The sequence below is a fragment of the Pseudomonas sp. R9.37 genome (genome assembly GCF_963878885.1).
Taxonomy (GTDB): Bacteria; Pseudomonadota; Gammaproteobacteria; order Pseudomonadales; family Pseudomonadaceae; genus Aquipseudomonas.
Genome location: NZ_CAWNZA010000012.1, coordinates 1 through 55,733, shown reverse-complemented (window position 1 = coordinate 55,733; position 55,733 = coordinate 1). Strand labels below are relative to the sequence as shown.

General features: G+C 53.1%; 64 protein-coding genes (1 of these 64 running past the window's edge). 52 read left to right on the top strand and 12 right to left on the bottom strand.

What is annotated here, in order from left to right; all coding sequences use genetic code 11:
* The 23 genes from trfA to AACU78_RS10440 form a co-directional block, all read left to right on the top strand.
* Positions 1-582 carry the 3' portion of a plasmid replication initiator TrfA gene (gene trfA / locus AACU78_RS10550; protein WP_106580445.1) on the top strand. The gene continues 579 nt to the left of window position 1, outside the view, so the window shows 582 of its 1,161 coding nt (coding positions 580-1,161); the start codon falls outside the window, past its left edge; the stop codon is at positions 580-582.
* A gap of 1,697 nt (positions 583-2,279) precedes the next feature.
* On the top strand, positions 2,280-2,540 hold the full coding sequence (locus tag AACU78_RS10545) for a hypothetical protein (protein ID WP_106580444.1): 261 nt from the start codon (positions 2,280-2,282) through the stop codon (positions 2,538-2,540).
* An 86-nt stretch (positions 2,541-2,626) separates the two neighbouring features.
* Positions 2,627-3,403, top strand: coding sequence for a DUF4942 domain-containing protein (locus AACU78_RS10540; RefSeq protein ID WP_106580443.1), 777 nt, complete (start codon positions 2,627-2,629; stop codon positions 3,401-3,403).
* Between the two features lie 1,083 nt (positions 3,404-4,486).
* Positions 4,487-4,888 carry a hypothetical protein gene (locus tag AACU78_RS10535; RefSeq protein ID WP_106580442.1) on the top strand — a complete coding sequence of 134 codons (402 nt, stop codon included), beginning with the start codon at positions 4,487-4,489 and terminating at the stop codon, positions 4,886-4,888.
* A 415-nt stretch (positions 4,889-5,303) separates the two neighbouring features.
* The gene (locus AACU78_RS10530) at positions 5,304-5,738 is read left to right on the top strand and encodes an antirestriction protein (RefSeq protein ID WP_158266169.1); all 435 of its coding nucleotides are present in this window, start codon (positions 5,304-5,306) and stop codon (positions 5,736-5,738) included.
* A gap of 46 nt (positions 5,739-5,784) precedes the next feature.
* The gene (locus AACU78_RS10525) at positions 5,785-6,339 is read left to right on the top strand and encodes a hypothetical protein (protein WP_146151483.1); all 555 of its coding nucleotides are present in this window, start codon (positions 5,785-5,787) and stop codon (positions 6,337-6,339) included.
* Positions 6,340-6,741: 402 nt separating this feature from the next.
* Complete coding sequence (gene kleA / locus AACU78_RS10520; RefSeq protein WP_256587069.1) at positions 6,742-7,014, top strand: stable inheritance protein KleA; 273 nt, start codon at positions 6,742-6,744, stop codon at positions 7,012-7,014.
* Positions 7,015-7,124: 110 nt separating this feature from the next.
* A complete protein-coding gene (kleE, locus tag AACU78_RS10515) occupies positions 7,125-7,460 on the top strand; it encodes a KleE stable inheritance protein (protein ID WP_146151482.1) in 336 nt (111 codons plus the stop codon).
* Between the two features lie 186 nt (positions 7,461-7,646).
* Positions 7,647-7,949, top strand: a complete 303-nt coding sequence (locus AACU78_RS10510; protein WP_177410142.1) for a TrfB-related DNA-binding protein — start codon at positions 7,647-7,649, stop codon at positions 7,947-7,949.
* Between the two features lie 2 nt (positions 7,950-7,951).
* Entirely contained in the window at positions 7,952-8,773 is an 822-nt protein-coding gene (locus AACU78_RS10505) for a ParA family protein (protein WP_256587068.1), read from the top strand.
* On the top strand, positions 8,770-9,810 hold the full coding sequence (locus AACU78_RS10500; protein ID WP_106580435.1) for a ParB/RepB/Spo0J family partition protein: 1,041 nt from the start codon (positions 8,770-8,772) through the stop codon (positions 9,808-9,810). The genes AACU78_RS10505 and AACU78_RS10500 overlap by 4 nt, the downstream gene beginning before the upstream one ends.
* 53 nt (positions 9,811-9,863) lie before the next feature.
* The gene (locus tag AACU78_RS10495; protein WP_106580434.1) at positions 9,864-10,355 is read left to right on the top strand and encodes a hypothetical protein; all 492 of its coding nucleotides are present in this window, start codon (positions 9,864-9,866) and stop codon (positions 10,353-10,355) included.
* 17 nt (positions 10,356-10,372) lie between these two features.
* On the top strand, positions 10,373-10,543 hold the full coding sequence (locus tag AACU78_RS10490) for a hypothetical protein (protein WP_158266168.1): 171 nt from the start codon (positions 10,373-10,375) through the stop codon (positions 10,541-10,543).
* A gap of 179 nt (positions 10,544-10,722) precedes the next feature.
* Positions 10,723-11,124 (top strand): hypothetical protein, encoded by a 402-nt coding sequence (locus tag AACU78_RS10485; protein WP_106580433.1) that lies wholly within the window; start codon positions 10,723-10,725, stop codon positions 11,122-11,124.
* Positions 11,125-11,138: 14 nt separating this feature from the next.
* Positions 11,139-11,429, top strand: a complete 291-nt coding sequence (locus tag AACU78_RS10480) for a hypothetical protein (RefSeq protein ID WP_146151481.1) — start codon at positions 11,139-11,141, stop codon at positions 11,427-11,429.
* Positions 11,430-11,544: 115 nt separating this feature from the next.
* Positions 11,545-12,018, top strand: coding sequence for a hypothetical protein (locus AACU78_RS10475; protein ID WP_106580431.1), 474 nt, complete (start codon positions 11,545-11,547; stop codon positions 12,016-12,018).
* An 894-nt stretch (positions 12,019-12,912) separates the two neighbouring features.
* Positions 12,913-13,353 carry a hypothetical protein gene (locus AACU78_RS10470; RefSeq protein WP_106580428.1) on the top strand — a complete coding sequence of 147 codons (441 nt, stop codon included), beginning with the start codon at positions 12,913-12,915 and terminating at the stop codon, positions 13,351-13,353.
* An 11-nt stretch (positions 13,354-13,364) separates the two neighbouring features.
* A complete protein-coding gene (locus tag AACU78_RS10465) occupies positions 13,365-13,619 on the top strand; it encodes a hypothetical protein (RefSeq protein ID WP_106580427.1) in 255 nt (84 codons plus the stop codon).
* Positions 13,620-13,629: 10 nt separating this feature from the next.
* A complete protein-coding gene (locus AACU78_RS10460) occupies positions 13,630-13,956 on the top strand; it encodes a hypothetical protein (RefSeq protein WP_106580426.1) in 327 nt (108 codons plus the stop codon).
* Positions 13,957-13,966: 10 nt separating this feature from the next.
* Complete coding sequence (locus tag AACU78_RS10455) at positions 13,967-14,200, top strand: hypothetical protein (RefSeq protein WP_106580425.1); 234 nt, start codon at positions 13,967-13,969, stop codon at positions 14,198-14,200.
* 227 nt (positions 14,201-14,427) lie between these two features.
* The gene (locus AACU78_RS10450; protein WP_106580424.1) at positions 14,428-15,423 is read left to right on the top strand and encodes a DNA-binding protein; all 996 of its coding nucleotides are present in this window, start codon (positions 14,428-14,430) and stop codon (positions 15,421-15,423) included.
* 169 nt (positions 15,424-15,592) lie between these two features.
* Positions 15,593-15,946, top strand: a complete 354-nt coding sequence (locus AACU78_RS10445; RefSeq protein WP_106580423.1) for a KfrB domain-containing protein — start codon at positions 15,593-15,595, stop codon at positions 15,944-15,946.
* Positions 15,947-15,974: 28 nt separating this feature from the next.
* Positions 15,975-16,613, top strand: a complete 639-nt coding sequence (locus tag AACU78_RS10440; RefSeq protein WP_106580422.1) for an IncP plasmid survival protein KfrC family protein — start codon at positions 15,975-15,977, stop codon at positions 16,611-16,613.
* Between the two features lie 65 nt (positions 16,614-16,678).
* Here the strand turns inward: AACU78_RS10440 and AACU78_RS10435 are convergent, their stop codons facing one another.
* From AACU78_RS10435 to AACU78_RS10425, 3 genes are read right to left on the bottom strand one after another with little or no spacing between them, the layout of a single operon-like run.
* On the bottom strand, positions 16,679-17,113 hold the full coding sequence (locus AACU78_RS10435; protein ID WP_106580421.1) for a conjugal transfer protein TraM: 435 nt from the start codon (positions 17,111-17,113) through the stop codon (positions 16,679-16,681).
* Positions 17,113-17,841 (bottom strand): nucleotide-binding protein, encoded by a 729-nt coding sequence (locus tag AACU78_RS10430; protein ID WP_106580420.1) that lies wholly within the window; start codon positions 17,839-17,841, stop codon positions 17,113-17,115. Before AACU78_RS10430 ends, AACU78_RS10435 begins: the two co-directional genes overlap by 1 nt.
* Positions 17,841-18,245, bottom strand: a complete 405-nt coding sequence (locus tag AACU78_RS10425) for a TraK family protein (RefSeq protein ID WP_106580419.1) — start codon at positions 18,243-18,245, stop codon at positions 17,841-17,843. The genes AACU78_RS10430 and AACU78_RS10425 overlap by 1 nt, the downstream gene beginning before the upstream one ends.
* 325 nt (positions 18,246-18,570) lie before the next feature.
* Between AACU78_RS10425 and traJ the strand changes: the two genes are divergently transcribed.
* The 22 genes from traJ (at position 18,571) to AACU78_RS10320 (ending at position 41,032) form a co-directional block, all read left to right on the top strand.
* Positions 18,571-18,948, top strand: a complete 378-nt coding sequence (gene traJ / locus AACU78_RS10420; RefSeq protein WP_106580418.1) for a conjugal transfer transcriptional regulator TraJ — start codon at positions 18,571-18,573, stop codon at positions 18,946-18,948.
* 34 nt (positions 18,949-18,982) lie between these two features.
* On the top strand, positions 18,983-21,511 hold the full coding sequence (gene traI / locus AACU78_RS10415) for a TraI/MobA(P) family conjugative relaxase (RefSeq protein WP_106580459.1): 2,529 nt from the start codon (positions 18,983-18,985) through the stop codon (positions 21,509-21,511).
* Positions 21,508-23,451 (top strand): type IV secretory system conjugative DNA transfer family protein, encoded by a 1,944-nt coding sequence (locus tag AACU78_RS10410; protein ID WP_106580417.1) that lies wholly within the window; start codon positions 21,508-21,510, stop codon positions 23,449-23,451. The genes traI and AACU78_RS10410 overlap by 4 nt, the downstream gene beginning before the upstream one ends.
* Positions 23,448-23,999: a conjugative transfer signal peptidase TraF gene (traF, locus tag AACU78_RS10405; RefSeq protein WP_256587067.1), complete on the top strand. Its 552-nt coding sequence runs from the start codon at positions 23,448-23,450 to the stop codon at positions 23,997-23,999. The genes AACU78_RS10410 and traF overlap by 4 nt, the downstream gene beginning before the upstream one ends.
* 4 nt (positions 24,000-24,003) lie before the next feature.
* Entirely contained in the window at positions 24,004-26,091 is a 2,088-nt protein-coding gene (locus AACU78_RS10400) for a DNA topoisomerase 3 (protein WP_106580416.1), read from the top strand.
* 2 nt (positions 26,092-26,093) lie between these two features.
* Positions 26,094-26,570 (top strand): hypothetical protein, encoded by a 477-nt coding sequence (locus tag AACU78_RS10395; RefSeq protein ID WP_106580415.1) that lies wholly within the window; start codon positions 26,094-26,096, stop codon positions 26,568-26,570.
* On the top strand, positions 26,567-26,725 hold the full coding sequence (locus tag AACU78_RS10390; RefSeq protein WP_158266167.1) for a hypothetical protein: 159 nt from the start codon (positions 26,567-26,569) through the stop codon (positions 26,723-26,725). The genes AACU78_RS10395 and AACU78_RS10390 overlap by 4 nt, the downstream gene beginning before the upstream one ends.
* A 15-nt stretch (positions 26,726-26,740) precedes the next feature.
* The gene (locus AACU78_RS10385) at positions 26,741-31,219 is read left to right on the top strand and encodes a zincin-like metallopeptidase domain-containing protein (protein WP_256587066.1); all 4,479 of its coding nucleotides are present in this window, start codon (positions 26,741-26,743) and stop codon (positions 31,217-31,219) included.
* A 79-nt stretch (positions 31,220-31,298) separates the two neighbouring features.
* Entirely contained in the window at positions 31,299-31,796 is a 498-nt protein-coding gene (locus AACU78_RS10380) for a KfrB domain-containing protein (RefSeq protein WP_106580414.1), read from the top strand.
* Positions 31,797-31,895: 99 nt separating this feature from the next.
* Entirely contained in the window at positions 31,896-32,216 is a 321-nt protein-coding gene (locus tag AACU78_RS10375) for a hypothetical protein (protein ID WP_106580413.1), read from the top strand.
* A 383-nt stretch (positions 32,217-32,599) separates the two neighbouring features.
* Positions 32,600-32,974 (top strand): hypothetical protein, encoded by a 375-nt coding sequence (locus AACU78_RS10370; RefSeq protein ID WP_146151480.1) that lies wholly within the window; start codon positions 32,600-32,602, stop codon positions 32,972-32,974.
* Positions 32,975-33,078: 104 nt separating this feature from the next.
* Entirely contained in the window at positions 33,079-33,306 is a 228-nt protein-coding gene (locus tag AACU78_RS10365; RefSeq protein ID WP_106580411.1) for a hypothetical protein, read from the top strand.
* A gap of 349 nt (positions 33,307-33,655) precedes the next feature.
* The gene (locus AACU78_RS30055) at positions 33,656-33,907 is read left to right on the top strand and encodes a PapB/FocB family fimbrial expression transcriptional regulator (protein WP_106580410.1); all 252 of its coding nucleotides are present in this window, start codon (positions 33,656-33,658) and stop codon (positions 33,905-33,907) included.
* Between the two features lie 69 nt (positions 33,908-33,976).
* Entirely contained in the window at positions 33,977-34,183 is a 207-nt protein-coding gene (locus tag AACU78_RS10360) for a hypothetical protein (protein ID WP_106580457.1), read from the top strand.
* A 173-nt stretch (positions 34,184-34,356) separates the two neighbouring features.
* A complete protein-coding gene (locus AACU78_RS10355; RefSeq protein ID WP_106580409.1) occupies positions 34,357-34,548 on the top strand; it encodes a hypothetical protein in 192 nt (63 codons plus the stop codon).
* A gap of 49 nt (positions 34,549-34,597) precedes the next feature.
* Positions 34,598-35,245 carry an OmpA family protein gene (locus AACU78_RS10350; RefSeq protein WP_106580408.1) on the top strand — a complete coding sequence of 216 codons (648 nt, stop codon included), beginning with the start codon at positions 34,598-34,600 and terminating at the stop codon, positions 35,243-35,245.
* Positions 35,246-35,290: 45 nt separating this feature from the next.
* On the top strand, positions 35,291-35,800 hold the full coding sequence (locus AACU78_RS10345) for a hypothetical protein (RefSeq protein ID WP_106580407.1): 510 nt from the start codon (positions 35,291-35,293) through the stop codon (positions 35,798-35,800).
* A 30-nt stretch (positions 35,801-35,830) separates the two neighbouring features.
* Positions 35,831-36,463, top strand: a complete 633-nt coding sequence (locus AACU78_RS10340; RefSeq protein ID WP_106580406.1) for a hypothetical protein — start codon at positions 35,831-35,833, stop codon at positions 36,461-36,463.
* A gap of 311 nt (positions 36,464-36,774) precedes the next feature.
* Positions 36,775-37,761, top strand: coding sequence for a hypothetical protein (locus AACU78_RS10335; RefSeq protein ID WP_106580405.1), 987 nt, complete (start codon positions 36,775-36,777; stop codon positions 37,759-37,761).
* Positions 37,762-37,885: 124 nt separating this feature from the next.
* Entirely contained in the window at positions 37,886-39,994 is a 2,109-nt protein-coding gene (locus AACU78_RS10330) for a hypothetical protein (RefSeq protein ID WP_256587065.1), read from the top strand.
* Positions 39,995-40,305: 311 nt separating this feature from the next.
* Positions 40,306-40,725: a hypothetical protein gene (locus AACU78_RS10325; RefSeq protein WP_106580403.1), complete on the top strand. Its 420-nt coding sequence runs from the start codon at positions 40,306-40,308 to the stop codon at positions 40,723-40,725.
* Between the two features lie 31 nt (positions 40,726-40,756).
* On the top strand, positions 40,757-41,032 hold the full coding sequence (locus AACU78_RS10320) for a hypothetical protein (protein WP_146151479.1): 276 nt from the start codon (positions 40,757-40,759) through the stop codon (positions 41,030-41,032).
* A 288-nt stretch (positions 41,033-41,320) separates the two neighbouring features.
* Here AACU78_RS10320 and AACU78_RS10315 read toward each other — a convergent pair whose 3' ends face one another.
* Both AACU78_RS10315 and AACU78_RS10310 read right to left on the bottom strand, forming a co-directional pair.
* Positions 41,321-41,989, bottom strand: coding sequence for a hypothetical protein (locus tag AACU78_RS10315; protein WP_106580402.1), 669 nt, complete (start codon positions 41,987-41,989; stop codon positions 41,321-41,323).
* Complete coding sequence (locus tag AACU78_RS10310; RefSeq protein ID WP_106580401.1) at positions 41,986-42,414, bottom strand: hypothetical protein; 429 nt, start codon at positions 42,412-42,414, stop codon at positions 41,986-41,988. Before AACU78_RS10310 ends, AACU78_RS10315 begins: the two co-directional genes overlap by 4 nt.
* Before the next feature lie 243 nt (positions 42,415-42,657).
* Between AACU78_RS10310 and AACU78_RS10305 the strand changes: the two genes are divergently transcribed.
* From AACU78_RS10305 to AACU78_RS10275, 7 genes are all read left to right on the top strand, one after another.
* Complete coding sequence (locus AACU78_RS10305) at positions 42,658-42,954, top strand: hypothetical protein (RefSeq protein WP_106580400.1); 297 nt, start codon at positions 42,658-42,660, stop codon at positions 42,952-42,954.
* A gap of 63 nt (positions 42,955-43,017) precedes the next feature.
* Positions 43,018-43,374 carry a hypothetical protein gene (locus tag AACU78_RS10300; RefSeq protein WP_106580399.1) on the top strand — a complete coding sequence of 119 codons (357 nt, stop codon included), beginning with the start codon at positions 43,018-43,020 and terminating at the stop codon, positions 43,372-43,374.
* Entirely contained in the window at positions 43,374-43,997 is a 624-nt protein-coding gene (locus AACU78_RS10295; RefSeq protein ID WP_106580398.1) for a recombinase family protein, read from the top strand. Before AACU78_RS10300 ends, AACU78_RS10295 begins: the two co-directional genes overlap by 1 nt.
* 349 nt (positions 43,998-44,346) lie before the next feature.
* Entirely contained in the window at positions 44,347-44,724 is a 378-nt protein-coding gene (locus AACU78_RS10290) for a hypothetical protein (protein WP_146151478.1), read from the top strand.
* A gap of 23 nt (positions 44,725-44,747) precedes the next feature.
* Positions 44,748-45,053, top strand: a complete 306-nt coding sequence (locus tag AACU78_RS10285; RefSeq protein ID WP_106580397.1) for a hypothetical protein — start codon at positions 44,748-44,750, stop codon at positions 45,051-45,053.
* Between the two features lie 201 nt (positions 45,054-45,254).
* Positions 45,255-45,740 carry a hypothetical protein gene (locus AACU78_RS10280; protein WP_106580396.1) on the top strand — a complete coding sequence of 162 codons (486 nt, stop codon included), beginning with the start codon at positions 45,255-45,257 and terminating at the stop codon, positions 45,738-45,740.
* An 11-nt stretch (positions 45,741-45,751) separates the two neighbouring features.
* Positions 45,752-46,045 (top strand): hypothetical protein, encoded by a 294-nt coding sequence (locus AACU78_RS10275; RefSeq protein WP_106580395.1) that lies wholly within the window; start codon positions 45,752-45,754, stop codon positions 46,043-46,045.
* 62 nt (positions 46,046-46,107) lie between these two features.
* On the opposite strand, the gene AACU78_RS10270 is transcribed toward AACU78_RS10275, so the two are convergent.
* From AACU78_RS10270 to AACU78_RS10240, 7 genes are all read right to left on the bottom strand, one after another.
* Positions 46,108-52,482: an Ig-like domain-containing protein gene (locus AACU78_RS10270; RefSeq protein ID WP_339382647.1), complete on the bottom strand. Its 6,375-nt coding sequence runs from the start codon at positions 52,480-52,482 to the stop codon at positions 46,108-46,110.
* Between the two features lie 61 nt (positions 52,483-52,543).
* Complete coding sequence (locus AACU78_RS10265; protein WP_146151477.1) at positions 52,544-52,855, bottom strand: hypothetical protein; 312 nt, start codon at positions 52,853-52,855, stop codon at positions 52,544-52,546.
* 267 nt (positions 52,856-53,122) lie between these two features.
* Positions 53,123-53,326, bottom strand: coding sequence for a helix-turn-helix domain-containing protein (locus AACU78_RS10260; RefSeq protein ID WP_256587070.1), 204 nt, complete (start codon positions 53,324-53,326; stop codon positions 53,123-53,125).
* Between the two features lie 230 nt (positions 53,327-53,556).
* Complete coding sequence (locus tag AACU78_RS10255) at positions 53,557-54,288, bottom strand: TraX family protein (protein WP_106580392.1); 732 nt, start codon at positions 54,286-54,288, stop codon at positions 53,557-53,559.
* A gap of 10 nt (positions 54,289-54,298) precedes the next feature.
* Positions 54,299-54,952 (bottom strand): transglycosylase SLT domain-containing protein, encoded by a 654-nt coding sequence (locus AACU78_RS10250; RefSeq protein WP_106580391.1) that lies wholly within the window; start codon positions 54,950-54,952, stop codon positions 54,299-54,301.
* Positions 54,953-54,962: 10 nt separating this feature from the next.
* Positions 54,963-55,262, bottom strand: a complete 300-nt coding sequence (locus AACU78_RS10245; protein WP_106580390.1) for a TrbM/KikA/MpfK family conjugal transfer protein — start codon at positions 55,260-55,262, stop codon at positions 54,963-54,965.
* A gap of 10 nt (positions 55,263-55,272) precedes the next feature.
* On the bottom strand, positions 55,273-55,733 hold a 461-nt coding region (locus tag AACU78_RS10240; protein ID WP_371924205.1), incomplete at its 5' end, for a hypothetical protein.

The following is a 55,733-nucleotide window of genomic DNA, read 5'->3' as shown; positions in this document are numbered from 1 at the left end:
GGCATTGAGTTGCGTGCTGATGACGATGAGCTTGTATGGCAACAAATTTTGGAATATGCAAAGCGTTCAGCCATAGGGGTTCATGTCTACTTCACGTTGCGTCAACTGCTAATTGACGTTGGCTGGCACATAAACCCGTTCTATTACAGACGGGCGATAAGCTGCCTCAATAGGCTGAAAGCCACATCCTTTCAAATCAGTTCCCCGAGACACAGCCGGATCAAGGGCCTTTCGCTGGTAAAAGAATTTGAAATAGTCACTGATGAAAACAAGCGTTCAATTTGCCAAGTTGAACTGTCTGCTCACCTGGTCGTGTTATTTGCGAATGACCACTATTCAAAAGTTATTTGGGTGAAGTACAGAGAGCTTTCCCCTACCGCGAGACGCTTGTTTGATTGGTGCGTGACGCACAAGAGTCCCTACCCGTTGAAGCTGGAGACATTCCGGCTTATATGCGGCTCTGAGTCCACAAGGCCCAAGAAATGGTCAGAGCAGACCCGGGCGGCTTGCAAGGAGCTGGAGGAAGCGGGACTTGTGAAAAAAACTTGGGTAGAAAAGGGGTTCATTCACTGCACCAGGTAACACTTGAGGGGCTGAATAAGCTCGGCAGTTAACACATGGGGGGCTTAGCCCTCCTTTTTTTGCCTAAAAAACGACTATCCCATGCAAATCCGGCAAGTTCTGAGCTGAATCAGCCAGAATCACAAGCTGCTACCCGCCGATCCTGCGGAAAAATACGCTAGTGAGCAAAATATCTATAACACTTGAGGGGCTTTTACTAACACTTGAGGGGCAGACGCCTAACACTTCGAGGGCGAACATGCCAATAGATGGGGGGCAAACCAGCCAACACATGGGGGGCTGCTTATTTGGCGTAAAAGCCTTTAAAATCAATGGCATAAACCACCTTTCCTGGCCCATATAACCCTTTTTTTGAACCCTTCTTTAAACCCGCGCGAAAATCCGCGCAATTTAAACCCGCCGAAGGGGGGGAAACCCCCCCTTCTCGATCCCTCCCGAGCCGCAAGCGGCTCTCCCATCCCCCCAGGGGCGATGCCCCTCGGTCGCAAGCTCCCTCACCCCGAAGGCAGTCAACGCCGCTACGCGTCGCCTTAACCGCTTCGCTACGCAAAGGGAAAAAACCCCCTTTGCCGCGTGACCTTTGCAATAGCGCCCGGCTAGATAAATTGTATAAACCTTAAACTTTCTGGTTTTTACGCCATAAGGGAGTTGGTCCCTGAATCTGATCACTAACCAATCCTTTGTTGCGCCTGGTAGTAGGCTCGTAATCCTTACGATGTGGTTACAGAGTCTTACGTGCTGGGCAGCTCGGCCAGTGCCGCTAATTCAAGCTGGTGTCGGTGAATCCTGGTACTTGGCCCCTCAAGTGTTAGCCCGGTTTCAGCCTGGCCACCACGGACTGGCCCCTCAAGTGTTAATCCGCTAGCTCGTTGGCCACCCCGGCCGGCGCCACTGAATTCACCTGGTGTTGGTGAATCCTGGTGCGTGGCCCCTCAAGTGTTAGCCCGGTAGACCGCTGGCCATCTCGGACGTGCTGCTCACCTGGTGTTGTTGAATCCTGGTATTTGGCCCCTCAAATGTTAATCCGGTAGCTCGTTGGCTACCCCTGCCAGCGCCGCTGAATTCACCTGGTGTTGGTGAATCCTGCTATTTGGCCCCTCAAGTGTTAGCCCGGTAGAAGCCTGGCGACCACGGCCGGCGCCGCTGAATTCAACCTGGTGCCGGTCTATCCTGTTACTTGGCCCCTCAAGTGTTAGCCCGGTAGCAGCCTGGCGACTACGGCCGGCGCCGCTGAATTCAACCTGGTGCCGGTCTATCCTGTACTTGGCCCCTCAAGTGTTAACCCGGTAGCAGCCTGGCGACCACGGCCGGCGCCGCTGAATTCAACCTGGTGCCGGTCTATCCTGTTACTTGGCCCCTCAAGTGTTAGCCCGATAGCACGCTGGCCGCCCCGCCCGTGCTGTCGGTTTCTGAAATAGATGCGCCTCCAGAATGGCCGCATGTCCCATGAGGTAGCCAACGAGGTGCTGGAGAAGGCGGAAGACACTTTGCTGGACTTCCTGTGCGTCACAGGCTGAATCTCTCGCCCTGGCGTTGCCGGGGCCTTCCGGTCAGGCGATCGTCAGTGAATAATGTCGCCCAGGGACACCGCAAGTGACCACAGCAATGGTCCGCTTTATCGCGATCTGCCTCCACCTGATGCACTGCATTCGCATGCGCGAAACTGACCACGGAAATACACCAAAAGGAATGCATTTATGAGCAACGAAAAAGCCCACCTGCTGAAAGTAAAGGCACAATTACGCAAAGCGTATAGGTCTGCATTCTTTTGTGGCGTTCTAGTAGTTGTCGCGATGATGGCCATCGTCATGTTGGCTATTGCTGCGAAACAACCGGTAGACCAAAAAGCTATTGTCGAAGGCTGGGCACCGCTCATCATGCTTATGGCAGCAATCTCGGGGGTGTGTCACTTTTTCCACGGAGTGGTTCTAAACAAAATCAAGAGACTTGACCAATAAACACTTATTGCAGCTTAGGTCTTTAAGACCTATAATGCACATCGAGGCCAGGCGTTTCGTCAAGGTCATTACCGGACACCTATCCGATGAGCATTTTTACCAATCTCGCAGTACCCACCACACTTAACGATCTGCTACAGGCTCGCGATGACGCGCTACGGCTGCTTGGCGATGCTCGCCGCACTGCTGACATGGCAGCAAAATTGCTCGCCCAGCATGGCCCTTATCTGATGCCACATGGTGCTAAATTTCCAGAGGATGAGAAACGTGTCCGTTCCGAACTGGACAGCAGCATGTGGCGCCGAGCATTCGACATGACGGGTTTCAAGCAGCTGATGGATGCCCAAGCAGTTGCCGAGTTTGAAAAAAGTCTGTTACCGCTGGCACCTGAGTTTACTGAGGCAAACATCCGCGCAACCTTTATTGACCTTCGCTTGAAGGCGGAAATGATGTTTCGTCGTGGGTTATTTGATGTGTTCCGCTATTTGTCAGATGACTATCGTACCAACGCCAAAGAGCCCTTTCGTATTGGCAGTAAAGTGGTAATGTCGGGCATGGTTTGCCGGTCATACCGGCGCGGCTTGCAGATTAACTACGGCTGGGCGTCGGACAAGCTTAACGATTTGGATCGGGTTGTAAAAACCGTTGATGGCAAGCCCTTCTTACCTCGCACACTAGAAACGGCTATGACCGTCGCTTTCGAGGATGGCCAAGTGTTTCAGGATACCTACTACCGGGCAAAAGCATTCAAAAATGGCAATCTCCATCTTGAGTTCCTACGACTCGATCTACTCGAAAAGGTGAATGAGCAGATCGCAGAATGCTACGCCGATGGCGCCCTGCCTGACGCGCGTGCCGCTTAGGAATTTTCGCTCAGCTGCATCCAAGCCCCGCCGTCAAAACGTGGGGCCAGGTGCGTAGACGGACGCCCGTTTTTGCGTCCTTTGAAAATCCGCTATCCGGTCGAACCGCTTCTAAGGTAGTTAGAGCGAAACTCCGCTACCCGTGTCGAAGAAACTCCCGCCAATTTTGCGAGCAGCGCGTTGGGAATTACCCCAACCAGGTGCTGGTATCGAGATACCTTTGAAACGCGCCGAAACGGCGCAACACCCAAGAACCTTTGTCGTTGTTCGACTATTTGCAATGGAACGCCAACAGCCCTGCTGATTTTCGCAGAGGACATTGTGCCGAACAGCGATTCGTAGCCCAGCCACGGGCCAACGTAGTTTTCAAGACGAGCTTGTGCCGGTGCTTTAGGTAATGGTTTAGCAGGTTGCAGCCCGAAGTCCTCACGCCAGTTCCTAACGGTTGTGCGGGAAACTCCTGCGAGTTTGGCTACGTCTCGATCATGCACAAGCCCCAAAAGCTCCTTGTAGGGCCGCAAAGGGTGGTTGGCTGGGAACTTCTTTACCTTCGGTCGTGGAGCTGGTCCCGGCTTGGCCTTTAAGCCAAGAGACCTCCTGTACGTCGCTACACAATGTGGCGAGACTCCACATAACCGTGCTACGCGCCTATCAGACTCTATTGCGAGTAAGTGTCGGTATGGCTCTATGGCTTGTTTGGCGGTCCAGACAGTAATGCCGAACAATTGGCGTCGGTAACGGATCACTGGTTTCGAGGTTCCTACCAGGTCAGCCAATCTCTGGTCATTCATTTTGCCCAATTTACAGTCATACCACCTAGGCAGACCTATGTTCTTCCAATCAGCGGTCATGTATTCCTTACTTGCTTCGATAACAGTTGTTTTTTGGAGTTTAAAAAGGTTTTACACCAAAGGAGAAGTGTTGGACTCAGTATAAATGTGCGCGGTCAGCGGAGTAACTCATTGACTAGCCCGGTTCGCCGGGCTAACGAGTTCGAATTATTGTTGCTAAATAGGTCATAAAGACCTATAATCCTTCGCAGAGACCAGGCATTTAGCCCAGGTAATTACCGGAGTTCTTCCGATGAATAACGTCAAAGTTGTTGTCCTGCGCAGCGAAACTGATCGCCTTTTTCGTCTAGCGAACACCCATTACCATGCTTGCGTTGGGGTCAGTGAAGTTAAGAGCTGGCAAGAGCTTGCTAAGCGGGTGTTGGATGAGTCCGCACAGGTGTCATGCAAGCGCGCTGGTGAATACGACTTGAATCAATGGGCTAAGGCAGTTCAAGCCCTTGCTGATGCGACCGTGGCCTCGGTAGAGCGTCTGCATAAGCTCAGCATCGAGCAAGCGCGCCCTGCCGAGCGTCCGGCTCTACATATCGTCAATTCATCCGAAAATGTCTCGGTCCATTTCGTCCCTGAGTCGGATAAGCGCATCAGCCCGCTTCCAATTTTCGTGACTCGCAAACAGCAAGTCGCTGTTTAACACCCCCCCCTAGCCAACTACATTTAGAAAGGACTAACTATATGAGCATCAAAAGAAGTTCAAAAGAATTAGCAATAATTCGGGGGGGGGTGTGTGCGCTGGTTTTTTTTGTTGGTTTGGCACTCATGTTTCTTAACCATACCTTGTACGGCGACGGGGACGACGCGGCTGGTAAGCTATGGCTTTGCAGCGCACTACTTACAATGTGCGGTGGTGTTGGTGGGGTTTTATTTGCGGCCGAGGTGGGCGGATAGTTGATGCATTCCCGCCTTCCTACAACAGCCCGCTATGCGGGCTGTTTTGTCTTGGCCGTGTAGCAGTCGCGTGCTTAAAGTTGGTTGATTTGATAGGTCTAAAAGACCTATAATGTTTTCAAAGGCCGGGCATGCAGCTCAGGTCAGTACCGGGAAAACCGATGAAATCTCAAGATCAAGCAGCGCCGATCATTACTGCAACCATCGTTGCAGAGGATAACCGCCTCGACTTCTACCCTTCCTATTTTGGTAAATATTACCTGGCCGGTGAAAATTTAATTTATGTCATGGCGCGCCGCTTTTTGAAGGATTACCAGGGCGGTTACTGGAATTTCTATACCCTCAGCAACGGTGGTGTTTTCGCGGCGCTAAATACCGATACACCTCAGCATTTCATTGTTGCAGACAACTATTTTTCCGAGCATATGAGTGCCGAGGCTGCTGGTATTACCTTGACGCTTTTCGTTTTAGGTCGGTTGTTGGCTGCGCGTATCCCGGAAATTGAAGCTCAACGCTTCCAGGTTCTTTATTACAAGCTACGAGATTTCGCGATAGAACATGCGGAATCCCAGGCCATCCTGACTGCCATTGACTGATAAAAAGGCCCGGATCACTACCGGGCTTTTCTACTGGGACATATCTATGACATTCGATGAACAGGCCCACAAGATACGCAGTGAAGCCGACAGGAAGGCCATAGCCCAACTACTCGCACAGTATCCGTGGGGTAAAGACGTACCCGCACGACCAGCCGGGGCTGTGCCCGATTCAAGCGCTGACTTGGAGCGGTTGCCAAACGACCTAGTTAAGCGCAAGGCTAAACTTGAGTTGCGAGTGCAAGCTTATCGCTCAAGCCTTGCTCGATCTATTAAGAAGCATGACGACCTCAAACGATTGGGCTTGGATGAGGTAGGAAACTCTGACCTGATGATTTGCTATTCAGGCGATCCTCTTGCTGCCTGTAGGCATACTATGGCACTGCATGAGGCTCATATTTCCTATGACCTAAGCGTTCTTGAGATACTGGACAGAGAATTATCTAAACTAGATGCAAGCGTTCCCACCGGCTTTCTTCTGGTCGATGCTGTGTTGACACCCCGGCAGGCGTTCCAAGTACGGCAGTGGGCTGCATCTGCAAAACCAAGACTTGAACAAGCTAGGGCAAAAGCTCGTTTGAACACCAGAATAGAACAGTGAGATTTGAAATGACTAATGTGGTCAGATTTGACATTCGGTCGGAGTGTTTTCGGCCTGCTTCAACATGGGAACAGCCCACACCGGAAGAAGTCCGAGAAATCTTGCTGCGCATTGCACCTCCACGGGGAATGAAGGGATCAGATGCGGCGAATCTGCTGGGTGTCCAAGGACGCCAGATCAGGCGATGGACTGGTGGTGATGCGCTTATCCCCTACGCGGCTTGGGCAATTTTGGCCGACATGGCGGGTACTCCCCGCATTTGGAACCAAGGAAAACAGTAGGAAATTTTAGCGGCTAAAATTGGAATTTAGCTAAATGTCTCTGGCGTTATAGGTCTTTAAGTCCTATAATGTATTTGAAGGCCGGGCAGCTCGCCCAGGTCAATACCGGAGATACATTCCGATGAGCATGCAGCAACGAACCACGCGGATCATGGCTTGGATTGATTTACTGCCAGAAGTGGATCGCACCGATTTGCAGGAGCGGCGGGACACGATTCAAGAACTTACTCGCCAAGCAGCAGAGGCAACACAAAAAGCTCAGTTGTTGACGCGGCAAGCGCAAGAGCTTCGCGTGCGGGCAAACCTGGCGGCTAGCGCGCTTGAGGGCGAAGCCAAGGGTAAGTTTTCGGCGGAAGGTGTAGAGAAGGCTAAGAGGCTGGCTTACGGGCAGTAGTTGAAGCGCCCCGGATTGCTCCGGGGCACTTGACCCGATGCGGACACATCAAGCCCAAGCCAGGTGCTTGCAGACGGCATGTTCATGCAAACGTATGAGAGGGTCAAGTTATGGCTAATAACATTTTGAAGTTTCCTGGAAGTGATGGAGTACCAGTAGCTCGCAGTGCTGTGAACGAACCGGCACCTGCCAAGGCACCTCGCAGCCCTGCGACGGGCAAGAAGTTTTTCTCTGGCGTCGTGACAGCCTTGTGGTTTGTGCTCGCCCTAGTGTGGCCTGTACTGCGCTGGATTATGGCGTTGGATGTGGTTTTTCGTGGAGTGGCGATGGCTTGGCACTGGGATACGCCTGGTACTTACGCTGGCTGGACGTTTGTTATCCACTTCGCCGCATTTGTCGCTCTTACCTTTTTTGTTTCGGTATTCAAGCCTAAAGGTGTTAAGTAGCCGTTCTACCGAATTAATCAAATTAAAAGAGGCCCGCAAGGGCTTTTTTTTATTTAGCTAAAAATGAGATTTTAGCCGCTAAAATCCTTGACCACATATTTTACTTTAGCTAAACTTGTTGGCATGCGGCGGCGGACACCGCTTTGTTCAAATTGCCAGGTGCGGAGCTATTTATGGGTACGATCCATGACCAAAAAAACCATGACCGAGGCACAGTTTTCGGAAGTGACCAAGGGGCTGAGTGTATCGCCTCAGACGCTGGAGATAGCGTACGGGGTTTTGGTGTTGGGCAAGCCCCAAGCGCATTACGTGCAGGAGCTGCACTTGACGGCGGGAGCAATCTCGCAGGCAGTGCGCCGCGTGTGGGCAGCGTTCCAGGAGCAGAGTGCAGTCCCGAGTGGGTACGAGCGGGTAACGGCAATCTTGCCGGCGCACCAGGCGTTTATCGTGAAAAAGTGGCAGCAGGCACACAAAAAAACGGAATCCTGAATATGAACACCAAGTTGAAACCTTTGGTAAATGCGCTACTGCAAGCCGGCTTCAAAATGAAGACATTGGCGAACGCAATTCAGAAAGGCGGGCAAGGTAAGACCTTTGCGACTTGTCATCTGGCGTTCGACGGCGCAGCGCGCGGCCTTCGCGTAGTTGTGATCGACCTCGACCCTCAAGGCAATGCGAGCCATACCCTTGCACATTATGCGTCCGGGCTTAGTTCAAGCCAGTTGTATTCGGGCGACGAGGATCTGATTTCTTCTGTGTTCGGCGGCCGTGACAACGCTGGTATTTCACTTATTGGTAAAGATGCCGGTCTGGCTAACATTGAGCAAATGGAAACGGAAGACGCAGCCTCAGAACTGCGCATGCAAATTGAAAAACTCAGTGAGTATTTTGACCTTTGCTTGATCGACACCCCTCCTTTCATCAGTAAATTGATGGCATCGGCGCTGTACAGCAGTGATTACGTTATGTCGCCAGTTGAGCCTGAGACGTACAGCATCCAAGGTGTTCAGGCGATGGTTTCTGTGATTCAAAACATTCGCGTTCGTGGCAACCCAGGGCTCAAATTCATCGGCATGTTCCCCAACCGTGTCAATTACCGTGATCAGCGACAGCTCGATAACCTGGCCAGCATGCGCACGGCTTTTAAAGACTTGGTTATGCCGTTTGATTGCCGGCAGCGCGGTAGTTTTGCCGAAGCTCAAGGGGATCAAATCCCTGTATGGCAAATCAAGAAAACGTCGGCGCGTGTTGCAGCGAAAGAAGTTCGGGTTATGACCCAATTCGTTTTTGAGAAAATGGAGATCGTGCAATGAGCGCGAAAACAGGTAAAGCAGCCCAGGCAGCAGCAGAAGCTCCGAAAAAAGCCGGGGGCATGAATCTTGGGGGTATGGACCTTTCGGGCCTCCTAAGCCCTCCTGAGCTGCCACAGGCGGCTACCGGTCAGCTTCGTGTGCCTTTGGATGTTGTTCATGAAGATGATGGGCAGCCGCGTGGACCAGACAATCCTGGATTTACCCCTGAAAGCATCGCAGAAATCGGACAGACGATTCTTGCGCGCGGTGTTAAGAGTGCCATTTCTGTTCGCGAACATCCGTTACGGCCAGGTCACTACATCATCAATGACGGCGCTCGCCGTTACCGTGGTTCGAAGTGGGCTGATGCACCAGACATTCCGATCTTTATCGACAACGACTACACGCCTGATGACCAGGTAGTTGCCAACATCCAACGAGAAGGGCATACCGCATTCGAAATCGCAGAGCTGATCGGCAAGCGCTTGGCTGTAGGCATGAAAAAAGGTGAAATCGCTAAGGCATGGGGTAAGTCGAACGCTTTCATTACCCAGCATGCCGCGTTGCTGGATCTACCTGGTCCGATTGCCGAAGCGTTCAATAGCGGTCGAATCAAGGACGTTACCGTCATCAACGAGTTGCTGTCCGCACACAAGAAGCAACCACAGGAAGTAGCCGACTGGCTGGCTGATGAGAACCAAGAAGTTACGCGCGGCTCGGTAAAGCTATTGCGTGAGTTTCTGGCAGACGGAAAGGGCCGCGATCCTCACACCGTTGATGCTCTCACCGGTAAGACCGACGCTGAGGGTGGTGGTAACGACGAGGACGGAAACGGGGCCGGGCCAGAGAATAAGGAGAAGAAGCCTCCAAAAGAGGATGACCCTACCAAGATCAAGAAGGCAATCGTCCAGGTCGAAATTAACGGCGACCTCTGCCGTCTGATTATGACCAAACGCCCAAGTGAGGGTGGGCTGGCCTGGTTCAAAAACGAGATTAGCGGCGAGGAATTCGAGGCGAATCTTACTACTGCAAAAATGGTTGCTCTGGTCGAAGGTTGACCATAAAGGCCCGCGCCTGGCTCCAGGCGCCGCGCCATGGTTAGGAGAATCGTATGATCATGAACAAAAACGGTCCAGCTTTGAAATCAAATTGGAGTGGAACTTTGAAATCAAAATGGAATGCGTTGAATGAAATCGAAAATACGCTGCACATGACCCAAAAATCCAACCTTGGTCCACGTGCAACCTTTTCATTGCTTATTGGCACGGCGGTTGGGATCGTGGCCGTTGCCGGAGCATTTGCCATGAAGGCAACAGGTTTCGTGCCATTCGTCATTGGACTCTTAACCGGCGGCGCGGCATTAATTTTGACATACAAGAAAATCAAGTTACCTAACACGTACGGTGATCGCTTGGATGGCCAGCTGGCACAGTACGACCCAGTTCATCAAGAGGCTTTTATAACGCTTCAAAAAGAGGTCCGCGCTTCTGGTATGTATAAAGTCGAAGTAGTCATGGCTTGGATCGACACGGAGCGCCGCGCTATCAACTACGTCATGTCCCCGCTGAAAGATGAGAGTCAATTTCTCAAGCGTGAGCTGTAGCAAATCCTGGACCTATCATGAAAGCTTGCATCACCCTGGCCACCCAAAGAGAAATCACAATGCCCAACGAAAAATTGATCTTCACTACCAATGACGGTTTCACTGGCGAGCAACGCGTCCAGTACCAGGCACTGTTCGCTCTTAAGCGTTTTGAGTTAGCCGAATTAAAAGCGCTCGCGTCCAAGTAAGCAGTTATCCCGAGCAATTCTAAAACCCGCTAAGGCGGGTTTTTTTCCGCTGCTATTTGGGCGAGCATCGCTTTGTCGGTATCCGGCCGCACATTTGATTTATGGTATTGCGTAAAATTTCTAGTTATTTTATATGCTATACCGTATAATTCCCTCATCGAAATCAGGTACAGGGCTGTATGATGACAACCAGCCGGCGATTCTGGACGACCGTAGAGTTAGAGAAGCTAAAAGCGCTGTATCCAAACACACCCATTAATGACTTGGTGCGGTTGTTCGATCGTTCAGCCCGATCTATTTACGCCAAGGCTAAAGAGTTGCGGGTGAAACGCAGCGCCGATTATTCAGCTAGCGAACACAGCGGACGGTTTTGTAAGTGCCAGGGTTGTATAGAATCAATGGCAAAGACGCTGACTACCGAGCAGATGGAAGCCCGCTACGAAGCGCTCAGAGAGGCGTCTCAGCACTTGCAAATGGATTGGACAAATAGTGCTATTGAACGCTCGGAAGGGCTTCTGATGGCTGATTGGCTCAGTGAACAAGCTTTGAAATGGCTCTCTAAAGCGCACCCCCAACACTAAGAGCAAGAATGATTATGAATCGACTAAATAGTGCTGACTTCCCGGTTTTTCGACTACTGATTGCGGCTTTCATTGTGCTGGGTATAGTGATCCTCGCCGTTCTCGCGGGAACGTCACTTTCCGATTCCTACAAAGCAGCGACCATTGCAGAAATTCAAACGGTTACTGCGCAATCGAATTGCGCGAAGAAGATGCTTTCTGATGCAAACCGGAACGCAATAGAAATACTGCGTCGAGATTTGAAGTCGGTGCAAGCGATCTGCGTCTCGATTGACGAGCAGGCAAAGGCGTTTAACGAGAATTGATTTCGGCTGACCGCCGATTCCCACGGATATTGCGACAGCTGTAGTCGGCGGGGTAATTATCTCGACTGTATTTTCGGTTGTTTATTCAGCCATCGCAGCTAAGTAGGAAAAATTTATGTCATCCATGCGCTTTTTTCTCCGTACTGACAATCCCGCTCCGTTGAAGGCCTTTATCGATGAATCACTAGATTTCAACATCGATTTGGTGCGGATTGATCCACCTTCGGCACTGGAGCTATCAGGCTCAGGATCGGAGGGGGCCGGTGAATGGTACGAATGGTATACGTATGCCAATTGGGCCAGCTTCGAACACTGTCTTTACATTTCGGTGATCGAACATGGCGCGAGCCTTCATACAGGATTCCTTGAGCTGCATAGCGTGTGCCTAGACCTTGAGTTAGCTGGAAACCCCGGTCGAGGCCTTCGCTTCAACCGGGCGGCGTTTTTGGAGCATCTTGAACGGTACAGAACGGCGCCTGGCTGGTTCGATGACGAAGGGAACCGCCGATTTCCTTTTCCGGAAGAGGTTGTGGCCAACAACAGGGAACGGCCGGATTACCTGGCTCGCTTCAATATCGAAAAATTCTAGGAAACCCCCATGCGGTATCTCATTTTTTTAATTGTTTATATGTTGGTAATGCTGGGCATAAACATTTGTGCGCATTACTGGGGTAATTGGCTTTTCACGCTGTGGGAGTGGGCGGCGATCTGCGGCTTTGTAGCCGTCGTGATGTCGTATTTCTTTCTTTGGGACCGTAGTTAGGAAAAGTCGCTCAGTTGCGCCCTAAGCCCCGCCATTGCGGGGCTGTGTCAGTAGAGGCACGCTGGATCGGCCAGAGTGCATAGGGAGTAAATCAAGTATGGGAAGTAATGAAAACTTGGAATCCCGCGACAGCCGTATTGAGAAGCTTGAAAGTATGCACCGAATTTCGCTACTCGGAATTGTGGTTTTCGTGGCTCTTACTGTGGTCGGCATTGCGTTTGCCGGTGATCTTTCAGTCAGTCGAATAGCCGTTGGAATCATCGGGGTCACGTTCGTAATGGCATTCGCAGTACAACTGCAGAGAGTTGGATCGCTATTAAAGGCGGTACACCATGAGCCATCTGAGCGCAGATAGTGAACAGATTCCGCAACAAGTCGCTTCGCGATCAGTACGCAGCAATGGTTGATGCGTACCGCAGCCGACATAACGGTTTGTTCACCGAAGCTGGCCAGCCCCACCGTGGAAGTGGCCTTGCACTGGCGTTCTGGAACGGCTTCGACAGCGTTTCGATGGGAACGGGGTTCGGTACCAAGGCCGAGCGCAGTTCGCCTGCCTACGCTTGCTGGAGAGCTGGCCAAGACTGCAAAAAATTGATCGTCGTGGCCCAGGCCGGGAGTTAGAGGAATTCGCACCAGGTGTTCCAAAGCCCCGCCGTAAAACGTGGGGCAAGGTGCGTATAAGGACGGTCATTTTCGCGTCCGCGAACTCAGGGAGTAGGAATGATGCAATTAAAAGCCGACATTACCGCTTTGCGCGTTGACTTCGATGTTGACGTTTTCAGGGCGGATAAGGGTGTGTACGTGTTGGCACGAGAGCGGCCGCACCAGGGCCACTTTCTCAACTTCGTCAGTCCGGCACACACCACCAAGGGTGCGTTGCTGGATTACTGCAAAACCAATTTCGATGATGTTTTGCACTACCTCTATCCAGATTATCAGGCCGAGTGGAGCGAGCATTTAGAGCGATTGGCAAGGCTGGAAATTGGTAAGTGTCCGCTTCACGGCGAAGCGATGCACCATGTCGGTTACGTCGATTCCGAGAAAACCATCTATCTAGCAGAGTGCGATAACCCTGATTGCAATGTGCAGGCCAGCACGATCTGCGCCGCAGGCACGGGCATGACGCTCACCGCGCCCTTTCAACACCTTCTCGAAATGTAGGAAAGCGACCAATGAGCGTCACGGCTGAAATAGAAGCAATCATGGCATCACCGGACACCAGCGATTGGCTGAAAAATGCACTCACGTCAGCATTAAAGCGCGACTGCAACAACGCAGTGGGGGATGCCGAATTCTTGTTTCACGTCCTTGAGCGGCATACCATCGAGATACTGGAAGCCGCTCGCACAACGTTGAACCTGCGCCCTGATCTTGACCAATACAGTAGTGCTGACTTGGGCCTATCCGCCCAGGGCATCAGTCGATAGGAAAATGACTATGGAGCACGCAAAATTGAAAGTTTTGGATATGGAGCAGCTCCTGCAAAAGAGGATTGAGCTTTACAGCGATTGCTCTCCTGAGCAGCGGGCGGTGATTGATCTGCATTTTCGTAAAAAGCGGATGGAACGCGCAAAAACTGAAGCCCTAGTTTGGTCGATTTGGCTTGCATGTGCCGTGTTGGTCGCAACCATCGTTTGGGCATCATATGTTCGGTTTTGTCCGCGCGGTGCAGAGGAACAATTCTATTCGGCCGCATGCAAGCTTTCAGACGCCGATATGCCCCGGACAGTGCTTGCCGAGTGTGCGGCGCGGAATATCAATTAGGAACCCAATTATGCTGACTGAAAAAACGCAGGAGCCAACCCCGGCGCTGACCATTAGCGTGCCGGGTCACGTCATCGCCTTGGTGCAGAAGTCCCACGAACTTAACCGACTGTGGCAAGCCGCCTCGGACGGCTCGCCCGAATCGCTGGGCTTGCGTAGGCAACTGGAAAGGACGCAGGAAACGATGGCGGTATGGTTGGAACATGCGGTGGAGCGGCAAAAGAAGGCCGCAGCGAGCGAGTGAGCCCGCGTTACCCACAAAGAACTGACCAGAAACGCGTAGCAGCTGAGCTAGATAGTCCAGTGGGCTGCGCCGAGTAGAAGGGTAAGCGTACCAGGTACACCCAGGAAAAAATTGCTGCACACCCAGGCCCGCTCATGCGGGCTTTTTTGTTGCCCCAAACAAATTCAGTATTAATAATTTAATAATATGGTTATTATTCTTACTATTATTATTAAAGGAGGTTCGATATGGATAGCAGTGTTAGCAAGGAAATTCGTGATCGCATCTGGATGGCTGCTGACTTTCTCTACGACCAAGCCGGCCGAGGTGAAGCAAGGCCCACGGTTGACGCTGTGCGGCGTCAGGCTAAGGCCAACATGAATGACGTATCTCTGGTGATGAAGGACTGGCGTGAAGCCCAAAAGGCTACCGTCAAGTCGGTAGCTATTGAGGTGCCCGAGCCTCTAGCTGTTATGAGTGTTCAAGCGCTGGGAGCGCTTTGGCAGACGGCTCAGGACCATGCCAATGAGTCGCTGCGTGCGGCGCAGGCAGGTTGGGACATGGAGCGCTTGGAGGCCGCAGCGCTCACACAGCAGATCAGTCAAGCGTTTGATGAGCAGGCGGTTACTCTGGAAACGGTCGAAAGCAATAACGACCGCTTGGCAGAAGCGAATCGCGACCAGGTGCAGCAGATCGAGAGCCTACAAGCTAAAGTGCGAGAGCTTACAAATCAGCTTTCCGCAGCAGTTCACGACGCAAGCCAGGCGAATGTGCGTGCAAGTGAAATCGAAAGTAGAGCCAATGAATTGCGCAAGGAGCTGGACCACGCCCATGCCCTGGCCGAGCGCGTCCAGGTACAGGCCGAGCGCGACCGCGCCGAGCAACAGGGGCGGTTTGAGGGTCTCAAGATTGAGCTTGATGACGCGCGGCAAGCTCATGCAATGGAGCTTGGAAAGTTGCAGGAGCGGCTTGATGGGTTGGCAAGGGATCGGGATGACGCGCGCGAAGAGCGCGACGTGGTGCGCCGCGAAGGACAGGCAGAGCGTCAGGCTCGCACCGCCGAAATCAGCAAGTTACAGGAGCGAATCGACAAGATTACCCAAGATCGCGACGACGCCCGGGCTGATTGCGTTGCAGCTAGAGCGGAATCAAGAGAGGCGAGGGAGGGTGCTGCGAATCTTGCAGGGCAGCTTGAGGCATTGAAAGCCAGCGCATCTACTGCCGGAAAACCACCTATGCAATAAGTGTATTGAGCGGTTTTAGTAATAAGGGCTGTCAAATAAACCTTATTTTGCGCATAAAGAGTGGCTAGAATGAAACCAACGATGATTTGAAGGTCGGAGGACGTAGCCCTATTTTGGTGCTACGCGCTTTTTACAGTTATCGCAATAATAGCGATTAACGGAGTGATGAATGAAGCAGCGCCTACTTGTGATGAACGGACAAAAGCTCGTTCAGGATGAGAAAGCGCCTGGTAAATGGGAAACCGTAAATGTGGATAAAGCCGGAGCGTTGAAGCCGGCCATTTACAATATTTACCTGTCCCAGCAGGCCGACAAAACGGCGACACATAGTGGTGTGATTTTGCACGCAGACAGGGAGAGTGTTTACCAGCAGAGTGGACGCGATTTTGTACAGCATAAACGTGCGGATTTCGATAAAGTACCTGAAATTGGTAGCGCAAAAACCATCACCTACAGTTCCGAATCAGGTCGTGCAAAGGTGGATACCCCAACACAAGCGCAGAGTCGGGGGGTCAAGCGCTAATTTTAGCCGCTAAAATTGGAGTGTCCCTATGAGTGCCGATAACGATAAAAAGCTCAAGCCTATAAAGGTTCAGCCTGATGTTTCAGCTAAGTCCGTTGCAACGGTAATTTCAGAAGGTGACACCCTGCACGCGGCCGCTGAGGACGCCCATAGCGAGCAACAAGCGTTGTTGGAAGCATCCCCTCTGGCGTCCCAATACGCCGCCGCCTTGGCGGCACATGTCGAAGCCAAGCATGACCAGGTAGAGCGCATTGAGGATCGCTTGGAAGGTGTCATTGAGCAGCAGGAGGCGAAGCTTCATCAGATTGAAGCGAAGCAGCCAGGGATTTTATCAATGCCAAGCACTAGGGCAAATTGGCAAAGTCAGGTGCAGCAGCAACAGGCGCTTTTACAGCGTCTTCATGGGCGCCTAGAAGGTGTTCGCGAAATCAAAGAAGGTATGGGGCTGCACGGTCCTCGCGTCGAAGAATTGGCAGCCCGAAAGCTGCGTCATGATGAGCCAGAACTGGCGGAGGGTTGGGACGACATGCGCGCGGCTCAGCGTGCCCATGAAGCGCTGATGCGTAAGCAGGATCAGGAAAAGCGGATTAAGCTTGAGCGTGAGCAATCTGCGGGGCAGGGGCGGGGGCAAGCGCAGTCACTCAACCTAAGTCGTTCGGTCGTGTGATGCTGCGGGGCAAAACCAGCCATAAAAAAACCGGCTCCGCCGGTTTTTTTATGCGTGGCGGCCTATTATATCGCTGACCACGCTACCAAGAGGGCTGCGGTTAGTGTCATAACGGTTGCAGCGATATTAAGGCTGATCCATTTTCGCGCAGACTGTGCGGGGGCTTCTGTTTTGCGCAGGGCGTTTTCAAACTCTGCGCGCATGGACTTCGCAACGTCATCCAAGCTTTCTTTCATCAGGCTTGCCATTGCCTCCTTGCTGGCCGCTAGTGACGCGTTCAGTATGCGTTCCGCCTTTTCTTTCGCGTCATTCCCCCATTGGTAGGCGATCCCTTCCAGCTCGCTTTTGAACTGTTCAAGCAGTTCCTCTTGCCCCTTGGTCATCTGTGCCAGCAGGTGCTTATTCATAGTGTGCTGGCACATCATCGGATCGTTTAGGTCGACAGAAATGCCGTGGACGCGATGTATTTCTTGCCGAAGGCTTTCCAGGTCGTCGCTCATTACAGAATCCCCGCAGTCTCCAGCTGGTCAAACAATTGGGTCCGAATCAGTTTTAAGCGCTGACGGTTCATGACCGTCAGGCTAGCGTCTGCAAGTGCTTCCTCAAAGGTTTGGCGGTCTTGGAGCATCTTGCTCAGATCCTGGCCAAACGTATCGGGGTCTAGGTTCGGAATATTGATGATGGCGTTGATTCGTGCCTTGTTCTCTATGTACGCCTTCATTTTTTCGAACGGCTTACCTTCGTACTCGATAGGTCCCCAAAACGGGTTGAGCCAGACAAAAAAATCAGCTTCTTGCGGGAACTGGCTCACCAGTTGGCCTAGGCCCGAGAGTGTATCAATCAAGGATTGCCCACCAGTCACCACCGTGTGAATGATGAGTTCGTGCCCCATTTCTTTAATCAGTGCCGGCACCTGGTTACTGATCAAATAATGCGACAGAGGCACAAAAGATGAAGCGCCGTTATCAATGATAATGTCGCACTGAGTGGTTGAGATGGTCTGAATCAAGTCGTCAAAGTTGCGAGGGTTGATTTGTTTCTGGGCGTTCATGAGTTCCAGGCGCTCTACGTTCAGCGCCTTGTAGCCCGCAAATGTCGCGTTCACCGGGTCGGTGTCAATGCACCGTACCTCTCGGTTCTTGAAAGCGTAAAACTGCGCCATATCGGCGCAGCCTTTGGATTTACCTACGCCGCCTTTGCCTTGGAGCATCACATGGATTTTTGCCATTAAATAAGAGCCTTTTTGTCAGGATTTGCATTGAAGATGAATCCGGCCGGAGCCTGCGGGGCGGCAGGGGGTGGTGCCGGAGCGCGTGGCGTTGCCGGCGCTATCTGTTTGATTTTATTTGGCTGACTCATGGGGTGATCAGCCACAGCCGAAATCTTCTGATTCGCACCTTGTTTGGGTGCCAGAATTAGGCTGTTTACGTAGTTGCGAAAAGCCTGGTAGCTGAATTTCACCTTCCCTTCATCGTGAAGCGTTTCCCATATCGTTTTGACCGGCCATCGGTCATCAAGGGCTTGAATTATCTCGCCCTTCAAAGCGAGAAAAGCCCCGCGATTCTGTGCCCCTACGGTGGCTTTCTTATCGCGCATCCGGTCAGCGATTCGCTCTGACAGATTCTTAGCCATGATCTTTGCGCGTTCCTCTGGCAGTCATACGCCGTTGTTTTACCGTCATTCTGCCGTTGCTATCGGGCGTACACCCTTGTTTTACCGTGCTTCGCGCTCGATTGCGAGCGAAAAACGCCGCTTATATCGAAAACAATGGTACAGGAACGGCCTAGTGCATGGTATTGTTTTGGAGTATCAACGGCGATAAGCCGGGCAAGATAGGTGAAGTAGGCCCACCCGTTCCGGGCGGCTCCTACTTCACTACCCCTTATTCGCACTTCGTGCTCAACGGGGCATCTTGCTCTGCGAGGCGCCGGCTACCGCCGACAGAAGCGAGAGGCAAATGCCAGATCAAGAGCCGACAAATCAAAAGCCCGTTACGCGGAAAGACAGCCCACCCTTGAAGGTGTACTGCCTCCCAAGCGAGCGCGAAAAAATCAAAGCCAACGCGAGTGCGGTCGGCCTGCCCATGTCCAGCTACTTGCTGAACGTCGGGATCGGGTACGAGATAAAAAGCACCTTGGATAGCAAACTGGTAGGTGACCTGGTGAAAGTGAATGCCGACCTCGGCCGCTTGGGCGGACTGCTCAAGCTGTGGCTTACGGACGACAAGAAGCTGGCCATTGGAGGTAGAAACCTCACCGAAGGCGCTGTGCGCGCACTGCTAAAGCGCATTGAAGATACGCAAGCCGAGATGTTTGAAGCGGTCAAAAAATTATGATTTTTTTAGCCGCTAAAATTTGGCTGGGCTTTTCGTGATAGCCCGTCATGTGCCAATGAAGGAGGCGAAGCTAAGCAGCTTTGCTGGCTTGGCTAAATACATCACCAGCTCGCAAGAAAAGCAGGAGCGTGTGGGGGAAGTCCGGTTAACGAACTTCCAAAGCGAATCGCTAGATTGGGCCGTCACAGAGGCGCTGCATGTGCAGCAAAGAAATCAGCGTGCCGAAGGTGACAAGACGTACCACTTGCTTATCTCGTTTGCACCTGGCGAGCAGCCTTCGGCAGAAGTTCTGCGCGACGTAGAAAATCGTATTTGCGCAGCTATCGGTTTTGGCGAGCATCAGCGCATAAGCGCTGTTCATCACGACACCGACAACCTGCACATCCATATCGCGATTAACAAGATTCACCCGGAGCATCACACGATCCATGAGCCTTATCGTGCTTATAAAACGATGGGCGATATGGCTTCAGTTCTAGAGCGCGAACACGGGTTGCAGATCACAAATCACACCAGCAAAAAGCGCGGCAGTGAGAATCGTGCTGACGATATGGAGCAGCACGCAGGAATCGAAAGCATGCTTGGCTGGATCAAGCGCGAATGCGTTGACCAGCTAACAAAGGCGCAGTCTTGGGGTGACTTGCATGAGGTGCTGCGCAAAAACGGGCTTGAACTGAAAGAGCGCGGCAACGGCTTAGTTATTACGGATGGCCGGGGGGTTGGGGTAAAAGCCAGCTCAGTATCCAGAAACCTTTCAAAACCCAGTCTCGAAAAGCGACTCGGCGCTTTTGAAGGTGACGCCAAAAGGAAGGTTTCTGCAAAGCGTTGTGCTACCCGTGGTCCAGGTTCTAGCAATCAAAAGTCGCCCCCTGTCATTCCTGTTGGTGGAAAGCCGCCTGCGGTGAGGCGGGGAAACCTCAGCAGTTTGTCGCAACTGGGGCAAATGGAAGGTGGGCCAGGCAAGAGATATGAGGGGCGCCCAATTCATAGCGCGGGAGGTTCCGCGACCACTGAGCTTTATGCGCGCTACAAGGCCGAGCAGGGCATTCAAATTCATGCGCGTGCAAGTGAGTGGGGAGCATCCAAGAAGCGCAAGGAAAGAGCTGTAGAGGCCGCTAAGCGTACAGGTCGCCTCAAGCGTACAGCTATAAAAATGCTTAGCGGCCCAGGCGTTAACAAGAAGCTTCTATACGCGATGGTAAGCAAAGCGCTGCATGCTGACATTCAAAAGGCTAACGCTGAGCATTTGGCCGAGCGGCAATCTATCCACGGCAAGTATTCCAAAAAGGCTTGGGCTGACTGGCTTCAAGCCAAAGCAAAGGACGGCGATCAGGCCGCGCTTAAAGCCTTGCGCGGTCGAAAGGCTACAAAGCCTCGCAGCGGGGACTCTGTCGCCGGTAGCGGCCCTGTGAAGCGTTCCAGTGCTATGCCCTTGAAGGTGGATAGCGTTACCAAAGATGGAACGGTAATTCACCGTTTTGGTAATTCCGCAATTCGTGATGATGGTGACGCGTTCCAAGTCGCGCGTGGCTCTGGCCGTGCGGGGTTGGAGGCGGTTTTGCGTATGGCAGTCTTCCGCTACGGCCAGAACATCGCCGTCAACGGTAGTGAAGAATTTAAAGAGAGGATTGCCCATGTTGCGGCAACCTCAAACCTCAATATCACCTTCAAGGATGCTGCGATTGAAGCGCGGCGATTGGAGTTGGTGCGTTTAACAAGTAAGGAGAACGGAAATGTCCGACCAAGAAAACCAAACCCAAACAGATCTGAGCGACGAGGAACAACTGGCGGCGACGATGGCCGCCCTGGAGCAGAGCGTGGCCGAGGAACCACCGGAACCCGAGTTCGACGAGGACCAGGACAAACCAATAAGTCCGGTGTTGGAGGCATTGGAGGAAAACCGCCGTCCGTGTCCGGGAACAGTCTGCGAGAGCTGCCCGAACTCGGTGTGGTTCGTAAGTCCGACAGACGTAAAGTGCTATTGCCGCGTGATGTTTCTCATCACATGCAGCACGAAGGAGCCGTCACTACTGACAGCCTGCGACGGGGTGTTTCTGGGGCAGGAGGAAGACTAAACAAGGTCGCGCGTGGCCCTGGTGCGAGCAACAAGCCAGGTGTTATTCCGGTAGGTGGGAAGCCACCAGCCATGCTTCGTGGGCGGTTGCAGTCCATGTCGAAGATTCGCGAGTTGCCTATAGATCGACCCGTGAGCAAGCCTAGTGTGCCGTTTCCAGTAGCGCCTAAAGCCACTCCCGAGAAAGTAAGCCCTGCACTGCCGCTGTCAGCAGCGGATAAATACGTCGCGGAGCGCGCCTCAAAACGGGCTAAAGGATTCGATATACCGAATCACAGACGCTATACTGAGGCGGATAAAGGAGCTGTTTTGTTCGCGGGGACGCGACAAGTGGAAGGAGAAACCTTGGCTCTTTTGAAGCGAGACGAAGAAATCATTGTGTTGCCAGTCGATGCGGCTACCGCCCGCCGCATCAAGCGCTACTCGCTGGGGGACGCAGTAACTTTGAACGGCAAGGGCGTAGTCACGAAGAAAGGAAGGAGCAGATGAGCAAAGCCACTATTGCGGTAGGGCCGCAGACGAAACGCAAGAAGGCAGGGGGAAGCAAGGTGGTGCCAGCGCTCGGCGTGGCCAGCCTTGTTGCCGCATCGTCGGCAGCGACCCAGTTTTTTGCATTCAAGTTCGATTATCAAGCGGTTTTAGGTGCCCACTACAATCATATGTACGCACCTTGGGCGATTTACGACTGGTGGTACAAATGGTACGGCGTTTATCCCGAGCAACTGATCGCTGCCGGGAGCGTTGGCACGCTCGTAGCCGCTGCGGGGTTGATCGTCACGGCATCCGCAAGAGTAATCTCTGCCAACTCATCGAAAGCGAACGAGCATCTTCATGGTTCGGCACGGTGGGCTGAAAAAAAAGACATCGAAAACGCAAGCCTTTTGGGTAACGACGGGCGCGATGGCGGTGTTTATGTTGGAGCTTGGCGCGACAAGGCTGGCAAGCTTCATTATCTGCGACACAACGGCCCTGAACACGTCCTATGTTACGCACCCACCCGTTCGGGTAAGGGTGTTGGCCTAGTTGTGCCGACCCTTCTGTCCTGGCCTCACAGCGCGGTTATCACCGACCTGAAAGGTGAGCTATGGGCTATGACTGCCGGGTGGCGTAAGAAGTACGCCGGTAACAAGGTTATTCGTTTCGAGCCTGCCAGGCTCACCGGCTGTGCGTACTGGAACCCTCTTGACGAAATCCGTCTTGAGACTGAATACGAAGTTGGTGACGTACAAAACCTGGCGACATTGATTGTGGACCCGGACGGTAAGGGGCTTGAATCACACTGGCAAAAAACATCGCAAGCCCTTCTGGTCGGCATGATCCTGCACGTTCTGTACAAGGCGAAGCACGAAGGTACGCCGGCTACGCTTCCCTACGTCGATACCATGCTTGCCGACCCCAACCGGGGTGTAGGGGAGCTTTGGATGGAAATGACGCAGTACAGTCACGTCAATGGTGAGAACCATCCTGTTGTCGGTTCTGCTGGGCGCGACATGATGGACAGGCCCGAGGAAGAAGCTGGCTCGGTACTGTCTACTGCGAAATCTTACCTATCCCTTTATCGCGACCCAGTTGTTGCGCGGAACGTCAGTAAATCGCAGTGGCGCATCAAAGACCTGATGAACCACGACGACCCCGTTAGCCTGTACATCGTCACTGAGCCCAACGATAAAGCCCGGTTACGGCCGTTGGTGCGCATCTTAACGAACATGATTGTTCGCTTGCTGGCAGACAAAATGGAGTTTGAGCGAGTCAAGGCTGAGATGCCGTTTTGGAGACGAGTTCTGGACCGGATTGGATTCAAGCAACAAGCTTTGTCCTACGTCCGGTCGAAGAAAAACTACAAGCACCGATTGCTTGGCATGATTGACGAATTCCCAAGTCTTGGGAAATTGGAAATCCTGCAAGAGTCGCTGGCTTTCGTTGCTGGTTACGGGATCAAGTTCTATTTGATTTGTCAGGACATTAACCAGCTTAAAAGTCGCGAAACCGGCTACGGCCCTGACGAGACGATTTCGTCCAACTGTCACGTCCAGAACGCCTATCCGCCAAACCGGATCGAAACAGCGCAACACCTTTCCAAACTGACCGGCGTTACCACTGTGGTGAAGGAGCAAATCACTACCAGCGGTAAGCGAGCGGGCATTTTCATGGGGCAAGTCTCCAGGACAATGCAGGAAGTACAGCGACCGCTGTTGACCGATGATGAGTGCTTGCGCATGCCAGGCCCTAGAAAGGACTCAGAAGGTCAAATTACCGAGGCCGGAGATATGGTTGTGTACGTCGCCGGCTTCCCGGCGATTTACGGCGAGCAACCTTTGTACTTCCAAGACCCTACGTTCACCGCTCGCGCTGCCGTCGATGAGCCGAAGGATACAGACCGACTGCGCCTGCAAACCGAACCCTCGGTTAAAGAGGCCATTGCCATATGAATATGGGCAAGGGCGTTCGGATCGCCGCAGGCATTACGCTGGTAGTGAGCATCACTGCCGGCGTAGTTGCCGGTGGCATCTACGCGGCAGGTGGTCGCATCAACACCAGTAAAAGCTTGGAGCTTGGCTTGTACTGGATCACTGACGAGCCGATCGCCAAAGGCGCGTACGTGATGTTTTGCCCCCCGGAGGGGCAAGTCTTTTTTGAAGCTCGGGAACGGGGCTATATCGACGCCGGTTTCTGCCCTGGAAACTTCGGCCATCTGATGAAGAAAATTTTAGCGGCTAAAGGCGACACCATCGCCGTCACCGCGCAAGGCGTGACAGTGAATGACCAGGTGCTGCCCTACAGCAAGCCGATAGCCACTGACGGAGTGGGTAGGCCACTGCCGTTACTTTCATCGGAGCGCTACACCTTGGGTGACTCGGAGGTACTACCTATGTCCGACCGAAGCCCCACATCTTTCGACGGCCGCTACTTTGGGCCTATTACTCGCAGCCAAATCACATCGGTGATTCGGCCTGTACTGACTTGGAAAGGACAATAACGCTATGCGTCTATTCATCGCTGAAAAACCATCTGTAGCAAAGGCTATCGCAGCTGAGCTTGGGCAGACGGGCAAAGGGAAGGGCTTCATCGAGTGCGGTTCTGACATCGTGACCTGGTTTTTTGGCCACATGCTGGAACAAGCAGACCCGGACACCTACACCGCATCGGACGCGCCGCGGGCAGAGAATGGCAAGAAAATTTGGCGCACAGAAGACCTGCCGATCATTCCCAAGACGTGGCAATACAACGCGCGCGAAGACGCTCAGGAACAATTGGATATTGTTGCCAAGTTGTACGCGAAGGCTGACCAAATCGTTCATGCCGGTGACCCGGACAGGGAAGGGCAACTGCTTGTCGATCAGCCGGTTCGAATGCTGTTTGGCAACAACAAGCCAATTCTGCGCTACTGGTGCAGCGCTCTTGACTCTGTGTCGGTGCGCCGTGGCCTGGACTCGCTCAAGGACAACAGCGCCTATGCAGGCTTCGCAGATGCCGCAGAAGCTCGCGGCCGTGCTGACTGGCTCATCGGTATGAACCTCAGTCGAGCATTCACGCTGCGCGCTATACGAGGCGGTTCACGAGCCTTGTTGACAGTCGGTCGTGTTCAAACTCCGACCTTGAACTTGGTAGTTATGCGTGACCGTCTAATCGAAGGCTTCAAGCCTATCCCGTTCCATGGGGTTCGCGGCGCCTTCAAACATGAAGGCGGGCAGTTCCTGGCTGACTGGAAACCGGGCGAAGATCAAGAAGGTCTGGACGAAGAAGGTCGTTTGACCAATACGGCTGTAGCTGATGCCCTGGTCAAAAAACTGACTGGCCAAGACAGCAAAATTACAAGCTACAAACAAGAGCCAAAAACCAAGCAGCAGCCCAAGTCGCTTTCGCTCACAGACGTGACTGTTCTGGCGTCCAGGCACTTCGGTTACAGCGCCGCTACAGTGTTGGCTACCTGTCAGTCGCTGTATGAAACCCACAAGATTACGTCCTACCCACGTACTGATTGTGCTTACTTGCCAGAGTCGCAGTTTGCAGATGCACCGGCCATCCTGGAGGCGCTGAAAAGCGTTGTTCCTGAGCTGGAAAGCTTGATTGATGGTGCAAATCCAAAAATCAAGTCCAAGACCTGGAACGACGCCAAGGTTACGGCGCACCACGGCATCATTCCGACCGTCCAAGTGGTTGATGCGTCAAAGCTTAGCCCCGAAGAAAAGGCTATTCACAACATCATCGTTCGTTATTACTTGGCCCAGTTCTACCCAGTTCATGAGTACCTGAAAACCACTGTTGAGCTTGACGTTGCTGGCGAATATTTTTCTGCCCACGGCAACGTGGTTACGAAAAACGGTTGGCAGGATGCGTTCGGTATTGATGCGTCGAGCGATTCCGAAGATGGCGAGAGCGACGGCGAAGACGTCGGCTCGCAAAGCCTTCCTAGCATGAAAACCGGCGATCAAGTTACCTGCCTCAAGGCACTTCGCCGCGACTCAAAGACTAAACCTCCGGGTCGATTCACCGAAGGTTCGTTGACTCAGGCCATGGAAAACATCCACAAATACGTCGATGACAAAGAACACAAGAAAATGCTTCGGGATGGTGACGGTATCGGCACGTCCGCAACTCGATCTTCCATCATCGAAGAATTGAAGCGCCGTAACTTCCTCGAAGACAAAGGCAAAGCTCTTGTAAGTACCGAGCTGGGTCGCAGCATGATGGACGCTTTACCCGAGGTCGTGAAAAGCCCTGTGCTGACAGCTATCTACGAACGCATGTTGCTGGCCATTGAACAGGGCGGCGGAGATATGCAGGCGTTCATGGAAAAGCAGGAAACCTTGATTCGCGAACAGGTGGCGAAGGCCAACCAAGGCTCCGTGAAAATTGCTGGTGCCAAGCAGGCGCCGAAAGTCTCTACGGTTCATTTTTGCACCCAGTGTAAAAAGGGGTTGATCCGTCGCGACGGCAAAAAAACCAACACTCATTTTTGGGCGTGTAGTGGCTACCCCGAATGTACGGCCAGCTTTCCCGACTTCAAGGGCACACCAAACCTCAAAAAAGTGAATATTGGTAAACCCGCAGCGGCGAAGGGGGCGTAGCCGTGAATAATTATTTGATCGCAGCTCTAGTTGTTATGGCGATTCCTTACGCGCTCCTGATCCCCTTTACTCGACAAATGCGTAAAGAGGCTGAAATCGAGCGCGAATCTTATCGCTCACAACTCAAGTACCTCACTGACGCTTGCCAACAGGCTCAGCTGTTCCAGTCCGAAGTTACCCATGTGTTGCAACATTGCACGGGTGGGATAGTTAAGCGGCTAAACGAAAGCAGCCAAATCGTTCATTCAATTCAGAGCAGCGCACCGGAACTGTTCCAAAAAAACAGCAGTTTGTTGTACTGCCTTCACGCAAACGACCAGTTTCTGGCACGTCTTTATTCAGTCGCAGGGGACTGCCTTGAAAGTGACGTTGCACCGCAAGATGAGCAGACGCGCGGTGCGGTCTTTATTGACGCATACGAAAGTGCTGGCCTCGCAGTTCCCCCATTCGCAACCCACCAGGTGAGAGCTAAATCATGACTAACGTACACACCGCTCTGGATGAAAAACTTGCTGATGTGATGGTGCCTGGTTTTGAAGCCGAGTTTGATCCAAATGAAGCAGACCACGCTGGCAGTTTTCGCGAGGATGCTTTGTGCATTGACGATGCGGCCGACAGCAGCAGCGATCAGTAATGGAGGCGACGAGCCATGACGCTATCTGTCGATGATGCCAAAGCACTCGTAATCGAGTTTTGCGCTACTTACCCAGTAGCCGCCAAAGTTCGCTACAAAATCAGAGCAAACCAGGAGGATCTTTATGGACCGCAAGCCACAAGAGAAGCCGTCGGAAGAATCATCGGTGCATTTCGTCCCGGAATCGGACAAGCAGAGTTCCCTGCCTCCAATTTTCGTGACGCGCAAGAGTTTAAAGGAACTCTTAGGCACGAGATCCTTGGACACTTTGGGATCAATACCTTCAACCCCGTCGAAAAACGAGCAGTCCTAGACGGAATCATTGAAGCCCGCAACGAACCAGGTATGGCTGACCTTTGGGCCGAAGTTGCGCAGCTTTATCCAGAGGCAGACGACTCGCTAAAAGCCGAGGAAGTGTTTGCCTTTGCTTGCGAAGCCATCGAGCCGCAGACGCGCGGCAACGTCATTGACGGCAACGAATCATTCCGTGAAACCTGCATCGAGCGTTCCCGCCCGATGCAGATCCGCGACTTAATCAACGTCACCACCATGGTTGCAGAAGGTATGCGTGACCTAAGCCGGTCACAGCAAAATTTCCCTGCAACAGACTATGCCCAGTTCAAGCGAGAAGAAACGATGGAAAATCTTGAGGGTCAAGGGGGACAAGAAATTGCGCCTCAGAATACTGGCGTGACAAAAAAACCGTTTCATGAAGCCGTAGCAGAAAAACTGATCCAGCAGTTAAAGCAGGGCACCGCGCCTTGGCAAAAGCCTTGGCAGGCTGGCGACGGCGGTGGGTTGATGCCTTTCAACCCAATCACCGGCAAACGATACAAAGGTATCAACGCCATTCAGCTACTGTCCCAAGGTCGCGATGATCAACGCTGGTTGACGTTCAAGCAGGCTCAAGCGGTAGATGCCCAAGTTCGCAAAGGCGAGAAAAGCACACCCATCCAGTATTGGAAGTTTGAAGAAGAACAGACAAAGCGGGATGAGAACAACAAGCCCGTCCTGGACGCAAAAGGCAACCCAGTGAAAGTGCGTGTTCGACTGGAGCGTCCAAAGATGTTCATGGCCAACGTATTCAATGCGGAGCAGATTGATGGCTTGCCGGCGTATCAAAAACCTGTCCAAACCTGGAGTGCGATAGAGCGCGCAGAAAAGATCCTGCAAGCGTCCGGTGCCGATATTCGTCATGGTGGCGACCAAGCTTTCTACAGACTGTCAACCGACCATATCCAGATGCCAGAAAAGGCACAGTTTGCAAGCGCTGAGAAATACTACGCGGTCACCCTGCATGAGCTTGGCCACTGGACAGGCAAAGCCTCGCGTCTTGATCGCGATTTGTCGCATCCGTTCGGGTCGGAAGGGTACGCCAAAGAGGAATTGCGAGCTGAAATCGCAAGCATGATCCTCGGTGACGAGCTGGGCATTGGGCACGACCCTGAGCAGCACGCTTCTTACGTGCAGTCGTGGATTAAAGTTCTGCAGAACGATCCTCTCGAAATTTTCCGCGCGGCCTCTGATGCAGAAAAAATCCAAACATTCGTTCTCGGGCTGGAGCAGCAGCAGATCCAGACGCAAGAGAGTGCGCAACAGCAAGCAACCCCTATCATGGCCGAGCAGTCACCTCAGGCCGAACGAATCGAGCAGGCGGTAAGCATGCAGATCCCGGCCGTACAACCGAACATTCAGGCGGAAGAATGGGCTTTACGTGCGATCAAGCGCGTAGACGACCTCGACGAAGTAGTTCGATGTATGACTGACAATCAGTTGAAGGTGTTTAGCGAGGTGCTGGACACCATGCAAGACTTGGGTAACAGCAACGAATTTTGGGCGCGACGCGAAGATGCGATGGAGGCCATGCTTAATGACGTGGATGCCGTTGCAGAGCAAATCTACAACGCGAGAGAGGTCGTTGCTGATGAGCAACACCGCCGTATTGATGTTGCAGCGCGTGACCAGGTGCAGGACGCCGTTCTCATCGAGGCAGAGCCGTTACCTGTGCTTGCCCCAGATGAGCAGATGGTGGCCACTGCCTTGCGCAATGTTCGCAGTGAATCGGAACCAGAGCTAAAAGCAAGTTTTGGTCGTCTGCTAGAAGTTGTAAGTGCGCAAGCAATGGGCTATGGATTACCTGGTACATGGTCCGGCGAAATTAAAGTTGCTGGAATCATTACAGAACCAGGCGAGGAAGAAGTCCGCGTGGTTCAAGATGGCGAGGTGCCGGAGTTCTACGGCTTGTACGCGGTTGACCAGCTAGGTAACACCATATGGCTCGCGGACTATTCCACCAAAGAAGAAGCGGAAGCTCAAGCAGACCGGCTCGCTGCAATCAACAGCAATGCACAAGTCGTAGAGCCAGTCGCCTTGCACATGAACCAAAGCGAACAGGGTAGTTCACGCGACCAGGTTGAATACGATCCTGACCTGGTACTGGAAATGATGCGAACTGAGGCTTCTATTGCGGAGCTGGCTGCGCTGATAGACCAGCGCCGAGAAGAAGGAAACCATCAAGCGGTTGTGTTCTTGACAACTGGAAACCCTATCGAGGGCAACCTCAATGAACACCTCTATTTACTAAAAGAGCTTCGCAGTAAAGCGGGTTTGGGTGATTACGATACCCTGCGCTTTGAGGGTGATGTGCGCGAGGGTGATCGCCAGGTAGATGCTCGTGATTGGTACGACCATGAGCAGGAGCTTATGCAGGAGGGCGACCCCGAAGAATACGAAAAAACTAACTTCGGCCGTATGCCTGAAGACGGGGAGCAATGGACATTTGATAGTAAAGGGCAGCACGTAATCTTTGTTGCGCGGGTTCAACAAGAGCAGTCGCAAAACCAAGCTACCCAAGCCAGCCAAGCTCCCGTAACGGACAGAACCTATATGCAGGTCCCGTTCAAGGAGAAAGAGCAGGCGCGGGAACTCGGCGCTAAGTGGGACCGTCAAGAACGATCCTGGTACATCCCGGCCAGCTTGGACAAAGCCGCATTTGCCCACTGGCTCAATCCCGCACCTAAAGTAGAACCCACGGAGCAGCAGCAAGCAGTCTCAGAGGCGCCACAGGCGGCGCCTTCCGCTAAAGCCTCCCGCGAGTACCTTGCAGTACCTTACGGCGAAAGAGAGGCTGCTAAGGCCGCAGGTGCCGCATGGGACAAGGTGGCAAAGTCCTGGTACGCAGGCCCAAATAGCGATGCGGCAGCACTAGCCCGTTGGAAGCCTGAAAAGGTCGGCAACGAGCAGTCGCCGGCAATGGATGTTCGTGAAGAGTTCAAGGAGGCTATGGAAGCGGTAGGGCTGATTCCTGGGGGAAAACTAGACCATCCCATCATGGATGGGAAAAAACATCGTGTACCGGTCATTGGTGGCAGAAAAGGCGCAACAGATGGGTTCTACGTTGCCCATTTGGACGGGCACCCCGCAGGTGTTTTGATCAACAACAAGACCGGCATTGATATGAAGTGGAAAAGCAAAGGCTATTCCCTCACCGACGAGCAGAAGGCGGTGCTGAAAGCAGAAGCCGCAAACAAGCTCCAAGCCCGGGATGCGGAGCAGTTGAAGACACATGAAACTGTGGCGGAAAAAGTCACTCGCAACATGGAAAAGCTGGTGCCGTTGGTGGACCGCACGCCGTACATGATTGCTAAAGGAATTGAGCCTTCACCTGGCGTCTTAACCGACAATTCCGGCAAGGAAATGGTGATTCCTGCTATGGACGAAAACGGCAAGGTATGGACGGCCCAATACATCCAAAAAGACGGTACAAAGCGCTTTGCAAAAGACGGACGCAAAGAGGGATGCTTTCACCCATTGGGTGGGATGGATGGCCTGGCAGCAGCTCCCGCGATTGTCATTGGTGAAGGGTACGCAACAGTAAGTAGTGCGGGATCAACTCTTGGGTATGCAACCGTATCTGCCTTCGACTCAGGCAACTTACTCGCTGTGGCAACGGCGCTACACGCAAGGTTTCCGGATAAGCCGATCATCATTCTTGGTGACGACGATAAGCACCAGGTGATGACCCACGGCACAAATGCCGGACGAACTAAAGCCATTGAGGCAGCTAAGGCAGTAGGGGGCAAAGCGATTTTCCCTACCTTCGCACCAGGGGAGGTCGAGTACCCCGACACACTGCCTGCGATCACGCCGCAGGCGTACCGAAAGCATTTACAAGCGGCAGGGGAACTGAAAGCTTTGATTAGCGCTGATGGTCCTTCGGCTGGAGACCCAGCCCTGTCCGAGCTTGCAGGAGCATTGAAGGCAGACATGCTCAGCGATGCGCAACTGGCCGCGCTGGAGAAAATGAAACGCCTCACTGACTTCAACGACCTTGCAACAAAAAGCTCGCTCGGCCGCGAGGGGTTGGAACGCCAAGTGAAAAACGCAGTAGAAAAAGTCATTGGGCCGCGCGAAACAAAGGTGCAGCAGCCTATCCAAGAGCGCACTCACAGCATCGAGGACGTTCAGAGAACCAAGCGCGCTATTGGCCACTAGACAGCAAACGCAATTCGTCGGGTACATCTTGAGTGGCCCGACTTTTAGAGTGCCAAAGTAACATTAAAAGGAGATTCATATGAGACACGAACTAATTGGTCGCCCTCGGGAAGCTGGTGATCCGGGAGTTGGCAAAATCCCGGAGGTTGGAGCATTGAAGGTTGTGATCCTGAATGGCAGTCGCCAGATTGACCAGGTTGTGCCTGGTGTTGGTGACAACGGCGCTCCCGGCTGGCAAACCCAAAGGGTGCTTTCGGAAAGTGGGCTGCCGAAGGGTATCTACCCGCTGAGTAGCGCGCTCGATGCAGGCAAGAAAGTGCACCCGCAGCAGTTCGGCGGGCAGGTTCTGCACTTTGATGAGAAGAATGTTTACCAGTTCGGGCCGGACAGGGGGGATGGTAAGTTTTCGGTTGTTAAACATGATCGTAAGATTTTTGATCAGGCACTAAACGGGAAGGAACCTGTTGTCGGCAAATTCTACGAGGTGAGTTACGCCCGAGGCGTCGGCAAGGTGAAGGGTGAGGTTTCGCGGGAAGAAGGTGAAAAACTTCAACATCGCAAGGTCAACAAAATATAGCTTTGACTTCGCTAGTACGAGTTAGCGGGTGTTGTAAAAGGCCGGGAAGTCCGGCCTTTTTTTAGCCGCTAAAAAGCCCGAGTAGACCGGAAAAACATCATGGTGCAGCGCGACGAAAGTGAAAAACTGTTGGTGATTGGTGGCCCGTTTGACCGGCAGCGAATGGCCCGTAAGGGAGATGAATTCACCGAAGAAATCGGCTCGAAAAAAAGCCGCTTCTACGGCAAATTCACCTACAACCTTCGCTGGCATCCTCTGCTTAAAGCATTGGTATGGGCGTTGCCACAGAACAAAAGCGTCACTGCCCCAAGTGACGGAATTTGCGAATACTGCGGCGGAGACGGATATCACGCAGTGCCGTGTACTCCCGGTGTGGACTGCGAGCCTTGCAAGGGCACCGGCAAACGCCGATCAGCATAGTGATGCAAAGGGTTAAGAAAAGGTTGCTATGCACCACGGGCCCGCTCATGCGGGCTTCTTTCTGTCTTGGACCGACAGCTCACGCAGCAATATTTTACGCTATACAGTAAATATTTCTATGTTGCAGATGCGGTATAGCGTATAATTTCCTCATTGAAACGAAGACATGAGGATGTTGAAAATGATGTTGAGCGAGCTGGCTGAGGAACTTAAAACTGGAGATATGCGAGTCGTAGTCGCAAGCAAGGACAGCGAAAGCGGGTATGAGGCAGCAGGTTGGATAAAGACCGTCGAGCATGAAGGCGAACTCTGCATATTGATTGATTGACCCACCTGTAACCGCCCGGTTCGCCGGGCCACTCTACCGTTCAAGGAATCCTCCGATGGCTACGTCAGTACCAGTAACAATGTTCTTCGCATACATCAACGGTATGTTCGTCGATTGCTTTGATGCCAAGGGTTCTCGTGGTGCAAGAACCCATGTTAATCGCTTCTACACGACACCTGAGCTTATGACTATTTGTCCCGAAGGTGGCGATCATGAAGCAGCAAAATTAGAGTCGCTGCGCCTGCAAAAAGAAGCCAGGCAGGAGCGCCTTGTCCAGCCGGGCGGGCTTCACAAGAAGCTTATTAGCGATATAGAAGCCGCTGTGAAAACGTCCGAGGTAGCTCATACTTGTGAATGGTTGGTAAGCGAGGGGTACGCATCAGATGAAGCTCACGCACGTGAGCTGGTCAGTTCAGCGTTACGCGTATAGGAGCAATAAACGACCGCTGCACCCCAAGCCCCGGCCCTCAAAAGCCGGGGCAGGGGACGTAGTAAAGGGGCAATTTATGCCCACGGATCGAGCAGGACAGGACTATGAAAAACCGCTATGACGTTGAACCCACGGTGGACGCTATCCGGGATATGGCCGACCAACTGCGCAAGAAAGCCGCAAAGCTGGACGAGCTTGCAAGCGAGATGACGGCGACAGGCAATCTCCATCTTGCCGGTGATGCGGCAAATGTCGTGACCAGCCCGGTAGCATACATGCAATACCTGGTTGACCGCCCGCTGGCTGCCATGGCAGTTCCGCAAGACTGTTGAGGGAAAGAGCTATGAAATTTGTTTGGCCAAGACCCGAGAAATCCAAAGTGTTATTGGCCGCGCTTTGGGGGGCACTGTTGTTTGTGGCCATCTGGTATGGCCTGAGTTTTTTCCCGCACCTCGGCTCAATCCCTACTCCAGCTGGTGGACGGCTTGACCTTGGCATGCTGGGTACAATCCCTGTGTCATTTGCTGCTATTGGTGGAGCGTTGTTAGGTGTTTTTGTAGTGTGCGCACCCACTCCCGTATCCGACCCAACCAATTAACGGAAAACGCAAACAGCTACACCCAACAACCAAGCAAGCCAACTTAGCTTGGCTCGCTGCCAAGATGAATCGGGGATTTTTTGATGACAGATGTACACGGTCTGGTGGCTGGGAGCGTACCCGCCGAGCAGTTCGACCTTTTGCTTGAAGGCACTGACATTCGGGGGGTTAAGGTCTCCGCAGCTCTAAAGCTGCACCTTGTAAACGGCTTAACTCCAAAGGAGGCGTGTGAGCAGACTGGGGCCGACAGGAGCCAGTTTTCGCTACGGCTGAAATCCATTCGGATCGTGAACGACCGGGTTGCCAGGCTTGTTAAATTTTACGCTATAGCGTAAATATCTCTTGATAATGTTGCGCTTTACCGTAAAATACCTCAATGAAACGACTCACTGAGGATGAAGTCCATGATTCACCGTAACGCTCAATTTCTTGCCGTTATCGACAACGATACGAAGGTCGCGATCCTTGATTCCATTGCCGTTCGCAATGGAATCACGGCCGAAGAAGCTTACGCCGAGGTTACAGGGCTGGAAGCCGAAAACCTGCTGGATTACTTGGTTGGATCGGTGCGTGGTGCTACGTCGATTTTGATGCAGCGGCGGGGGATGTAACACATGGGCACACTTCGCGACCGTTACGAAATCTACCTTGAGCAGGCCACTCAGCTGGGATGGAAGGTCAAAACCTTCGACCAGTGGCTGAATTCTTGAGATGTTGATGAAGCCCACCGCGCGTGGGCTAAGTCAGTAGAAGGGATTGTTAATTGGTTGTTAAGGAGTACGGCATGGCTTGGGATCTACTTTGGAATCAAATTCCAGTTGTTGTAATTATGATCGCTGTGATGATTGGAACCTTGTATTGGGCAATAAAGACTGGGCCAAGCGTTCTTTCATTTGCTGGTGTACTGGCAATGGAAGTTGTTTTTGGGGTGGTTATTGCCGCTATTTATAATCTTATTACGACCGGGCGCCTATAAGGCTTGTGTTTCTGAATTTCGACATTCAAAAATAATTTTGGGGAAGACGATGAATAAGTTAGTTGTTTCAACATTGGTTGTCGCGTTGCTATCCGGTTGCGCTGTTGTGCAAAACGACGATGGGTCCATTAAGAAGTCTGCTATGTACGGAGGTGGTGCAGCCATCCTTGGCGCTGCCGCAGGCGCTTTTATGGGGGAGGGGAAGGGCGCACTGATTGGTGCCGCAGTAGCCGGTACTGCTGCCGCTGCCTACGGACATTACGTAGATAACCAAGAGGCCGAACTGCGCAATAGCATGGCCGGCTCCGGGGTCCAGGTTGAAAGGGAAGGGGACCAGCTAAAATTGGTTATGCCCGGTGCAATCACGTTTGCCACTGGTAAGGCTGATATTACCCCAACCTTTTATCAGACCCTCAGCCAGCTCTCAGGCAACTTCAAGCAATTCAAGGATAATGACCTGGTGGTAACTGGCTACACCGATTCGGTGGGTGCAGCACAAGCCAACCAGGTACTCAGTTCTCGGCGGGCTGACAGTGTTGCTCAATACCTCCGATCCAATGGTGTCGATAGCTCGCGCATTCGCGCTGTAGGGGCTGGTTCAGCTAACCCTGTGGCGTCCAATGCAACCGCTGAGGGGCGTTCGCAGAATCGTCGTGTTGAAATCAAATTGATTCCCCATCCAGGAACAGCGCAGTGATCAAATTAAAATCGTTGTGGATGGGGCACACCACGGAGTTGGAACATGAGTGATAAACCTAAATCTGGTCAAAAAAGTGACTTGCCGGTAACGGTTAACTCGGAACTCAAAGGGCGTGCGCTATTTGATGATGAAGGAGGTTCGTTGTCTTCGCATACGCGCGAAGTGCTTAAAGACCGTGTTAACCCATTCCCCCTAAAGCTGGACGGCAAGCTATTTGGCCACGCAATAATTGTCGGCGGTGGATCAGCCGGACCAATGCCTGATTCACACTATCAACGAGTGAGTACGTGGGCCTTAGCCCTCAATGGCCGTGACTTCGCATCCCTTACTCCGCTTGAGTTGAACCAGTTTCGCGCATTGCGTGCTGTTGGCCGCAAATTCGGCCTGGTAGTTGACGTTGAGGTAATCCATGACGACGAAGTTATCCAGGCCGAGCTAGCAGCCGCTTCTCCTGAGCAGCAAGAAGACATTTACAGACGGCTCAAGACCGAAATTGCTGTGCGTTGGGCCATGCTGGATAAGGAATTCAAGGCGCCGGATTTTAGCGGCTAAAATCTCGAAAATGCCAAAGGATAAGCACTCATGATGCCAAGTGATCCTACGTTGTTGATCAATTCTATTTCTTCATTGATGAATAAGTACCCGCTGCCATTTTTAATGGCCTGCATATTCGTTATGGCGTTGTTATTTTCGGGTTGTTTTTACGCAGTCGCAATGGGTCTTTTAAATAGACGCATACGAAAGATGCGGATTATGGAAAGTACCATGGCGCCTGTAGTTGCGGAGCATGAATCAATCGAGAACATTCCTGTTAAGCAGGATGTTGTCAATATTGATTTAATTGCGCCGGCTATTTTCCAGTACATGAATTGCCGTATGTTTGAGTTGATTCTGAAAGCAATCTTCGATGCTGCGCACTCAGTAGGTTGGCGGTTTGAGTACACCAAAGAAGAACATGAAATTGGAACATTCGAGCGTTTTCACATAGCGTCGGTCATTTATCCTGCCTATAAACTATATATAACTCCTGGCTTACGTATTACAGACCCGGATACATTAGAGCGCTGGAATAGGGAGTCGATGGAGGACGGTTGGTCAGCGTCTTGGTTGGATCATACGCTTGAAGCGTTGCGAGCTTTAGGCATTCGGCCTGTACCTCGCCATCCGGTTGAACTCAATTCTGTTCAAGCGAGTAACAAAGATGGCGAAAACTGATAAATATTCAGTCCAGTGGAGGTGCTACAACCCCACCCAGGACGGATGCTGCACCCATGCGGTGGAACCACACACAGACACTGCGTTGTGTGGTGTTGTCACTGTTGATACTGCGGGGCAGACGCTTACTGACACTGGAGGGCATGTTAGTTGTAAGCGCTGCCACAAGGCGCTCCAGAAACTAGGGGTAATTCCTTAAAACCCTTCAGCTACACCAGTAAGTTGCTGTTCAGTGCGTTACCGTCCATGCTTCCCACAGTCCACGGCCAAGCCGTGCTTAACCCACCTTCCTGTTTTTAGGAGTACGGATCATGTCAGTCCTGCAATCGAGCGTAGTGCTCATCTTGGAAAAACCCGTTCAAGCACGTTTCCTCGCGCCGCTGGTGGCGACTTATTGGCCAAGACAACGAGTGCTAGCTGTTTACACTCTGTACCTCGGGTTGTATGAGTTTCGCTATCCACGAGGACTCACGTTTTCGGACCTGCCCTATACCGGCAATCCAGCATGGAAAGAGCGCACGTTTAATTATGCCCATCCCGCACTTGTAGTTGAGTTGAGCAGTGGCGAGGTCTGTAAAACAGCGCTAGAACCCGCACAAGTCATCGCTTCGGCAACAACTATTTGGTATGGCTGTGATCCTGATGCTTCGGGGGCCAACGCTTACCAGGTGTTGTTGACGCAGTGCTTGGGTGCCGAGGCTGCGGCCGTGGAGCGTCCTGCAATGTTTTTGACGGGGCTGGACAAGACAAGCATCCAAAAGGCCCTGGACGCATCAACAACAACAGAAGATCCATTGTTCCAAACCTGGCTAAAGAAGGGTGAGGCTAAGCGTTTTTTTGATTTCAATTACAACGTCAATGCGCTTGCCCTGTTTGGAGCATCTTTGCGCAATGTCGGTGTGGACACAGCAAACTACGGACTGAGCAAGTACAGTCTCCAGCTTTTATATTTTCTAAATTCTTGTTCGCAACATCATGAATGGCGTCTATTTAACCTAATGGATCGGTGGCCTGGTACGGGCCGCTACGGTCCCTCCAGCCTCGGCTCGGTAGCATCGAGGGCATTCATTGTCGAAGGGCTTATTAGCGCTCGGTTGGTAGAGCGTGCAGAGGGATTGGTTTGCATATCCAATCGCGGCCGTGAATTCTTGGGTCAGCTACATCCTGATTGTCAGGACCAGGATCTGCCGGCGCGGCTAGCAGAATGGCAAATTGAATGGCCTGCGTCTCGGAAAAAAATCGAGCGCTACCTTCGGACTTTTTTCGGTAAACAACTCAGATTTAAATCCAGCCTGTAATGGGGGCATAGAGGGGATCAGCCTACGTCTCCGGCATTTTAGTTTACGGTATAGCGCATAATTATGTTGTCAGTATTTGCGCTATACCGTAAAATTGCCTCATCAGATGATTAGGCAAGCCGCTATGACCATGCTCCCCCCCGTCGAAGAATTCCAGTTGGCACAAGTCGCAGCCGAGTTACGGGCAGCCCATGACCGAGGCGAGCAAGAACATCATTTGTTCGACGCGCCTTTAGTATCCGAGGTTGTGCGCTTGGCTGAAAAGACAAAGCGGCATACAAGGCTGGCAGGCTGGATGGATCAAGCTGAGGCGCGCGGCCTCATTGAGCAATGGAAAGAAGAAGTCCGTGCGCAAGCCACTTTAAGTACCAACCCCAACGCCGGAAAGGTTGTGTTGTCGTTGTTCGACCACACGGGTAACTGGTCGCGTCCTTGGGAGGAAGCTGGTTACAACGTGCTGCGCTTCGACATTCAGGACAACCCTGAAACCGGCGATGTAAACACCTTTGACGTGGAGTTTTTCACCGATTACTTCGGTGACTTTTACGGCTTGGAGGTCTACGCGATTCTTGCCGCTTGCCCTTGCACAGAGTTCGCAAACAGTGGCGCACGCCATTTTTCTGCGAAGGATGCTGATGGGCGTACCGTTGCGGCCATCGAGCTTGTACGCCAAACATTGCGTACCATCGAATACTACCGACCGCCCGTATGGGCCATCGAAAACCCAGTCGGCCGAATTGAAAAACTGGGCGATCTTCCTCCGTGGCGCCTGGCGTTCAACCCCAACGACCTTGGCGACCCCTATACCAAGAAAACGCACCTGTGGGGGCGGTTCAATGCCGATTTACCTATAGCGCCTGTCGAGCCGGTTGAAGGCTCGAAAATGCACACCAAGTTCGGCGGTAAGAGCCTGGCCACGAAGAATGGCCGAAGTGAGACCCCTGAGGGTTTTGCGTATGGGTTCTTCATGGCCAACAACGCGCACGACAATCCCGGGCTTGCCCTTTGCTGGAAATACGACCGCCTTGATGCCCGCATGCTTCGGCTAGTCCTTGATGCCGGGATCACCACCCAGGAGCTGGGGCACCTGATTGATGATGATTATTACGACATGAATGACGCGGCCGTAGAGCGGACCTTGCGTGACCTGCTGGCTACACACGCTAGGGGTACTGCCACGAACCTGTTTGATGCCTCCGGCATTCTCGACGACTACCAGTCAGGCGCTCTGCGGGTAGCCCTTTCCTGCCGTCTTTTGGCGCTTTGCTTCGGCTCCGGCGTCGATTCCACTGCAATGATTGTCGCTCTGCGTGCCGCTAACCTACGGCCGGATGTCATCACATTTGCCGACACGGGTGCGGAGAAACCCGAGACGCTTCGCCATGTTGACGCCATGAACCGGGTGCTGGGTGCTTGGGGTTGGCCACTGATCGACGTATGCCAGAAAGTGCCCCTGGCAACGACTGGTTATAGCGACCTCTACGGTAATTGCATGAAGAACGAAACACTGCCGAGCCTCGCTTTCGGGCTTAAATCCTGCTCGATCAAATGGAAACATAATCCGCAAGATCAGTTTTTGAAGGGGGTCAAACGTGGCCCCAATGCGCGAGCAGCACACCCGATTTGGCTGCGCGCCCAAAAGAATCGGCAACGCATTGTGAAGCTGATTGGCTACGATTGCGGCAAGGCCGACATGCGTCGATCCAAAGCTCCAAAACCTGCGGACGGTGATTTCGACTACGTGTATCCGTTGCAGATCGTAGGCTGGGCACGCCCTGATTGTGTTCGGGCGATTTCCCAAGTCTTGGGCGATGACCTGGTGCCGATTAAGTCGGCTTGTTTTTTCTGCCCCGCCTCTAAGCAATGGGAGCTGTATTGGCTGGCCGCGAATCACCCTGAGCTGCTTGAGCGGGCCTTGCTGTTGGAGCGCAACGCCCTGACGGGAAAGCACAGCCGGTTTGATGCCGTGGCATTTGGGGCTACCTGGGAGGAACTGGTACGTGATGCTGCCAGTTTCCCCAGCACGTCCACCACAGTAGGACTAGGCCGATCGTTCGCTTGGAACCAATGGGCGCGGGTCAATGGTGTAGTAGACGAGGTGTTCAACGTCAAACGTGATCCGGCTAGCCGGGAACGCTTTGTGATTCTGTCAAACAGCCTGCGCGATCCTGATAATGCGTTGGACTCTCGCACTCCCAGGATCGAATTCGAAGTGATGGACAGTGGAAGGTAAGACATGTGTAAGCAAGATGTTGGGTTCGAGTTGCAAGCCGCTTTCAGGGATGCCAGTTTCTGGCGTAAACCAGATACGCGGTTCGCGAAAATGGCGCACATCCTGCGCACAGATGGCACCCCCTCATGCGGCTTGCACGCGATGATGGGCGATCCTGAGCCTGCGGCGAGGGTCCAAGTCGTGTTGCGCTGCAAACGTCGGGGGTGCCGCGAGCGGTGGCCTAAGAATGATCCTGACGACCAAGCGTATTCCTGCCGTGACAAAGACCGCGACACTACATCTGGTGTCGCTGAACACAAGGATGAATATCAATGAAAATCAGATATATGACGTGCCGCACTTGTAACGCGGCCTTGCCCGAAAAAAGTAGTCAGGGCGATCAATGGCATCGCGATTGTGCTGAGTGCTATCCGAAAAACGCGTTGCCGACGAGTGTTAATGACGCAAGGGAGATAGCAGTGCATTTTGAGGATAGATCGTTACGGGTATTTCCTCATATTTCAAATGATGGGCTTTTGGCGATGCGCCTTCTGCCGAACATGCAGTCATATGTTCTGATGGCTAACGGTGATATTAGGATGCGGCCAAATGATTTTGTCATGCCAGAAGGTCTGCCAATCCAGCTTATGGCGGATATTGAGCGTAGTTTCATCTTGACCGACAGGCGGGTAGCAGAAGCCAAAAGAGCATTCGAGGCGTATGCAGCTAATGACTTTGAAGTGATCGACTGAAAACGATAAAAACTGATTCGCAGGAGCGCGTATGTTCAATGACCCTATTTCCCCCATTATGTTTTTTGCAGGTGTAGTCGGCCTAATCTGGTGCTACCACAGTTGGCGAGCATTCGAACGAAAGTGCGCCGAAGAACGACGCCAATGGATACGGGATGTGAACAATCTGGGCGAGCGATATGGTCACCCAGAGCTGGCCGGAACGCCGGACAATCCCGATGATGCTTACATCAAATGCTACGAAGCAGGTCAAACCCCGACCCATGTCATCGCCTCCGTGTTCCGCGCGCAGCAACCAACCAGCTAACGGAAAACGCGGCGGATCTGCCGACCAGGTACACACCAAGCCCCGCCGTCAAACGTCGATTGCCCGCATTCACGTTTCGCTGGCAGAAAAAACAAGGCGAAAAAAAACCGCCACATGGGCGGTTTCTTTCGCAAGAGCGGGTAGGAGCCACACTTGCACCTCGCAGGGAGTCTTCAACAGACTTGAGGCTATCAACTGTCAGTAGAGTTGTCACGGAAAATTACCCATGCTGACCAGCCTAATTTCCGATGAACTTAAACGCGGGGCCAAGTGCCTTGAAGGATTGCCCTAAATATCTTTTGCGTCTTTTAGGAAATCAGCCATAACCCTTGCAAGGTCTGCACTTTCCCCCTGGTAATAGCTCGGCCAGGGTACGAATGGTGTTGATGAATACGGGTTGAGCATGATGGTTGTAGGGCACCTATAAACAACCGGGCTACTTTCATCCTTGTCCCATTGCGTTAAAACCACGTCAGCGTTGCACCGCATATCGTGTACCTGGTCACGCACAAAGCCTAACGATACGAACCCAGCTCCTTTATGGCGTACAAACTCCAGTTGTAGGCCCGTTATCAGAACCAGGAGTACGGCGCAGATAACGGGGGCGACAAGCTTTCCCATTCTTGCAAACCCTACAGCGCCTGACCTGCACGCCAAGACCAAAGGAGCGCCGTAGAGCGCCGTAGCAGCCAGTGCACCTGCGAAGGCTATCCAGACGCTGATAGTGCCGCTGGACATCTTCACGCCGGCACTGGACGCGGATGCAGCACCATCCATCACCGTGGCGATAAGTGGCGCACCTACCGCCATGGCAACAGCCCATGGCAGTAGCGCACTCGTTAAAGGCGAATGCCAGCGGATCGACGCACCATCTACCACCATTGTTCTGTGCAGCGTGGCGAGCATACGTTTCACGGCAATTGCCATGAACAATAAGCAGCAAAGTAAATACATCATTCTCCGAAGTTCTCCGTCAGTGCTAACAACTTGCGCTTGGCATGTGAGTCCTGCCTTTTTCCCATAGCTTGGCCGATTGGCCCGAAGGCGGAAGCTTGGCCATCACCAAGGTCAGGGGCAGGGTAGGTCTGCACCGATCCTGTCTGCACCGATCCTTTCTCGGTAACAATGCTCTGGATGAGCCTGTTCACATCTTGATTGGTCAAATAGCCTTTCTCAAGCTGGGCAGCTACGTCGTGCTGCAACTGCGTGGAGAGCGTCGGAAAGTCTGTTGCGAGAATGGCGTACCCGGACGGCGCTGTTTCCCAGCTGCTGACCCAGGACGAGACGTAAGGACCTGACAACCAGTAAGTGAGTACCGGAATCCCAAACAAGATGAATCCCCAAAAAGGGAAACGGTTTCGTTTTGTCGCTGTTGAAGTCACCTGGTGTTGCCTCCTGGCTCATTTAGGTGCGGGGTAGTGAGCTAGCTCATATAGATGGCAGTTGCCACAATGAGCTGGTGTGTTAAGCTGTGGATCATATGAGTATACCTAAATGACCCATTCCGAATGGAGAAAATCTACCATGAGTTCTACCGAACTGCCTCGCTACATTGTTGGCATTCCAGCGGGGCGAATCTGTTACCAAGGCGAATCAGGCGTTTATCGTGATGATCGAGGTCAAAAATGACACTTTTGATTGTAGGTATTTGTACTCTGCTAGGCGGCATTTTCACCAGCAGTACGTTCAGCGTAGTCAATGGCGTAATCGTGCTCATCGCTTCCTATTTTCTTAGAAAACCAAGACTCCGTTCAGAAAACTACTCCATGGCGAAAAACACAAACGGCGACGAGAAAGTATTGCATTCAAAAACGGTTGAAACGTTAGGTGGGGATGAACCGCTTTGGAGCAGGACAATCAAGGCCGTTCTGGTAGTCGCATCCCTCATTATGCTGGTGGTTGCGTACCAGGCACGCAACTAAAGGAAAAGCAGCCATAACTACTAAAGCCAAAGTTCTAAATTCCAACAAAGAGGTTGACACCAAATGAAGCGACGAGTTAGTAAATGGCCAATCGTCTTGGCTTTAGTTACATTTGTGATACTGTTTTCGTTTATTGTGTCGATTTTCATTAAACGAATAGAGTTAAGCAGCTACAACAAGGTTGACTTCGGGTTTATTGATGCTGCGTCGGATGGTTGCAAGCTGATCGGTCCAAACGGGCGATCAATCCAAGCAGAACTCTTGAACGCTGCACCAGGAGCGTCCGTAACTATCCCCCAAGGTACTATCATCGTCGGGGATTGTTTTGTGATTAAAAGTGAAGCGCAGGCTCAGCGCCTTGAAATGAGCCGGGGAAAATATCCAAAAAGCAATGATGCTCTAAACGAACGTGAAGATTAATGATGAAAGTCGCACGCATCTATATGAGGGTCAGTACGAAGGAGCAGGATCTGCGACGTCAGGACGCGATTACCCAGTCTGCGCGTCAATCTGGCTACTACATTGCAGGCGTTTATCGTGACACCGAGTCTGGTGTTCGATATGACCGGCCTGAACTGTTGCGGATGATCGAGGATCTTCAACCAGGTGATGTCGTGATTGCGGAGCAGATGGACAGGCTCAGTCGTGGCCCGCTGGTTGAGGCAGAAAAACTGGTAGAGACCATCCGTAACAAGGGCGCGCGTATATCGGTGCCTGGTGTTGTGGATCTATCAGACCTAAGCAGTAGTATGGAGGGTGTTGCGCGGATCATCATGGACGAATCACAGAAGATGATTCTAAAAGTCATACTCCAACTCGCCCATGACGAATGGGCCAATCGCCGGGACCGACAACGCCAGGGAATTCGACAGGCTCAAGAAGATGGGAAGTACAAGGGGCGCCGTCCAAATAAGGCATTGCACGGCCGCATCGTGGCGTTGAGAACGTCGGGCCACACCATTGCAGAAACTGCACGACTGGCGAGTTGTAGCGAGGTCACGGTAAAGCGGGTTTGGGCTACGCATCGTGCCGAAGCGGTATAAATATTGCGGTTTAGCGTAAAACGCTGTTGCGGGTATTTGCGCTATACCGTAAAATTCAATCTTCAAGGAAGGGATTGAGCGCCAAGGTCTTAGACCACCTTGGCGCTCGTAACACACCGAAACCCCGCTAAAGGTATCCGCTATGTCAGATGCAGACTATACCCGCATTCGCAACATGCCGTTTTCCAATCTTTGCCAGTTGGGCGCTTGGGAGCTGGTGCGTTACATGGAAGCGTGCAGTCCATTCCAGCGCCAAATGATGCTTAAAGCGTTAAAGCGCTAATTTGCGTACATTCCACTTCGAAACAGTGGGCTTGCAGAACCCCAGCCAGCCGTAGGAAAAGACGACATGATGAACGCCCGTGGAGTTGACGAGCCAAAAGTCATACATCGATTAACAGCAGGACTTCTCCTGGGCTTGATCGCAGGCGTACCAGGAGGCGCTGCCATCCATGCGCTATACGTCCGCCAAGATGGTCCTGTGATCGAACTGCCTATGGACAGCTTCAATTTTGATCGTTCGGGATCGCCGGATGCAGCGATTGGGTTAGCCGGTGAATATGCGAAGCAATCTTTCATTGTTGTTGGAAATCCAAGGATTTGGGCTGATACGGCACTGGTGCCCATTTTGATTGCAGGTCGAAAATGTGAACTCACCATGCAGCGAGCGAAGGTGGAGTCCGATAATCGTACCGGGTGGCGGGTTAACTATCAGTCTTGCCAATAACTGAAGTATTTACGGATAAAACGATGAAAGTTACCAGTTCAACCGGCGAGGAAACCCAAGTGGTTTTGGCCGAAAACGCCGATACCGGCAAAGGCAAAAGCTTCCTGCCATACGTCACGCCGAGGTACGGCACACGGTTTGTCACGGTTACACAGACGCTGCCCGATATGGAGCGCTTCGAAGCATATCGTCGCAAGACTGCCGCTTTCGAAGAGTGGAGGCAAAAGCTGAACCGTGGTGATCGCCTCCCCCGTGGCCGTTTTTTTAAAGGCAAGAAATCAGGGCGAAAGCTCGTTGTATTGGACGAGTTCTGGCAAGCGATCAGTTAAGGGAAAAGCATCGATGAATCCACTCCTATGCAACGGGATCTACATAGCCCATATCAGTTTGGGTGGCCTACTAATGGCCTATCTGCTGTTCGACACAAGACCTAGCGGTCTCGGAATGTTCGGTTGTTTGATCGTTCCGCTGATCATCGTGATGGTTACGACTTGGCGAAGCAATCGCACCAAAAGTTAAGGGAACTCGCGATGACCACTGAAACAGAAGACCTTGATTTTTTGCCGTTCGATTTCGTCTACGCCGGTCGTTGCTCTCTGAAAGGCAACAAGCCAGGCGCAGAGATTTATCGCATTGTCGATGGCCGACTTGCCGACAGCTTTGTATTCGAAGCCAAGTCGCTGAAAGGCAAAGTCCTCGGCGGTATTTATCGCGGCGCGTTGTTCACTGATACCAAGGCTCGCGGTTTGGGTTCTGTGCATTTTGTTGATCGTTGGCACGACAAGGGCGCATGCATCGACTGGCGAGCGCGGGACGAGGCTTTTGAGACGCAGCAGCGACTTGCTAAACTGGAGTCGGACGCCAAGAAAATGAATGAGCTTGAGGCTCTTTTGTTGCCTCTACGCAAGCAGTATGCGGTGTATTCGCGGCAGTACGACAACGCCGGTAAAGAGGCGCTGGAGCAGGCAGTTCTAAGGGCCCTGCGCTCACCTCCGCGCAAAGTTGAATCAGTCTAGGAAAAGCAGCCATGACTACTCAAGCCAAAGCTCTAAAGATGTTTGCGTATGCTCTTTGGACGGCACTGTGGAGCTGGATCTACGCGGCCGGTCACGGTAAGCCTATACAATATTTACCAGGTGTTGAACTCGACTTGTGGCTGTTTTGTTTGGGTGGCTGGTCGCTCCTTTTTCTACCACAAGGGTTATGGATGGTAGATAAAGGTCGGATAGAGCCAATCCAGAAGAGTACGATGATCGACACCAAGGACAGCTGTACACAGAAACGACTCATTGAACTGACACTTCCAAGAAACAAAAAATGACGATCAAAGGACAAAAAAAGGCCGCTCAGTGAGCGGCCTTTTCAGTTAGCAAGTAGCGATGTTCATTGGAGTATAACGTTTGCGCTTGCGCTTCCTGCAACTGCGTTCGCTGTCACTGTCGCTGTGCCAGAGACTGTACCAGTCAACCGGGTAGTTACTTGCCCGTTGGCATCCGTCCAGCCCGAGGTGCTGGAAAGCTGACCAAGGTTGGTGGTCCAAGGAACTTGGACACTGGAAGCTAAGTTACCGCGAACATCTCGCACAGTGGCCGTCAGCACGGTGAAAGCCACCCCATTCGCTGTGATCGTTGCAGGTGAAGCAGTCACGCTGGTCACTCTCGCTGTACTGTTGTCTGCTGTCAGCGTGACTTTTGTGGCCTTGGTACTTACCCCACTGCCCGTTGCCGTCACCGACGCGGTGACATTGGCAACCCCGACCGCGTTGCCTGTCAACGTGATTATGGCCTGACTACTGTTGCTTGACACACTGGTGCTGCCACTCAACGTCCCGAAGTCTGTTGTCCAGCTCACCACCAACGGAGTAATGCTTGAGCTAAACCCGTTGCCATTGGCGTCCGTCAAATTGGCGTAGAACGTGGTCTTGTCCACCCCATCGGCAACGATGTACGGCGGCGACACGTCGATACTCAAGATGCGAGCGGTTGTCACGTCCGAAATGAACACCACATCCTTTGACTTACCGCCCTTCACAGCTTCGGCAGTAATAGTCGTAGACCCGTACTTTAGAGGCGACGTAAGGCGCATGGTGGCTTGGCTATTGGCGTCAGTCACCGATGTTGGGGCACTCATTGTTCCCCGCGAATCGCTGTTACGCCAAGTTACCGTTACACCCGGCCCGACCAAATGCCCCAGAGCATCCTTGACCGTGGCTGTGAACAACTCACTGTCGATCCCTCCTGTCACCACCTCACTGCGAGGACTGGTCAGTGAAACAACTTGAGCAGTGGCCGCGTCAGGCACGAACGTCACATTAACGCTTTGACCGCCTTTTACGGCGTTGGCTGTGACAGTGGCGCGCCCTAAGTCCAGGCTAGACAGCACTACGGTGGCCTGGCTGTTGGCATCGGTCATGCTGCTGGCCCCTGACAATGTGCCTAAATCCGTAGTCCAGTTAATCGCTACACCAGGACCTACCAGGTTGTCACTGCCATCTTTGACCGTTGCCACCAACACGCTCACCGATGTGCCGTTGGCGGCTACTGAGGTTGGTGTAGCAATCAGCGTAGTTACCCTTGCTTGTTTCAAGTTGGCTGTTACGGTGACTGTGGTGCTGGCACCGCCGTTTGGAGTAGATGCGGTAATACCGTATGGCCCCGCTACGTTGCCTCCAAAACTGTTAATAGCCTTCCCGGACGCGTCCGTTTGCGTTTTCGTGCGCGCAATATCACCCTGCGGCGTACTGGACCAATTAACAGATACACCAGCTCCCAGTGGGTTGCCATTGGCATCCTCGACCATCGCAACGAGTTGGACGCCGTACTCGACGTTAGCCGCAATGGTGGAAGGTGTAGCTGTCACCGATACAACCCTGGCGGTGTTCTCGTCCGCTATTAACTGCACGGTAGCCGTAGCACCGCCTGCGGTGGCGGAAGCCGTCACTGTGGCAGTACCTGCCTTAGTTCCGGTCAATGTAATTGTGGCTTTACCGCTGGCATCGGTGACGCTAGAAGCGTTGGAGACCTTGCCGGTACTGGTTGACCAGTTGACCGCCACACCAGGACCGACCTGATTGCCATGGGCATCTTGGACAGTTGCCACCAACGTGCTGCTGTCGCTGCCATTGGCCGTGATTGATGTCGGTGTAGCCACTAGGTTAATCACTTTGGCTGTGCCAGTGTCGGCCACCATTGCAACCGTCACCGTCGATGCACTGAGAGCCGCTTTAGCCGTTACAGTCGCCGTGCCGGAAACGGTCGAGCTGGTCAGCACGACGGTGGCCACGCCACTGGCGTTGGTAGTGGTCGACGCGTTGGCCAGCGTACCGGCCGAGGTCTTCCAGGCTACCGGCGTGCCGGCAACCAGGTTGCCATGAGCGTCCTTGACGGTGGCCGACAAGGTGCTGGTCGAGCTGCCATCGGCAGTGATCGAGGCCGGCGCCGCTGTGATGGTAAGGGCTGTTGGGCTTCCTGCAGTGAATGTCACCACTGTGGAACTGCTGCCCGGGCCTGCTACGGCGTCAACCGTGGCAGATCCTGCCGTGGTCGAGCTAGTCAGCACGACTGTGGCCACGCCACTGGCGTTGGTGGTGGTCGATGCGCTGGCCAGCGTACCGGCCGAGGTCTTCCAGGCTACCGGCGTGCCGGCAACCAGGTTGCCATGAGCGTCCTTGACGGTGGCCGACAAGGTGCTGGTCGAGCTGCCATCGGCAGTGATCGAGGCCGGCGTCGCTGTCACGGTAACGGCCGCTGCGTTGCCGACAGCAAACGTCACCACAGCTGAACTGCTGCCCGCGCCTGCTACGGCGTCAACCGTGGCAGATCCTGCCGTGGTCGAGCTGGTCAGCACGACGGTGGCCACGCCACTGGCGTTGGTGGTGGTCGATACGCTGGCCAGCGTGCCGGCCGAGGTCTTCCAGGCTACCGGCGTGCCGGCAACCAGGTTGCCATGAGCGTCCTTGACGATGGCCGACAAGGTGCTGGTCGAGCTGCCATCGGCAGTGATCGAGGCCGGCGCCGCTGTCACGGTAACGGCCGCTGCACTGCCGATGGTGAACGTCACCACAGCGGAACCGCTGCCCGCGCCTGCTACGGCGTCAACCGTGGCAGATCCTGCCGTGGTCGAGCTGGTCAGCACGACTGTGGCCACGCCACTGGCGTTGGTGGTGGTCGATGCGCTGGCCAGCGTACCGGCCGAGGTCTTCCAGGCTACCGGCGTGCCGGCAACCAGGTTGCCATGAGCGTCCTTGACGGTGGCCGACAAGGTGCTGGTCGAGCTGCCATCGGCAGTGATCGAGGCCGGCGTCGCTGTCACGGTAACGGCCGCTGCGTTGCCGACAGCAAACGTCACCACAGCGGAACTGCTGCCCGCGCCTGCTACGGCGTCAACCGTGGCAGATCCTGCCGTGGTCGAGCTGGTCAGCACGACGGTGGCCACGCCACTGGCGTTGGTGGTGGTCGATACGCTGGCCAGCGTGCCGGCCGAGGTCTGCCAGGCTACCGGCGTGCCGGCAACCAGGTTGCCATGAGCGTCCTTGACGGTGGCCGACAAGGTGCTGGTCGAGCTGCCATCGGCAGTGATCGAGGCCGGCGCCGCTGTCACGGTAACGGCCGCTGCGTTGCCGATGGTGAACGTCACCACGGCGGAACCGCTGCCCGCGCCTGCTACGGCGTCAACCGTGGCAGATCCTGCCGTGGTCGAGCTGGTCAGCACGACGGTGGCCACGCCACTGGCGTTGGTGGTGGTCGATGCGCTGGCCAGCGTACCGGCCGAGGTCTTCCAGGCTACCGGCGTGCCGGCAACCAGGTTGCCATGAGCGTCCTTGACGATGGCCGACAAGGTGCTGGTCGAGCTGCCATCGGCAGTGATCGAGGCCGGCGCCGCTGTCACGGTAACGGCCGCTGCGTTGCCGACAGCAAACGTCACCACAGCGGAACTGCTGCCCGCGCCTGCTACGGCGTCAACCGTGGCAGATCCTGCCGTGGTCGAGCTGGTCAGCACGACGGTGGCCACGCCACTGGCGTTGGTGGTGGTCGATACGCTGGCCAGCGTACCGGCCGAGGTCTTCCAGGCTACCGGCGTGCCGACAACCAGGTTGCCATGAGCGTCCTTGACGGTGGCCGACAAGGTGCTGGTCGAGCTGCCATCGGCAGTGATCGAGGCCGGCGCCGCTGTCACGGTAACGGCCGCTGCGTTGCCGATGGTGAACGTCACCACGGCGGAACCGCTGCCCGCGCCTGCTACGGCGTCAACCGTGGCAGATCCTGCCGTGGTCGAGCTGGTCAGCACGACGGTGGCCATGCCACTGGCGTTGGTGGTAGTCGATACGCTGGCCAGCGTACCGGCCGAGGTCTTCCAGGCTACCGGCGTGCCGGCAACCAGGTTGCCTTGAGCGTCCTTGACGGTGGCCGACAAGGTGCTGGTCGAGCTGCCATCGGCAGTGATCGAAGCGGGCGCCGCTATGACGGTCAGGGCTGCTGGGCTGTTTACGGTGAACGTCACCACGGCCGAGCCGTTACCCGTGCCTGCCTTGGCATCAACCGTGGCCGACTCAGCCTTGGTCGAGCTGGTCAGCACGACGGTGGCCACGCCACTGGCGTTGGTGGTGGTCGATACGCTGGCCAGCGTACCGGCCGAGGTCTTCCAGGCTACCGGCGTGCCGACAACCAGGTTGCCATGAGCGTCCTTGACGGTGGCCGACAAGGTGCTGGTCGAGCTGCCATCGGCAGTGATCGAGGACGGCGCCGCAGTGATGGTCAGAGCTGCTGCACTATCAGCTGTGAAGCTAACATTTGCCGTAGCTGCGGTGCCTGTAACAGCTTTGGCGGTAATCGTCGCGCTGCCAACCTGAGAAGGTGCTGTCAAAACTACCGTAGCTTTGCTGTCGGAATCGGTAAGTGTGGACCCACTGGCTAGCGTGCCGCTATTGGTACTCCAAGTAATAGGTGCGCCGGCCCCAACGGGGTTGCCATTGGCATCCGACACGGTTGCGGTCAAGGTGCTAGTGCTTGTGCCATTAGCTGTCAGTGTTTCCGGCGCCGCAACCAAGGCAACAACCCTTGCGGAGCGTTGATCGCCGTCAAAGACAGCATTGTTCTCCGCCTTTGCACCTTGTGGCTCTTGAACGGTCACATGCACAGCACTGGCGAATCGACTGGTCAGGATAAGGCGGGCTTGGCCTTTCTTGTCTGTTTGAGTGTCTTTATCAGTAACCGTGGCGTTGCCCAACAGATCCCAAGTAACCGGCGTGTCCGGCTTTGCGGCACCGGATGGTTCCAGCAGTGTTGCTGTGAACATAACGGTGTCAGTGCCGTCGGCCATCACTGAGGTCTTGGAGCGGTCAAGCGTTATTGAGAAGGCACTGACCCTGACTTGCATTACGTTGGACTGGATAACCCGCCCAAATCGATCAGTACCAATCGCTTGAAGACTGTAGCTGTTGACCCCACCGCCTTTGTAAGCTGGCAATATCAAAGCAGCGCTTGAGCCGCCACCGTAAGGCAGTGCAAATGGAGCGGCAGTGCCGATCCACGTAAAACTACCAATCGTGTGATCCGTTACTGTGACTGGAAACGAAACGGTTAAGGCTGGTGTGCCGCTGACCTGCGCTGGCAACAATATCTGACCGGCATCTTTCTCGCGGTAATCCAGAACAATGTCATTGCGACGGTTAACGAGGTCGTAGCGAGTATTTACTAGGTTGTAATTTTTGCTGTAATTCGGATCCAGTTGTTTGGACAAAGGAACGCCAAACTGATAATTGAGGGTCAATTTGGCGGACGTTTCGGACAGGCCACCTTGGCCCTGGCGATAATCGACACCGACGCCAATCAGCGCTACCGGGCTGTATGTGACCCCTATAGTTACCGCAGACGGATCTTTCTGGCGATTGCCCGAACCGAACAAACCGACTTGATCACCAAAATACTTTTCGTATACCAGCTTGCCACCAAGCTGCGGGTACGACGGCAAGTTTGCTTCAACCCGCATGTCGTAACCGTTTGCTGGCCTTTCTAGATAATCCTCAAGGTCTGGTGACTTTTTCCATTCAGACAGTCTGAAATACCCATTCGCAGACAGTTTTAAAAAGTCCGTCCAAGCTTCTGCGCCTAACCCGATTCGATCATTTTTACCGGTCATGTCACGGTCGTAGAATACGTTTCCACCGACCAACCACTTATCCAGCGTGTGACGCCAACCGGCACCGATGTTAATGGTGTTCCGGTAGCTTTCGGTCAGCGTATTAGAACGACGAAGGCCGAACTGGGTAAACACCAGGTCGGCCTCGGTATCAAAAACTGGCATGAGTAAGTCAAAACTTCCAGACTTCCCTCCCCTCTGTCCCATGCTCAATGACAATTCGGCAGTCGCGTTTTTTGCAGAAAACCAGTCTTTAACTCTGGTGGCTGCTGCTGAATTTAGCGCACCAAACACCATCGTCTGGAGGTCATCGGCTCCTTTTGAACCGCTGTTAAGCGGATTGGCTATTAATTGTTGGTCAGACGGTGCCCATGCCCCTTCTGCAAGTGGGTCTGCCGGTGGCGTTTTTTCGACCTGTTGTATGTCCCCGCCGCCTAATTGCGGTAAGTTTTGATCGTTTTCTTTTGTCGTAGCGCTTGCTGTGTATGAATCAGCTGTATTGGTATTACTTGCGGAAGAATGTTGAAAAGTTTCAACAGTGCTTGTGCATCCGACAAGTAATGACAAGGAACTTATCATCAACTTCTTGGCAAATGGGCGCGACTTAACGACCCATTGCATTAATGGATTGCCTTTCATGCTGTACCTATAATTTGTGTTACGCGTACACCGAGAGTGTTTTTTATTTAGTCAATAGCGACGATTTATGATGTGAAAACCAAGTCTTTGCAGATTGATAAATCTGCACTGTAGTGTCTTTTCTATTGGCGGCGGTTACGCATACATTTTTGATTTCAACGTCAACCGAAAAGATGGCTAACGTGGCGGCAGTTCTTGCAACCTCGTAGTTTGCGAAGCGTGCTACACGTTCCTTTCCATCACTTTCGTACAACAAATCGCAATGCCCTTCATGGCAGGGCTTAACGGTTGCGAATGCTTTTTTGCCGCCGTAACGCGGCGGTGAATCTCCAATAATCCTTCGTTCTTGCATCACGCTTCGCTCCCCATGTGCGTTCTGAAACGTGCCCGTTCCGAACGTGGCCATAAGCCTTAAAAATATAGTCAATAGGCTATAAATATTTCGAGCGAATAATAGCCCATGGGCTATAAAGCCAACAAGAAAAATATAGTGGCATTTTGGTTTATCGAACATTTTTTAGGTTTTTTTGCGTGCAGCCGGCTGGGGTTGCGCTGACGAATTTTTCGATATTTCAGAGGTTGGCGGGTTTTCAAGCCCGCCGTGTTAGGAAACCTTGAGAACTCAGGGTTTTAAGAGAAGATAGAGCGGTTTTCCGACAGCAGCAGCTAGGGCAGCGAGCATATCTAGGCTGGGATTAGAAACGCAGCGTTCGACTTCGGAAATATAATTTTGGGCTATACCTGTACGGTCGTGAACATCCTTTTGGCTTAAATTGGCGGCGATCCGTGCCTTCCTAAAACGGGACGCAAATATTTCGCGCTCCACCGGAACAGCACTGGAGCATTTACGGGTATCTCCAGGAGTGTTTTTATTCGTCACGAGGTCATCGCAATGCTGATACTGAAAGTGGGTTGTACGCCATAGCAAAGTGCCTGGCCCTAATTAAGTCAAGAGTTACGCGGGGTTAGACTAATTGATGTTTCTGACAAACGGTAGTAGCCGTTTTTGAATCCGCACATTCAGTGCGGAAGGCGTGAAATTTTAGCGGCTAAAATTTAAGTGAAAAACAAGTAACCAGCTTGGCGTAGTGGAATTCTAGCGAGCCAAATCAAGGTCAAATGGGCAGGATAAAAGGCATAAAAAAACCACCGTGCCCGAGGGAAGCGTAGGTCAATCAATGGTGCCGCAACGATGATCAATAGCGAAGCAAGCGCCCATTGACATTCATTGATATATGTGAGTGCTGCGCATGAAGAAATTGCGAGCAATATTGCAGCTATAGATGGCTGCTTTTTGTAGCTCCAAACCGCCACACCGAATGCCACGGCAGGCCACCAGAATTCAACCAGGCTACCGCCCAAAGAAAATATCAAGCCGGCCGCCAAGTACCCTCTAAGGTTGCCGATTTCGATTAGTCGAAGCGTGGCCGTCAGCACGAACAAGGTAAAAAGAATGTTTAGAGGCCACCACCCGTTTACAAGACCGCCGAGCGCCAAAAAAGCCGGCGAAGCTACGGCGCCGAAGATAGCGAGTCGGATCAAAGTGCGCTGATATACCCCGCGCTCAAGCGCACCAGGGCGAGCAAGGTTGTACGCCAAAACAAACATGAACAACGGCATGGCTGAGCGCCCGGCGTCATACAGCCACGCAACGGTGTCATTTAGTAGGTATTTGTTGATGTGGTCGCCAATCATCAGAATTAGAGCGATCCATTTCAGTGCCTCGATGGTCCCGTTCGCTATTTCCAAACGGGGCCAAGTAGTGGTGCGTGCTGCAAGTTGGTTCATGGCCCCTGCCCTATTTCATCAAGCCAGGTGCGAACATATCCGCCAAGGCGCGGTCGGCGGCTTGGTTGTAAGCACGATGGCGAGTTTGAACATTCTTTTGAGCTGCTTCGACCGGTGCGGCCATCGCTGTAATTGCCGATTGCGGAATAGCTACTGCGCTTTCCTTTGGCATCCCTTGCGCGGTTTCCGTGCCAGCGACTGTAACGGAGGCTGCTGCCGTGTTTGGGTCGTATGTGACAAATCTTTCAGATAGCCAGGCTTCCCATTTTGCCGCCTTTCTCATCAGGTCAGCCCTGTACGGGGCGTTGTACTGTGGAGTGCGAGAGTGGTAATTCGCTGCACGTGTCCACAGATCGCCCGAGTCATTACGGATGTGACCTCGCAGCCGCCAAGCTGCAAGGTCGTAGGAGTAGCACCCAGCTTGAGCCACATCATCAGCGGTAATGCCGTATTGACGCTCCAAGTCGCGAAGATAAGCCGTATTGAACTGCATCGCTCCAACGTCATCGGTTCCATTGGAATTGCGCACCCGCTGACCAGGCTTGCCCGCTTCTTTTTCTGCCACAGCTAATACCAGGTTTGCGGGAACCTCATATTTGATCGCTGCTGTAACGGAACAAACAACGCGCTCTTGCATTTGCGGTGGCAGATCGAGAAATGGCATATGTTTTACCTCAACCCCGTAACTGGCCGTACTTATCGGCAATCTTGTCACCCCAGCCACCAGGAGTTGGGCACTGATTGACAAATTGTCGGCGTGCGTCTTGGGTGGCCGAGGGTTTGAATTTGCCCTTCTTCTTTTTAACGATGTCAAAGAAATCGGATACTGGTCCACTACAGCCGGAGACAATGCCCTTCCCTTGCAGCATTCCCGCCATACACAAAACAGTCTCACAAGGGTCTTTAGCGAACGCTGTTGTAGTTTGGGTTGCCAAAGCAATAGCCACTAACGATGCACTGATAATCTTCTTCATGAATAAGTCCTTATGCTTTGCCGTTAACAAATTCGTTGATTTCATCACTGCGATCATTCCCGCTGCCTACACTGTCGCCATCGAACTGGGGTTCGGCGGACTGTGCTGAGCCGGTGTGTCCAGCAACAACTTCGCGCGCTTCCTGGATCGCTTGTTGTTGCTTGATTTCCGAGGCTTGTTCCAGCGTTTTTTGGTCTTCGCGGGCTTGGCCGGCAGAGCCATTAATTTCTGCTGCCAGCCTGCCACCTGGGGTATTGCTTATCCGGTCACTGGCTGCTTGAGCCATAGAGGATGCTTTTGCAGACAAACCGGCCTTAGCACCACTCGCCAAACTGCCTGCCATATCGGCAGCAAAACGGCCTGCGGTGCCCATTTTCTCACCGAAAGTGGAGCCGCCGCCGCCGCCGCTACTGCCACCACCACCACCACTGCCACCACCACCACCTTCGGAGCCACCGATACTGCCGGTAT

Bases quoted from the DNA above. Each gene is read 5' to 3' on its own strand.
- AACU78_RS10270 (WP_339382647.1), bottom strand. From the start codon at position 52,482: ATGCAATGGGTCGTTAAGTCGCGCCCATTTGCCAAGAAGTTGATGATA.
- AACU78_RS10355 (WP_106580409.1), top strand. From the start codon at position 34,357: ATGGCTTGGGATCTACTTTGGAATCAAATTCCAGTTGTTGTAATTATG.
- AACU78_RS10370 (WP_146151480.1), top strand. From the start codon at position 32,600: ATGGCTACGTCAGTACCAGTAACAATGTTCTTCGCATACATCAACGGT.
- AACU78_RS10295 (WP_106580398.1), top strand. From the start codon at position 43,374: ATGATGAAAGTCGCACGCATCTATATGAGGGTCAGTACGAAGGAGCAG.
- AACU78_RS10305 (WP_106580400.1), top strand. From the start codon at position 42,658: ATGACACTTTTGATTGTAGGTATTTGTACTCTGCTAGGCGGCATTTTC.
- AACU78_RS10350 (WP_106580408.1), top strand. From the start codon at position 34,598: ATGAATAAGTTAGTTGTTTCAACATTGGTTGTCGCGTTGCTATCCGGT.
- AACU78_RS10280 (WP_106580396.1), top strand. From the start codon at position 45,255: ATGACCACTGAAACAGAAGACCTTGATTTTTTGCCGTTCGATTTCGTC.
- AACU78_RS10470 (WP_106580428.1), top strand. From the start codon at position 12,913: ATGATGCAATTAAAAGCCGACATTACCGCTTTGCGCGTTGACTTCGAT.
- AACU78_RS10325 (WP_106580403.1), top strand. From the start codon at position 40,306: ATGAAAATCAGATATATGACGTGCCGCACTTGTAACGCGGCCTTGCCC.
- AACU78_RS10475 (WP_106580431.1), top strand. From the start codon at position 11,545: ATGTCATCCATGCGCTTTTTTCTCCGTACTGACAATCCCGCTCCGTTG.
- AACU78_RS10315 (WP_106580402.1), bottom strand. From the start codon at position 41,989: ATGATGTATTTACTTTGCTGCTTATTGTTCATGGCAATTGCCGTGAAA.
- AACU78_RS10450 (WP_106580424.1), top strand. From the start codon at position 14,428: ATGGATAGCAGTGTTAGCAAGGAAATTCGTGATCGCATCTGGATGGCT.
- AACU78_RS10460 (WP_106580426.1), top strand. From the start codon at position 13,630: ATGGAGCACGCAAAATTGAAAGTTTTGGATATGGAGCAGCTCCTGCAA.
- AACU78_RS30055 (WP_106580410.1), top strand. From the start codon at position 33,656: ATGACAGATGTACACGGTCTGGTGGCTGGGAGCGTACCCGCCGAGCAG.
- kleA (WP_256587069.1), top strand. From the start codon at position 6,742: ATGAGCATGCAGCAACGAACCACGCGGATCATGGCTTGGATTGATTTA.
- AACU78_RS10430 (WP_106580420.1), bottom strand. From the start codon at position 17,841: ATGGCAAAAATCCATGTGATGCTCCAAGGCAAAGGCGGCGTAGGTAAA.
- AACU78_RS10400 (WP_106580416.1), top strand. From the start codon at position 24,004: ATGCGTCTATTCATCGCTGAAAAACCATCTGTAGCAAAGGCTATCGCA.
- AACU78_RS10445 (WP_106580423.1), top strand. From the start codon at position 15,593: ATGAAGCAGCGCCTACTTGTGATGAACGGACAAAAGCTCGTTCAGGAT.
- AACU78_RS10255 (WP_106580392.1), bottom strand. From the start codon at position 54,288: ATGAACCAACTTGCAGCACGCACCACTACTTGGCCCCGTTTGGAAATA.
- AACU78_RS10455 (WP_106580425.1), top strand. From the start codon at position 13,967: ATGCTGACTGAAAAAACGCAGGAGCCAACCCCGGCGCTGACCATTAGC.
- AACU78_RS10245 (WP_106580390.1), bottom strand. From the start codon at position 55,262: ATGAAGAAGATTATCAGTGCATCGTTAGTGGCTATTGCTTTGGCAACC.
- AACU78_RS10300 (WP_106580399.1), top strand. From the start codon at position 43,018: ATGAAGCGACGAGTTAGTAAATGGCCAATCGTCTTGGCTTTAGTTACA.
- AACU78_RS10495 (WP_106580434.1), top strand. From the start codon at position 9,864: ATGATCATGAACAAAAACGGTCCAGCTTTGAAATCAAATTGGAGTGGA.
- AACU78_RS10360 (WP_106580457.1), top strand. From the start codon at position 33,977: ATGATTCACCGTAACGCTCAATTTCTTGCCGTTATCGACAACGATACG.
- AACU78_RS10545 (WP_106580444.1), top strand. From the start codon at position 2,280: ATGAGCAACGAAAAAGCCCACCTGCTGAAAGTAAAGGCACAATTACGC.
- AACU78_RS10535 (WP_106580442.1), top strand. From the start codon at position 4,487: ATGAATAACGTCAAAGTTGTTGTCCTGCGCAGCGAAACTGATCGCCTT.
- AACU78_RS10290 (WP_146151478.1), top strand. From the start codon at position 44,347: ATGATGAACGCCCGTGGAGTTGACGAGCCAAAAGTCATACATCGATTA.
- AACU78_RS10410 (WP_106580417.1), top strand. From the start codon at position 21,508: ATGAGCAAAGCCACTATTGCGGTAGGGCCGCAGACGAAACGCAAGAAG.
- AACU78_RS10335 (WP_106580405.1), top strand. From the start codon at position 36,775: ATGTCAGTCCTGCAATCGAGCGTAGTGCTCATCTTGGAAAAACCCGTT.
- AACU78_RS10330 (WP_256587065.1), top strand. From the start codon at position 37,886: ATGACCATGCTCCCCCCCGTCGAAGAATTCCAGTTGGCACAAGTCGCA.
- AACU78_RS10345 (WP_106580407.1), top strand. From the start codon at position 35,291: ATGAGTGATAAACCTAAATCTGGTCAAAAAAGTGACTTGCCGGTAACG.
- AACU78_RS10250 (WP_106580391.1), bottom strand. From the start codon at position 54,952: ATGCCATTTCTCGATCTGCCACCGCAAATGCAAGAGCGCGTTGTTTGT.
- AACU78_RS10285 (WP_106580397.1), top strand. From the start codon at position 44,748: ATGAAAGTTACCAGTTCAACCGGCGAGGAAACCCAAGTGGTTTTGGCC.
- AACU78_RS10485 (WP_106580433.1), top strand. From the start codon at position 10,723: ATGATGACAACCAGCCGGCGATTCTGGACGACCGTAGAGTTAGAGAAG.
- AACU78_RS10505 (WP_256587068.1), top strand. From the start codon at position 7,952: ATGAACACCAAGTTGAAACCTTTGGTAAATGCGCTACTGCAAGCCGGC.
- AACU78_RS10480 (WP_146151481.1), top strand. From the start codon at position 11,139: ATGAATCGACTAAATAGTGCTGACTTCCCGGTTTTTCGACTACTGATT.
- AACU78_RS10385 (WP_256587066.1), top strand. From the start codon at position 26,741: ATGACGCTATCTGTCGATGATGCCAAAGCACTCGTAATCGAGTTTTGC.
- AACU78_RS10540 (WP_106580443.1), top strand. From the start codon at position 2,627: ATGAGCATTTTTACCAATCTCGCAGTACCCACCACACTTAACGATCTG.
- AACU78_RS10510 (WP_177410142.1), top strand. From the start codon at position 7,647: ATGACCAAAAAAACCATGACCGAGGCACAGTTTTCGGAAGTGACCAAG.
- AACU78_RS10440 (WP_106580422.1), top strand. From the start codon at position 15,975: ATGAGTGCCGATAACGATAAAAAGCTCAAGCCTATAAAGGTTCAGCCT.
- AACU78_RS10380 (WP_106580414.1), top strand. From the start codon at position 31,299: ATGAGACACGAACTAATTGGTCGCCCTCGGGAAGCTGGTGATCCGGGA.
- AACU78_RS10435 (WP_106580421.1), bottom strand. From the start codon at position 17,113: ATGAGCGACGACCTGGAAAGCCTTCGGCAAGAAATACATCGCGTCCAC.
- AACU78_RS10275 (WP_106580395.1), top strand. From the start codon at position 45,752: ATGACTACTCAAGCCAAAGCTCTAAAGATGTTTGCGTATGCTCTTTGG.
- AACU78_RS10340 (WP_106580406.1), top strand. From the start codon at position 35,831: ATGATGCCAAGTGATCCTACGTTGTTGATCAATTCTATTTCTTCATTG.
- traF (WP_256587067.1), top strand. From the start codon at position 23,448: ATGAATATGGGCAAGGGCGTTCGGATCGCCGCAGGCATTACGCTGGTA.
- AACU78_RS10390 (WP_158266167.1), top strand. From the start codon at position 26,567: ATGACTAACGTACACACCGCTCTGGATGAAAAACTTGCTGATGTGATG.
- AACU78_RS10465 (WP_106580427.1), top strand. From the start codon at position 13,365: ATGAGCGTCACGGCTGAAATAGAAGCAATCATGGCATCACCGGACACC.
- traJ (WP_106580418.1), top strand. From the start codon at position 18,571: ATGCCAGATCAAGAGCCGACAAATCAAAAGCCCGTTACGCGGAAAGAC.
- AACU78_RS10530 (WP_158266169.1), top strand. From the start codon at position 5,304: ATGAAATCTCAAGATCAAGCAGCGCCGATCATTACTGCAACCATCGTT.
- AACU78_RS10490 (WP_158266168.1), top strand. From the start codon at position 10,373: ATGAAAGCTTGCATCACCCTGGCCACCCAAAGAGAAATCACAATGCCC.
- AACU78_RS10425 (WP_106580419.1), bottom strand. From the start codon at position 18,245: ATGGCTAAGAATCTGTCAGAGCGAATCGCTGACCGGATGCGCGATAAG.
- AACU78_RS10365 (WP_106580411.1), top strand. From the start codon at position 33,079: ATGAAAAACCGCTATGACGTTGAACCCACGGTGGACGCTATCCGGGAT.
- AACU78_RS10525 (WP_146151483.1), top strand. From the start codon at position 5,785: ATGACATTCGATGAACAGGCCCACAAGATACGCAGTGAAGCCGACAGG.
- AACU78_RS10500 (WP_106580435.1), top strand. From the start codon at position 8,770: ATGAGCGCGAAAACAGGTAAAGCAGCCCAGGCAGCAGCAGAAGCTCCG.
- AACU78_RS10375 (WP_106580413.1), top strand. From the start codon at position 31,896: ATGGTGCAGCGCGACGAAAGTGAAAAACTGTTGGTGATTGGTGGCCCG.
- kleE (WP_146151482.1), top strand. From the start codon at position 7,125: ATGGCTAATAACATTTTGAAGTTTCCTGGAAGTGATGGAGTACCAGTA.
- AACU78_RS10320 (WP_146151479.1), top strand. From the start codon at position 40,757: ATGTTCAATGACCCTATTTCCCCCATTATGTTTTTTGCAGGTGTAGTC.